Origin of the sequence: Arthrobacter sp. NPDC056691, assembly GCF_042791415.1 — a bacterium.
Lineage (GTDB): Bacteria > Actinomycetota > Actinomycetes > Actinomycetales > Micrococcaceae > Arthrobacter.
Map to the genome: position 1 here is coordinate 126761 of NZ_JBHTXX010000007.1, position 57671 is coordinate 184431.

Annotated in this window: 47 protein-coding genes (1 of these 47 cut by a window edge); 35 read left to right on the forward strand and 12 right to left on the reverse strand. The window is 66.1% G+C overall.

The features are described 5' to 3' along the window. Positions 1-59 precede the first annotated feature (59 nt). Positions 60-860 (reverse strand): IclR family transcriptional regulator, encoded by an 801-nt coding sequence (locus tag ACFRAU_RS08520; protein ID WP_377999553.1) that lies wholly within the window; start codon positions 858-860, stop codon positions 60-62. Positions 861-908: 48 nt separating this feature from the next. On the opposite strand from ACFRAU_RS08520, the gene ACFRAU_RS08525 reads away from it, so the two are divergent. From ACFRAU_RS08525 to ACFRAU_RS08550, 6 genes are all read left to right on the forward strand, one after another. Then, complete coding sequence (locus ACFRAU_RS08525) at positions 909-2216, forward strand: MFS transporter (protein WP_377999554.1); 1308 nt, start codon at positions 909-911, stop codon at positions 2214-2216. After that, the gene (locus tag ACFRAU_RS08530) at positions 2209-3459 is read left to right on the forward strand and encodes an FAD-dependent oxidoreductase (protein WP_377996818.1); all 1251 of its coding nucleotides are present in this window, start codon (positions 2209-2211) and stop codon (positions 3457-3459) included. Before ACFRAU_RS08525 ends, ACFRAU_RS08530 begins: the two co-directional genes overlap by 8 nt. 92 nt (positions 3460-3551) lie before the next feature. Next, complete coding sequence (locus ACFRAU_RS08535) at positions 3552-4070, forward strand: HAD domain-containing protein (RefSeq protein ID WP_377996817.1); 519 nt, start codon at positions 3552-3554, stop codon at positions 4068-4070. A 188-nt stretch (positions 4071-4258) separates the two neighbouring features. After that, on the forward strand, positions 4259-5488 hold the full coding sequence (locus ACFRAU_RS08540) for an anion permease (protein ID WP_377996816.1): 1230 nt from the start codon (positions 4259-4261) through the stop codon (positions 5486-5488). Further along, positions 5485-5706, forward strand: coding sequence for a hypothetical protein (locus ACFRAU_RS08545; protein WP_377996815.1), 222 nt, complete (start codon positions 5485-5487; stop codon positions 5704-5706). The genes ACFRAU_RS08540 and ACFRAU_RS08545 overlap by 4 nt, the downstream gene beginning before the upstream one ends. Positions 5707-5753: 47 nt before the next feature. Beyond that, positions 5754-6302 carry a dihydrofolate reductase family protein gene (locus ACFRAU_RS08550; RefSeq protein ID WP_377999555.1) on the forward strand — a complete coding sequence of 183 codons (549 nt, stop codon included), beginning with the start codon at positions 5754-5756 and terminating at the stop codon, positions 6300-6302. A gap of 14 nt (positions 6303-6316) precedes the next feature. On the opposite strand, the gene ACFRAU_RS08555 is transcribed toward ACFRAU_RS08550, so the two are convergent. Further along, the gene (locus ACFRAU_RS08555) at positions 6317-6883 is read right to left on the reverse strand and encodes a hotdog fold thioesterase (protein ID WP_377999556.1); all 567 of its coding nucleotides are present in this window, start codon (positions 6881-6883) and stop codon (positions 6317-6319) included. Positions 6884-6902: 19 nt separating this feature from the next. Here ACFRAU_RS08555 and polA point away from each other — a divergent pair, with 19 nt between their 5' ends. From polA to rpsA, 3 genes are all read left to right on the forward strand, one after another. Then, positions 6903-9701: a DNA polymerase I gene (polA, locus tag ACFRAU_RS08560; RefSeq protein ID WP_377999557.1), complete on the forward strand. Its 2799-nt coding sequence runs from the start codon at positions 6903-6905 to the stop codon at positions 9699-9701. A 129-nt stretch (positions 9702-9830) separates the two neighbouring features. Beyond that, positions 9831-11162 (forward strand): GNAT family N-acetyltransferase, encoded by a 1332-nt coding sequence (locus tag ACFRAU_RS08565; RefSeq protein WP_377999591.1) that lies wholly within the window; start codon positions 9831-9833, stop codon positions 11160-11162. Between the two features lie 192 nt (positions 11163-11354). Beyond that, on the forward strand, positions 11355-12830 hold the full coding sequence (gene rpsA, locus ACFRAU_RS08570; RefSeq protein WP_159632080.1) for a 30S ribosomal protein S1: 1476 nt from the start codon (positions 11355-11357) through the stop codon (positions 12828-12830). A gap of 145 nt (positions 12831-12975) precedes the next feature. On the opposite strand, the gene ACFRAU_RS08575 is transcribed toward rpsA, so the two are convergent. Both ACFRAU_RS08575 and ACFRAU_RS08580 read right to left on the reverse strand, forming a co-directional pair. Beyond that, positions 12976-13542 (reverse strand): type 1 glutamine amidotransferase domain-containing protein, encoded by a 567-nt coding sequence (locus ACFRAU_RS08575; RefSeq protein WP_377999558.1) that lies wholly within the window; start codon positions 13540-13542, stop codon positions 12976-12978. A gap of 98 nt (positions 13543-13640) precedes the next feature. Continuing rightward, complete coding sequence (locus tag ACFRAU_RS08580) at positions 13641-14327, reverse strand: IMPACT family protein (protein ID WP_377999559.1); 687 nt, start codon at positions 14325-14327, stop codon at positions 13641-13643. Between the two features lie 260 nt (positions 14328-14587). On the opposite strand from ACFRAU_RS08580, the gene coaE reads away from it, so the two are divergent. The 3 genes from coaE to ACFRAU_RS08595 all read left to right on the forward strand — a co-directional run bounded on the left by coaE (position 14588) and on the right by ACFRAU_RS08595 (position 19265). Beyond that, positions 14588-15823 carry a dephospho-CoA kinase gene (gene coaE, locus ACFRAU_RS08585; protein WP_377999560.1) on the forward strand — a complete coding sequence of 412 codons (1236 nt, stop codon included), beginning with the start codon at positions 14588-14590 and terminating at the stop codon, positions 15821-15823. A gap of 79 nt (positions 15824-15902) precedes the next feature. Next, the gene (gene uvrB, locus ACFRAU_RS08590; protein ID WP_377996016.1) at positions 15903-18035 is read left to right on the forward strand and encodes an excinuclease ABC subunit UvrB; all 2133 of its coding nucleotides are present in this window, start codon (positions 15903-15905) and stop codon (positions 18033-18035) included. Positions 18036-18239: 204 nt separating this feature from the next. Next, positions 18240-19265 (forward strand): TerC family protein, encoded by a 1026-nt coding sequence (locus ACFRAU_RS08595; protein WP_377996017.1) that lies wholly within the window; start codon positions 18240-18242, stop codon positions 19263-19265. 200 nt (positions 19266-19465) lie between these two features. On the opposite strand, the gene ACFRAU_RS08600 is transcribed toward ACFRAU_RS08595, so the two are convergent. Continuing rightward, on the reverse strand, positions 19466-20806 hold the full coding sequence (locus ACFRAU_RS08600) for an alpha/beta fold hydrolase (RefSeq protein WP_377999561.1): 1341 nt from the start codon (positions 20804-20806) through the stop codon (positions 19466-19468). Then, positions 20799-21299: a GNAT family N-acetyltransferase gene (locus ACFRAU_RS08605; RefSeq protein WP_377999562.1), complete on the reverse strand. Its 501-nt coding sequence runs from the start codon at positions 21297-21299 to the stop codon at positions 20799-20801. The genes ACFRAU_RS08600 and ACFRAU_RS08605 overlap by 8 nt, the downstream gene beginning before the upstream one ends. 86 nt (positions 21300-21385) lie before the next feature. Between ACFRAU_RS08605 and ACFRAU_RS08610 the strand changes: the two genes are divergently transcribed. Beyond that, positions 21386-22216, forward strand: a complete 831-nt coding sequence (locus ACFRAU_RS08610) for a 4'-phosphopantetheinyl transferase family protein (RefSeq protein ID WP_377999563.1) — start codon at positions 21386-21388, stop codon at positions 22214-22216. Positions 22217-22236: 20 nt separating this feature from the next. Here the strand turns inward: ACFRAU_RS08610 and ACFRAU_RS08615 are convergent, their stop codons facing one another. Further along, a complete protein-coding gene (locus ACFRAU_RS08615; RefSeq protein WP_377999564.1) occupies positions 22237-23106 on the reverse strand; it encodes a M20/M25/M40 family metallo-hydrolase in 870 nt (289 codons plus the stop codon). 615 nt (positions 23107-23721) lie between these two features. Here ACFRAU_RS08615 and ectB point away from each other — a divergent pair. The 5 genes from ectB (at position 23722) to ACFRAU_RS08640 (ending at position 31892) form a co-directional block, all read left to right on the forward strand. Beyond that, on the forward strand, positions 23722-24993 hold the full coding sequence (ectB, locus tag ACFRAU_RS08620; RefSeq protein ID WP_377996055.1) for a diaminobutyrate--2-oxoglutarate transaminase: 1272 nt from the start codon (positions 23722-23724) through the stop codon (positions 24991-24993). A 74-nt stretch (positions 24994-25067) separates the two neighbouring features. Further along, positions 25068-26579 (forward strand): aspartate kinase, encoded by a 1512-nt coding sequence (locus ACFRAU_RS08625; RefSeq protein WP_377999565.1) that lies wholly within the window; start codon positions 25068-25070, stop codon positions 26577-26579. A 42-nt stretch (positions 26580-26621) separates the two neighbouring features. Beyond that, positions 26622-30905 carry a Pls/PosA family non-ribosomal peptide synthetase gene (locus ACFRAU_RS08630; protein ID WP_377999566.1) on the forward strand — a complete coding sequence of 1428 codons (4284 nt, stop codon included), beginning with the start codon at positions 26622-26624 and terminating at the stop codon, positions 30903-30905. A 136-nt stretch (positions 30906-31041) separates the two neighbouring features. Continuing rightward, positions 31042-31614 carry a hypothetical protein gene (locus tag ACFRAU_RS08635; protein WP_377999567.1) on the forward strand — a complete coding sequence of 191 codons (573 nt, stop codon included), beginning with the start codon at positions 31042-31044 and terminating at the stop codon, positions 31612-31614. 38 nt (positions 31615-31652) lie between these two features. Further along, entirely contained in the window at positions 31653-31892 is a 240-nt protein-coding gene (locus ACFRAU_RS08640; RefSeq protein ID WP_377996025.1) for a hypothetical protein, read from the forward strand. A 31-nt stretch (positions 31893-31923) separates the two neighbouring features. On the opposite strand, the gene ACFRAU_RS08645 is transcribed toward ACFRAU_RS08640, so the two are convergent. Then, positions 31924-34470 carry a DEAD/DEAH box helicase gene (locus tag ACFRAU_RS08645; RefSeq protein WP_377999568.1) on the reverse strand — a complete coding sequence of 849 codons (2547 nt, stop codon included), beginning with the start codon at positions 34468-34470 and terminating at the stop codon, positions 31924-31926. An 82-nt stretch (positions 34471-34552) separates the two neighbouring features. Here ACFRAU_RS08645 and ACFRAU_RS08650 point away from each other — a divergent pair, with 82 nt between their 5' ends. The 17 genes from ACFRAU_RS08650 to ACFRAU_RS08730 all read left to right on the forward strand — a co-directional run bounded on the left by ACFRAU_RS08650 (position 34553) and on the right by ACFRAU_RS08730 (position 54315). After that, positions 34553-35359: a trans-aconitate 2-methyltransferase gene (locus tag ACFRAU_RS08650; RefSeq protein ID WP_377999569.1), complete on the forward strand. Its 807-nt coding sequence runs from the start codon at positions 34553-34555 to the stop codon at positions 35357-35359. Between the two features lie 124 nt (positions 35360-35483). Continuing rightward, positions 35484-37226, forward strand: a complete 1743-nt coding sequence (locus ACFRAU_RS08655; RefSeq protein ID WP_377999570.1) for an ABC transporter ATP-binding protein — start codon at positions 35484-35486, stop codon at positions 37224-37226. A 13-nt stretch (positions 37227-37239) separates the two neighbouring features. Next, complete coding sequence (locus ACFRAU_RS08660; RefSeq protein ID WP_377996029.1) at positions 37240-39099, forward strand: ABC transporter ATP-binding protein; 1860 nt, start codon at positions 37240-37242, stop codon at positions 39097-39099. After that, entirely contained in the window at positions 39096-39476 is a 381-nt protein-coding gene (locus tag ACFRAU_RS08665) for a GntR family transcriptional regulator (RefSeq protein ID WP_377996030.1), read from the forward strand. The genes ACFRAU_RS08660 and ACFRAU_RS08665 overlap by 4 nt, the downstream gene beginning before the upstream one ends. 60 nt (positions 39477-39536) lie before the next feature. Beyond that, complete coding sequence (uvrA, locus tag ACFRAU_RS08670) at positions 39537-42461, forward strand: excinuclease ABC subunit UvrA (protein WP_377999571.1); 2925 nt, start codon at positions 39537-39539, stop codon at positions 42459-42461. A 277-nt stretch (positions 42462-42738) separates the two neighbouring features. After that, positions 42739-43455 (forward strand): HAD hydrolase-like protein, encoded by a 717-nt coding sequence (locus ACFRAU_RS08675; RefSeq protein ID WP_377999572.1) that lies wholly within the window; start codon positions 42739-42741, stop codon positions 43453-43455. Beyond that, positions 43442-44110, forward strand: a complete 669-nt coding sequence (locus ACFRAU_RS08680) for a lysophospholipid acyltransferase family protein (protein WP_377996033.1) — start codon at positions 43442-43444, stop codon at positions 44108-44110. The genes ACFRAU_RS08675 and ACFRAU_RS08680 overlap by 14 nt, the downstream gene beginning before the upstream one ends. Before the next feature lie 84 nt (positions 44111-44194). Then, positions 44195-46246, forward strand: coding sequence for an excinuclease ABC subunit UvrC (gene uvrC / locus ACFRAU_RS08685; RefSeq protein ID WP_377999573.1), 2052 nt, complete (start codon positions 44195-44197; stop codon positions 46244-46246). Between the two features lie 122 nt (positions 46247-46368). Next, on the forward strand, positions 46369-47292 hold the full coding sequence (gene rapZ / locus ACFRAU_RS08690; protein ID WP_111902628.1) for an RNase adapter RapZ: 924 nt from the start codon (positions 46369-46371) through the stop codon (positions 47290-47292). Further along, positions 47292-48305, forward strand: a complete 1014-nt coding sequence (yvcK, locus tag ACFRAU_RS08695) for a uridine diphosphate-N-acetylglucosamine-binding protein YvcK (protein WP_377996036.1) — start codon at positions 47292-47294, stop codon at positions 48303-48305. The genes rapZ and yvcK overlap by 1 nt, the downstream gene beginning before the upstream one ends. A 10-nt stretch (positions 48306-48315) precedes the next feature. Next, entirely contained in the window at positions 48316-49296 is a 981-nt protein-coding gene (gene whiA, locus ACFRAU_RS08700) for a DNA-binding protein WhiA (protein WP_377996037.1), read from the forward strand. Positions 49297-49429: 133 nt separating this feature from the next. Beyond that, positions 49430-50053 (forward strand): superoxide dismutase, encoded by a 624-nt coding sequence (locus tag ACFRAU_RS08705; protein WP_377996038.1) that lies wholly within the window; start codon positions 49430-49432, stop codon positions 50051-50053. Between the two features lie 262 nt (positions 50054-50315). Next, positions 50316-51326, forward strand: coding sequence for a type I glyceraldehyde-3-phosphate dehydrogenase (gene gap, locus ACFRAU_RS08710; RefSeq protein ID WP_377996039.1), 1011 nt, complete (start codon positions 50316-50318; stop codon positions 51324-51326). Between the two features lie 10 nt (positions 51327-51336). Next, positions 51337-52563 carry a phosphoglycerate kinase gene (locus tag ACFRAU_RS08715; protein ID WP_377999574.1) on the forward strand — a complete coding sequence of 409 codons (1227 nt, stop codon included), beginning with the start codon at positions 51337-51339 and terminating at the stop codon, positions 52561-52563. 96 nt (positions 52564-52659) lie between these two features. After that, complete coding sequence (tpiA, locus tag ACFRAU_RS08720; protein WP_377999575.1) at positions 52660-53475, forward strand: triose-phosphate isomerase; 816 nt, start codon at positions 52660-52662, stop codon at positions 53473-53475. Between the two features lie 49 nt (positions 53476-53524). Further along, positions 53525-53782: a preprotein translocase subunit SecG gene (secG, locus tag ACFRAU_RS08725; protein WP_306923517.1), complete on the forward strand. Its 258-nt coding sequence runs from the start codon at positions 53525-53527 to the stop codon at positions 53780-53782. A gap of 155 nt (positions 53783-53937) precedes the next feature. Next, positions 53938-54315, forward strand: a complete 378-nt coding sequence (locus ACFRAU_RS08730; protein ID WP_377999576.1) for an RNA polymerase-binding protein RbpA — start codon at positions 53938-53940, stop codon at positions 54313-54315. On the opposite strand, the gene pgl is transcribed toward ACFRAU_RS08730, so the two are convergent. The 4 genes in view from pgl to ACFRAU_RS08750 are tightly spaced (at most 15 nt apart) and all read right to left on the reverse strand, a layout consistent with a single transcriptional unit that may run on beyond the window. After that, a complete protein-coding gene (gene pgl, locus ACFRAU_RS08735; protein ID WP_377996043.1) occupies positions 54286-55104 on the reverse strand; it encodes a 6-phosphogluconolactonase in 819 nt (272 codons plus the stop codon). The two genes, ACFRAU_RS08730 and pgl, sit on opposite strands and share 30 nt — an antisense overlap. After that, positions 55094-56035 carry a glucose-6-phosphate dehydrogenase assembly protein OpcA gene (locus ACFRAU_RS08740; protein ID WP_377999577.1) on the reverse strand — a complete coding sequence of 314 codons (942 nt, stop codon included), beginning with the start codon at positions 56033-56035 and terminating at the stop codon, positions 55094-55096. Before ACFRAU_RS08740 ends, pgl begins: the two co-directional genes overlap by 11 nt. Next, the gene (zwf, locus tag ACFRAU_RS08745; protein ID WP_377996045.1) at positions 56032-57591 is read right to left on the reverse strand and encodes a glucose-6-phosphate dehydrogenase; all 1560 of its coding nucleotides are present in this window, start codon (positions 57589-57591) and stop codon (positions 56032-56034) included. The genes ACFRAU_RS08740 and zwf overlap by 4 nt, the downstream gene beginning before the upstream one ends. A gap of 15 nt (positions 57592-57606) precedes the next feature. After that, positions 57607-57671, reverse strand: the final stretch of a protein-coding gene (locus ACFRAU_RS08750) for a glucose-6-phosphate isomerase (protein ID WP_377999578.1). Its footprint extends 1570 nt past the window's final position; 65 of the gene's 1635 nt are visible here — the last part of the coding sequence; its start codon lies beyond the right edge, outside the window — the gene reads right to left on this strand; the stop codon is at positions 57607-57609.

Sequence of the window (57671 nt, forward strand, 5' to 3'; positions counted from 1 at the left end):
CTCTTTTTTTGTTTTTTGTTGCGCCAAAATCGAAAAAAACTGCGAGCTACTTGGGTAACCTACCTCTCGGGCTCGGCGGGATTCGCCGCGATGTCGATCTCCAGCTGCCGGCGCGTTTCCAGCATCACCGGCACCAAACCGGCGTCGAACACGGCCCGGAACCTGGTCACCGGGGTCGCCACGCTGAAAGCGCCCACCACATCGCCCTTCCCGTTGTGCAGGGACATGCCCAGCGCGCTGATGCCCTCCTCCGTTCCCTCGAAATTCGCCGCGAAGCCGTTGCTGCGGACCGTTTCCAGTTCCCGCAGGAACGCCGGGTACTCGGCGTCGGAAATGCTGTCACCGCCGATCTCCGCATTGGCGCTCCGGAACAGCTGCTCAATCAGCGCCGGCTCGAGCTCGGCCAGCATCGCCTTGCCGCCCGACGCCCGGTTCGCCGGCAGTACGGTGCCCTGCCTATCGCCGACGCGAAGGGCGCTGATGCCCTCCACGGTCCCCAGGAACCGGACCTTGGTGCCCACCCGGATCATGAGGTTCACGGTCTCGTTGAGGCGCGAACTCAGCAGCTCCATGTGGGGCCGGGCCACATTGCGCAGCAGCCGGGTCCAGGTGACGCCGGCCGGCCCCGCTCCCATCGCCGGCCCGGGGACGTAACGCCGGGTTTCGTCCTGCACGGCAAAGCCCCGGTACACGAGCATGGCCAGCAGGCGGTGCGCGGTGGACGGGGCCACGCCCAGCTCGCTGGCGGCATCCTTGAGCCGCAGGCTGCCGCCGTCACGCAGCAGCTGCAGCAGCTGCAGAGCATTGTCGACCGCCTCGATTGAATACGTGGGCTTCTTCCGGAGGGGCTTATTCTGCATGCCAGAATTCTATTGGAACGTCATGCCGTCAGCCCTGACAGTGGTGGCATGAATCACACACCTTCCGCTGCGGCGCCGGAGCTGCCCATGCCCGGAGCAGCCCTTCCGCCGGCCGCGCCCCGGTTTTCCAAACAGTCCGCCCTGGCCGTGCTCGTCTGCTGGCTGCTGGTGGTCTTCGACGGCTACGACCTCATCGTCTACGGAACCGTCCAGTCGGCCCTCATCAACGACACCGGCTGGGGGCTGACAAAGGCCACCGCCGGAACGGTCGGATCCATGGCGTTCGCCGGCATGATGATCGGCGCCGTCTTCGCCGGCCGGATGGCCGACACCTGGGGCCGCCGCCGGACCATCCTGGGCTGCGCCGTGGTGTTCTCGGTCTTCACCATCCTCTGCGCCTTCGCCCCGAACGCCTACACCTTCGGCGCCCTGCGGCTGCTGGCCGGCATCGGCCTCGGCGGACTGGTGCCCTCGGCCAACGCCCTCGTGGCGGAACTTGTGCCGGCGAAATGGCGGTCCACCATAGCCACCCTGATGATGTCCGGCGTTCCGATCGGCGGATCACTGGCCGCGCTGGCAGGCATCCCGCTGATCCCGGCGTACGGCTGGCAGGTTATGTTCCTGGTCGCTGTCGTGGCCCTGGCGGTGGTCATCCCGCTGGGCGTGGGCTTCCTGCCGGAGACCCTGCCGCCGGCCGGGGTTCGGCAGGCGGCCGGGACCGCAACCCCGGAAACCAGGCCGGGGTTCCGTTCCCTGCTCCGCGCGCCCTACCTGGGCGTGAGCGTGCTGTATGCGGTGGCCACCCTCGTGACCCTCTTTGCCTGGTACGGGCTGGGCACCTGGCTGCCCAACCTGATGCAGCTGGCCGGCTACAACCTCGGCTCTGCGCTCACGTTCGCGCTGGCCCTGAACCTGGGTGCCGTCGTCGGCTCTGTGGCCACAGCCTGGGCCGGGACCCGCTTCGGCCCCGTCCCGACGGCGGTCGCGGCAGCCGCGGTTGCCGCCGTCGCCCTCCTGGTGCTGGTGACCGGGCCGCCGGTCACCGTGGTGTACCTGATGCTGGTCCTCGCCGGCGTCGGAACGCACGGAACGCAGTGCCTGGTCATCGCCGCTGTCGCCAGCCATTACCCCGCCCACTTGCGGGGGACTGCCCTCGGTTGGGCCCTCGGCGTGGGCCGGATCGGCGCGGTGGCCGCACCGCAGGCCGGAGGCCTGCTGCTGGCAGCCGGGCTGGGCGTCAACTCCAACTTCCTGGCGTTCGCCGGGGCCGCCGCCGTCGCAGCACTCCTGCTCGTCGTCGTCGGCGCCAAAACCATCCGCACAACCCCAACCCCTGTAGGAGTCAACAATGTCTAACCCGAAACCGTCCACCGATGTCCTGGTGATCGGCGGCGGAATGGCCGGCCTGGCCGGCGCCCTCGCCCTCCGCGAGAACGGCGCCGAGGTCACCCTGCTGGAACGGGCACCGGAGTTCGGCGAAGTCGGGGCGGGCCTCCAGATGGCGCCCAACGCCTCCCGCGTGCTCAAGCGCTGGGGCCTGCTGGACAAGGCGCTGGAGATCGGTGTCCGGCCCAGGCACCTCGTCTTCCGGGACGCCGTGACAGGCGAAGAGCTCACCCGGCAGTCCCTTGGCGGCACCTTCGAGGAACGCTACGGCGCCCCCTACGTCGTCATTCACCGCAGCGACCTGCACCGCATTCTCCTCGACGCCTGCCGGGATGCCGGGGTCCGGCTGGTCAACGACGTCACGGTCGAGTCCGTCCGGACCGTGGACGGCCGGGCCACGGCAGAGGCAGCGGACGGGGCCACGTACCAGGCGGACGTCGTCCTCGGGGCGGACGGACTCAAGTCCGCACTCCGCCGCGAGGTAGCGCAGGACGGCCCGGTGTCGTCGTCGTACGTGGCCTACCGCGGGACCGTCCCCATCACCGGGGACACACCCCGGGGCGACCTCGAGGACGTGATTGTCTACCTCGGCCCGGACTGCCACCTGGTCCAGTACCCGCTGCGGAAGGGCGAACTGCTCAACACCGTGGCCGTCTTCAAATCAGCCTCCTTCGAACGCGGCGAGGAACAGTACGGGGGAGTGGACGAGCTCCAGGCGGCCTACAAGGACTGTGTCCCCGCGGTCCGGGAGGCACTGAAAAACCTCGCCACCGGCGTCCGCTGGCCCATGTACGACCGCGACCCCATCGAAAACTGGGTGGCCGGCAGGATGGTGCTCATGGGCGACGCCGCGCACCCCATGCTTCAGTACCTCGCTCAGGGCGCCTGCCAGGCCCTCGAGGACGCCGCCGTGCTGCAGGAGGCCAGCCTCGGGACCGTGTTCACTGAGGACGGTGCAGACGCCGGCGGCTGGGACGCCGCCATCCGGGATTTCAATGCCGCACGCGCCGCACGCACGGCCCGGGTCCAGCGCACCGCCCGCGTCTGGGGCGAGTCCTGGCACGTCTCCGGGCTGGCCCGCACCCTTCGCAACCTGCTCTTCAAGAGCCGGAAGGACGGCGACTACCAGTACAACGACTGGCTGTACGGCCAGGACGGCGACGGCGTGCCCTCCGCAGCGGTTCCGGCGGCCCGGGTGGGAGTCCCCGCTTAAAAAAGCCCTTGCCCCTCCGGGCCCGCCGTCCGTAGCGTGGGCTGCAGGGCCGCCGGCGGGCCGGCGCCCGTAGCAGGCGCTGGAGGAACGCGGTGGAAAATACAGTCACCCTGTACCTGGATGTCGACGGCGTCGTGTGCCCGTTCGGACCGACGGGAGCAACGCCGTGGGGCTCAGCCTGGCGGTTTGCCTACGCCGGGATGCTGGAAGTGGCCTACGCGGCGGAGCTGGTGGCGGGCCTCAACCGGCTGTCGCTGCTGCCCGGGCTCCGCTGCGTCTGGCTCACCAGCTGGGAGGAACTCGCGCCGGCCGTGCTCTGCCCGGTCACCGGACTGAACGGAAGCTCCTGGCCGGTGCTGACCGCCGACGGCGCGGGAGGCGGTGCGGAATGGTGGAAGCTCGAAGCCATCCAGGCGGATGTGGGCAGGCACGCTCCGGAGCGGATCATCTGGGTGGACGACCAGCTCGCCTTCGAGGGCCGGGCGCAGGCGTGGGCACGGATTCTTGGCCGCCGTGCCTTGCTGGTCTCGCCGGATCCCCGGACCGGCCTGTCGCGGGGTGACCTGGCGGACATCCATGAATTCGCCCGCGGCCCGGACCCGCAGCTGTAACCGCCCGTCCGCGTCGCAGGTTGGACCTCGTCAGCAGGACGCGTACCATCGATAAGGTTTCAAGCCTGCCCTGCAGCTCCGCTACCCCCACCCACAGACGTTTTCTTAAACATCGGGTGAACTATGCTGTGCAGTGCAGGCAGGGGAAGTGGAACTGCTGTACGTAGACTCTGCAGATTGGGCAACAGGTGGACATCACCTTCATGGTGGCGCTGGTCATTGCGCTGGCATTATTTTTTGACTTCACGAACGGGTTCCATGACACCGCCAACGCGATGGCCACGCCCATTGCCACCGGTGCGATCAAGCCGAAGACTGCGGTTGCCCTCGCGGCGGCCCTCAACCTCGTCGGCGCGTTCCTGTCCACTGAAGTCGCAAAAACGGTCTCGGGCGGCATCATCCGCGAGGGGTCCGGCGGGGTCCAGATCACCCCGGACATCATTTTCGCCGGCCTGATGGGCGCCATCCTGTGGAACATGATCACCTGGCTCAAGGGACTGCCCTCCAGTTCATCCCATGCGCTCTTCGGAGGCCTCATCGGTGCCGCGATCGTTGGCCTCGGTTTCCACTCCGTCAACCTGGAGACGCTGCTCCAGAAGGTCATTCTCCCCGCCGTTTTCGCCCCGGTCATCGCCGGGCTTGTGGCCTACGTCTGCACCCGCATCGCCTATGCCCTCACGTCCCGGCACGATCCGGAGACGGGCAGCAAGCTCACACAGAAGCGCGGCGGCTTCCGGACCGGCCAGGTCTTCACCTCCAGCCTCGTGGCGCTGGCCCACGGCACGAATGATGCACAGAAAACCATGGGCATCATCACCCTGGTGCTCATCTCGGCGGGAACCCAGCAGCCCGGCTCGGGCCCGCAGCTGTGGGTGATCACGGCGTGTGCCCTCGCCATCGCCGTTGGAACGTACGCCGGCGGCTGGCGGATCATCAGGACCATGGGCGCCGGCCTCACCGAAGTGAAGCCCGCCCAGGGCTTCGCGGCCGAGTCAAGCACCGCCTCCGCCATTCTGGCCTCCTCGCACCTGGGTTTTGCCCTGTCCACCACCCAGGTGGCATCCGGATCGGTGATCGGCTCCGGCATGGGCCGCCGGGGTACGACGGTGCGCTGGGGCATGGTGGGCCGTATCGCCCTCGGCTGGCTCTTCACGCTGCCGGCCGCGGGCATTGTCGGTGCGCTGACCGCGCTGCTGGTCAAGACCGGGGTTGTCGGTGTGGTGATTGCGGCCGTGGCCGGCATCGGCGCAGTCATGTACATGTTCCTGGTGTCCCGTAAATCGCAGGTTGGCCATCACAACGCCGTCGAAGTCGAAGAGGCCGGCCAGGCTGTCCGCTTCGCCAAGAAGAAGGCCCTTGCCAGGGCACGCGCCGCCGAGCGCGCCAACAACATCGATCCGAAGGGCCCGCAGCGATGAAGTGGCTGGAACTCCTCACCGTAGCCGGCGCCACACTGATTGCCGCCGTGACCGTAGTGGTCCTCTACTCCCTCGGCGTCCGGCTGACCGCCATCGCCGGGGACCGCCAGGCCATTGCGCCGGTGTGGGTCAAGTACCTCTCCTACGCCTGCTTCGGGCTCTGCGGCATCGCCGTGCTGTTCGGCCTCTACCTGATCATTCCGTACTTCAGCAGCTAGGCCGGCCCCCTCTGGGAAGAGGGAACGGGAGTGGCTAGGCTGGGCCCATGCCGAGCGTCCAGTATTATGTTGCGTCCTCCCTCGACGGCTTCATCGCCACCGCGGACGACGACCTTGCCTGGCTGCTGCAGTTCGACGGCTTCGAAGGCGGCAAGGAAAGCTACGAAACCTTCATGGCCGGAGTCGGCTGCATCGTCATGGGCGGGACCACCTACGAGTGGCTGATGGAGCACGAACCCGGCAACTGGCCCTACCCCGGCACGCCCTGCTGGATCTTCACCCACCACGAGTTCAGTGGCCCGCCGGGAGCGGACATCACCTTCGTGCGCGGAGAGGTGACCGAATTCATCGACGACCTCCGGCAGGACGCCGGGGGCAAAAACATCTGGATGGTGGGCGGCGGGGAGCTCGCCGCCCAGTTCGCCGGCGCCGGCCTGCTGGACGAACTGATCGTTTCGGTGATCCCGGTGGTCCTCGGCGGGGGAAAGCGGCTGCTTCCCATTGTCCAGGGTCCGACGGCGCCACTTGAGTTGCAGGAGGCCCGTCCCCAGGGGCGGGGGATCGTGGAGCTCCGGTACCGCTGGCCTGATCGTTAGGGTGTTTCCGGCGGCTAACGGATGAGGTTGGTGATGCGGGCCGTGGACAGCCGTCGTCCCTGGTCGTCAGTCATCACGATTTCATGCGTGGTCAGTGTCCGGCCCAGGTGGATGGCCGTGCAGGTTCCGGTCACTGTGCCGGCGGAGACCGCGCGGTGGTGCGTGGCTCCAACCTCGATGCCCAGTGCCTGGCGTCCGGGGCCGGCATGCATCCCGGCGGCAAACGACCCCAGGGTTTCGGCGAGCACCACGTGTGCGCCGCCGTGCAGGATCCCGGCCACCTGGGTGTTCCCTTCCACCGGCATCGTGGCCACACACCGTTCGGGGCTCATCTCCAGGAACCGGATCCCCATCTTCACCACGAGGGCGCCGATGCCGTACACGGCAAGCCAGTCGTGGAGGTGCTCCGGAACGCCGGCGGCAGACAGTTCTTCCCTGAAGTCGGCTGCGGCCGCGGCTTCCGCCGCGGCGGGCGCCTCAACCGGGGCGGGCGTTTCGACGGCGGAGCGCCCTTCCGCCGTCGGGTCGGCCTCTGTGGGACTGGCCTCACCGGCAGGGCCGGGCGTGAAATTGTCCATCATGGCAACTAGGCTGGCACCTGTGAGTGAAACAACCAAACCGGCCCCAATTCCGTCCGCAACCCAGACCCTGGAGGACATCGCCGTGTCCTCGCCCGATGCCCCGTCGGTGTCGGCCACCGAGGCGCCCGTCGTCCCCCTGACGGAGCAGCCCCGGCTTCTGGTGCTGGACGGGCACTCCATGGCCTTCCGGGCCTTCTTCGCCCTTCCGGCCGACAAGTTCTCCACCGCCAGGGGCCAGCACACCAATGCGATCCACGGCTTCACCTCCATGCTCATCAACCTGATCAAGGAACAGAAGCCCACCCACGTCGCGGTCGCTTTCGACGTCTCCGATGACACCACTCACCGCAAAGCCGAGTACAGCGACTACAAGGGCGGCCGCAACGAGACTCCGCGGGAAATGAGCGGCCAGATCGACCTCATCGACCAGGTCATGGGCGCCTGGGGCATCAAGACCATCAAGATGCCCGGCTACGAGGCCGACGACATCCTGGCCACGCTCGCAGCGATGGGTGAAAAGGCCGGCTACGAGGTCCTGCTCGTGTCCGGCGACCGTGACGCCTTCCAGCTCATCACCGACAACGTGTTCGTGCTGTACCCGAAGAAGGGCGTCAGCGACATCCCGCGCATGGACGCCGCCGCCGTCGAAGAAAAATACTTCGTCAGCCCCTCCCGGTACTCGGACCTCGCCGCCCTGGTGGGCGAGACTGCGGACAACCTGCCGGGCGTTCCCGGCGTCGGACCCAAGACGGCAGCCAAGTGGATCAACCTTTACGGCGGCCTGGAGGGCGTGCTGGAACACCTCGACGCCATCGGCGGGAAGGTGGGGGACTCACTGCGCGCCAACGTGGACGCCGTCAAGCGCAACCGCAAGCTGAACCAGCTCCACACCGACCTTGACCTCCCGGTGACGCTGGACGAACTGGCCGATCCGCGGCCCGACCAGCAGGCCCTCGAGGAGCTCTTCGACGAGCTCGAATTCAAGACCATCCGCACCCGGCTCTTCGATCTCTACGCCAGCGAGGCCCCGGCCCCGGAGCGCGAAGCCCTGGAGACCCGGGACTTCGCCACGCTGACGGACGCGGACGCGCTCCGGGCCTTCCTCGAGGCAGGGGCCGGGCAGCGCTCTGCCCTCGCCGTGGACGTGCTGCCCGGCCGGATCGGCGAGGACGCGGACGCCGTCGCCATCGTGCGCGACGATGCCGCCGCCTACGTGGAGCTCACCACGCTGGACGCCGACTCGGAAAACATCCTGGCGCAGTGGCTCCGGGATGCGGACTCCCCGAAGGTCATGCACGGCTACAAGGCTGCACTGAAGGCGCTGGCCAACCGCGGGTTCGGCCTGGAGGGCGTGGTGGATGACACCTCCATCTCCGGCTACCTCATCCAGCCCGACCGCCGGACCTACGAGCTGGGCGAGCTGGCCCAGTTCCACCTGAACATCCACATCACGCCCGAGGCCGCCAAGGCGGGCCAGCTGGAGCTGGCGTTCGACGACGACGCCGCCGCGGCGTCCGGCGCGCTGGTCCAGGTGGCCGCCGTCGTCCATAAGCTGAGCCGGTTCTTCGAATCGGAACTGAAGGACCGCAAGGCCGAGGACCTGCTGGCCACGCTGGAACTGCCGGTGAGCCGGGTGCTGGCGGACATGGAAAAGACCGGCATCGCCGTCTCCATGGAGCTGATGGACGAACAGCTGGCGGATCTGGCCAGAGTGATTGACGACGCCCAGGAACGGGCGTTCGCCGCGATTGGCCACGAGGTGAACCTCGGTTCGCCGAAGCAGCTGCAGGCAGTCCTCTTCGAGGAGCTGCAACTGCCCAAGACCAAAAAGATCAAGTCCGGCTACACCACGGACGCCGCATCCCTGAAAAACCTGCTGGAGAAGACCGGGCACGAATTCCTGGTCCAGCTCATGGCGCACCGCGAATCTGCCAAGCTGCGGCAGATGGTGGAGACGCTGAAGAAGTCGGTGGCGGAGGACGGGCGAATCCACACCACCTATGCGCAGAACGTGGCTGCCACCGGGCGCATCTCGTCCAACAACCCCAACCTGCAGAACATCCCCATCCGCAGTGAGGAAGGCCGCCGCGTCCGTGGCATCTTCGTGGTCAGCGACGGCTACGAATGCCTGCTGTCCGCGGACTACTCACAGATCGAAATGCGCATCATGGCGCACCTGTCCGGGGACGCCGGCCTGATCGAGGCTTACCGCGAGGGGGAGGACCTGCACCGCTTCGTCGGCTCGTCCATTTTCCACGTGCCGCCGGCCGAGGTCACCAGCGCCATGCGTTCCAAGGTCAAGGCCATGTCCTACGGCCTGGCCTACGGGCTGACGTCCTTCGGCCTGTCCAAGCAGCTGGAGATCTCGGTGGACGAGGCCAGGAACCTCATGAAGGACTACTTCGACCGGTTCGGTGCCGTGCGCGACTACCTCCGCGGCGTGGTGGACCAGGCCCGGGTGGACGGCTACACCGCCACGATCGAAGGCCGGCGCCGCTACCTGCCGGACCTCACCAGTACGGACCGGCAGTTGCGGGAGAACGCCGAACGCATCGCCCTGAACTCGCCCATCCAGGGCTCGGCCGCGGACATCATCAAACGCGCCATGCTGGGCGTGCATGCGGAACTGGCCGCACAGGGACTCAAGTCACGCCTGCTGCTGCAGGTCCACGACGAACTCGTGCTGGAAGTGGCCAAGGGCGAGCGGGAGGCAGTCGAAAAGCTAGTCACGGAGCAGATGGCCGCCGCCGCTGAACTCAGCGTTCCGCTGGAAGTCCAGATCGGCGTCGGCACCAGCTGGTACGACGCCGGGCACTAGCCTTCCCGGGTTCAGTCACCCGCCATTCCGTGACCGCCGCCGGCATCAATTTGTGCCGGCGGCGGTTGCCGGAGAGGGTCACTGTGGCGGTCCGGCGGGACCTTGGCTAGGCTCGAGGCTGTGTCTAATCTGAGCGTGGACTATGAAATCCGGCGGTTTGAGCCGGTAGCCAAAGACGATCCTGCGTACCCGCAGTCGGTTGCGTGGATGCGGGCGGTAGCCTTCGGCTTCCACGATGCCCGGCGCACCGACGAGCGCGTGGACACCAGCATCGAACTGCAGCGCACGGACCGGCGCGTCATGACCGGCGTGTACCAGACGGGAACGGTTGCCGGTCACTCCCTGGGCGCCGAGGTTCCCGTTGCCACTTTCGGGACCATGAACAAAACCCTGAACATCGGTTTCGGCCGGCTGCTGGATACCCGGCTGGTAACTGCCGTGACGGTCCGGACCTCGCACCGGCGCCGCGGCCTGCTGCGCCGCATGATGGGGGAGGACCTCGCCCTGGCCCGGGAGGAAGGCCTCGCGATGGCAGCCCTCACCGCCTCCGAGGCCTCGATTTACGGCCGGTTCGGGTTCGGCGTGGCAACATCCGAGCAGGCCGTGAAGGTGGACACCACTGCGCGTTTCAGGCTGAACCACATTCCCGTGGGCAGCGTCGAGGTTGCCGACCCCAAGGTGCTGCTGGAGCTGGCTCCAGACGTCTTCGACCGGGTCCACCGCAGCACCCCCGGATCGATCGGCCGCCATGAGTTCTACCGGCAGTTCGCCTCGGGGTCCGTCAGCCGCGACGGCGGCGAGGACCCGAAGGTCAAGGTGGCGCTGCACTACGGGCCCGGCGGCGACGTGGACGGCTACGTGTCGTACCGGTTCGCCGGCTGGTCCAGTACCCCGTACACCATGGAAGTCGTGGACCTGGTCGCGGCCACCGGGGCCGCGTACCTTGAGCTGTGGCAGTACCTGGGGGCCATCGACCTGGTGGAACGCATCACCTGGGAGGAAGCGCCCGTGGACGACCCCCTGCGCTGGGCCCTCGAGGACGCGCGCTGTCTAGAGTCCTCGGCAGCCCGGGACATGCTGTGGCTGCGGATCCTCGACGTGCGGCAGGCGCTGGAAGCGCGGCACTACCCGGCTGACGGGCGGCTGGTGCTGAAAGTCGCCGACTCCCTCGGGCTGACCGGCGGCACCTTCGCCGTGGAGGTGGATGGCGGCACCGCGGCCGTCACCGCAGTCGGGAGCGGCGCGCCGGACCTCAGGACACCGGACCTCAGGACACCGGACCTCAGGACACCGGACCTCGAGCTGGATGTGGCGGCGCTGTCCGCCATGTACCTCGGGGGCGTCAACCCCGTGACGCTGGCGGCGTCGGGACGCATCGTGGAACACACGCCGGGGGCGGCGTTCCGCGCCGCCCGGATGTTCGCCGTCGAACGCACGCCGCACTGCCTGACGCATTTCTAGCGCTTTGACCCCGGTTGGCGCTTGCTACTAGAATAAACGGGCGTGTACTACGTGCACGTTTTTTCTTCAATCCACAAAATCAGGATGACCAGGCACTTCCTTGCGGAGTGCCCGCACCTTCGCCTGCATTCCATAATGCGGGCGAAGCGGTTTGCCTGACCGACTAACTATCCACAACGGAGCCCCTACTACATGACCATCACCTCCACCGAGAAGCCCGGTACCCCCGTAGTCGCCATTAACGACATCGGTACCGCTGAGGACTTCCTCGCAGCTGTCGACGCCACCATCAAGTACTTCAACGACGGGGACCTCGTCGAAGGTACCGTCGTCAAGGTCGACCGCGACGAAGTTCTGCTCGACATCGGTTACAAGACCGAAGGTGTCATCCCCTCCCGCGAGCTTTCCATCAAGCACGACGTTGATCCCGGAGACGTTGTCTCCGTCGGCGATCAGGTCGAAGCCCTGGTGCTCACCAAGGAAGACAAAGAAGGCCGCCTGATCCTCTCCAAGAAGCGTGCTCAGTACGAGCGCGCCTGGGGCGACATCGAGAAGGTCAAGGAAGAAGACGGTGTTGTCACCGGTACCGTCATCGAGGTTGTCAAGGGTGGTCTTATCCTCGACATCGGTCTGCGCGGCTTCCTGCCCGCATCCCTCGTCGAGATGCGCCGTGTGCGCGACCTTGCTCCGTACATCGGTCAGCAGATCGAAGCCAAGATCATCGAGCTGGACAAGAACCGCAACAACGTTGTGCTGTCCCGCCGTGCATGGCTCGAGCAGACCCAGTCCGAGGTCCGCTCCACGTTCCTCAACAAGCTGGAAAAGGGCCAGGTCCGTCCCGGCGTCGTTTCCTCCATCGTCAACTTCGGTGCATTCGTGGACCTGGGCGGCGTAGACGGCCTGGTTCACGTTTCCGAGCTGTCCTGGAAGCACATCGACCACCCGTCCGAGGTTGTCGAAGTTGGCCAGGAAGTCACCGTCGAGGTTCTCGAGGTCGACCTGGACCGCGAGCGCGTCTCCCTGTCGCTCAAGGCTACGCAGGAAGATCCGTGGCAGACCTTCGCCCGCACCCACGCCCTCGGCCAGGTTGTTCCGGGTAAGGTCACCAAGCTCGTTCCGTTCGGTGCGTTCGTCCGCGTCGAAGACGGCATCGAAGGCCTCGTGCACATCTCCGAGCTGGCTGTCCGCCACGTTGAGCTGGCTGAGCAGGTTGTCTCCGTTGGCGACGAGCTGTTCGTCAAGGTCATCGACATCGACCTCGAGCGCCGCCGCATCTCCCTCTCCCTCAAGCAGGCGAACGAGGGCGTTGACGCCGACAGCACCGAGTTCGATCCGGCTCTGTACGGCATGGCCGCTGAGTACGACGAAGAGGGCAACTACAAGTACCCGGAGGGCTTCGACCCGGAGTCCAACGAGTGGCTTGAAGGCTACGAGAACCAGCGCGCAGCCTGGGAGCAGCAGTACGCTGACGCCCAGACCCGCTGGGAAGCACACAAGAAGCAGGTTGCCCAGCACGCTGCCGACGACGCCGCTGCTGCGACGTCCGGCGACAGCGACTCCGGCACCACCAGCTACTCCTCCGAGCCGGCTGCCACCGATTCCGGTGCAGGCACGCTTGCTTCGGACGAGGCTCTTGCCGCTCTGCGCGAGAAGCTGACCGGCAACTAATTGCCCGGCTGGCTGACAGTCAGTAAGGCTGGCTGACAGACCGCAAAAAAGGTGGCCGTCCCCGAAAGGGGGCGGCCACCTTTTTTGCTGCCGGCGGGTTGTATTGCTGCCGGCGGCTTGCGGCGCCGGATGCGTGGATGCGGTGTCAGGCGGTCTGCCCGGCGTGCTCGCCTTCGGCGATCTCCTCCAGCACCTTGTCATTGAAGGCGGGAAGGTCGTCGGGTTTCCTGCTGGTGACGAAGCCCTGGTCCACCACGACTTCCTGGTCGCTCCAGTTGGCGCCGGCGTTTCGCAGGTCCGTGGCCAGCGTGTGGTAAGAGGTGAGGTTCCTGCCCTTGACGACGCCCGCGTCGATGAGCAGCCACGGGCCATGGCAGATGGCCGCCACCGGCTTGTGCTGCTCGAAGAAGCCGCGGGCAAACGCCTGCGCATCCTTGTCCACCCTGAGGTGGTCGGCGTTCACCACGCCGCCCGGAATCACCAGGGCGTGGAAGTCCGCGGCGTTGGCGTCCTTCAGGGTCAGGTCCACGTCGAAGGTGTCGCCCTTCTCGACGCCCTTGAAGCCCTGGAGTTTCCCGCTCTTCGGAGCCACCAGGACAGGCTCGCCGCCGGCGTTCTTGACGGCGTCCCACGGGCTGGTCAGTTCAACCTGCTCCACGCCGTCCGTCAGCAGGAACGCTACCCTCTTGCCGGTGATGTCGTGTTCTGACATGTGTCCTCCTTTTCCGTGTGGTGCCTTACAGGACCACCCTAGGAAAGCAGAAACTCATAAGCAAGCTGATGATTCCTTCGGCCTGCCGCCGCTGGATGTCAACGAGAGACGTCAATCCACTCCGTGCCTTCGTGCTGGAGGGACGCACTTCCGGCGGTCATGGCGGCCAGCCGGTCGGCGGCCGCCGCCAGGTCATCGGCCGCATCCGGGAGCGCGAGCCGCAGCACCGTCGACTGGGCTTCGTAGCCGGTCTCCGCCATCGCGTAGCCCGCGCCGCGAAGGTCGTTCTCGAGGCGCCCGGCCGCGGCGTGCGGCACCCGCACGGCACAAATGCGCAGCCGCCGGCGCTTCACCATCGGAGCCAGCGCAAGCGCCGTCGAGACTGAATCGGAGTACGCGCGCACCAGGCCGCCGGCACCCAGCAGGATCCCGCCAAAGTAACGCACGACGACGGCACTCACGTCGCTGAGGTCCGTCACCCCCGGCGCGGTTTCCCGCCGGAGGAGCGCCTCCAGCATGGGGATCCCGGCGGTGCCGGAAGGTTCGCCGTCGTCGCTGGAACGCTGGATGTCGCGGTCAGGCCCCAGCACGAAGGCAGAGCAATGGTGCCGTGCATCATGGAACTCGCGGCGGAGCTCAGACACCAGGGTCCGGGCATCATCCTCGGTGGCCGCCCGGCGCAGCACGGTGATGAACCGGGAGCGCTTGATCTCAAGCTCGTGGCGGAAGCCGTCCCCGGCAGCCAGCGTCGTGTACGCGGATGCCCTGCTCTCTTGGTCTTGCACCGCCCAAGTCTAGGACATGGGCCCACGCTGCCTGGGCCCACGCTGACGAGGGCCCCAATCGAGCTTGCGAGATTGGGGAGGCAGCGGGGAGGTTCCCTGGGCGAGCGGAGGGAGGTCAGGGAGGCGGTGGATGGGCCCACGCTGCCGAGGGGCCCCAATCGAGCTTGCGAGATTGGGGAGGCGGTGGATGGGCCCACGCTGCCGAGGGGCCCCAATCGAGCTTGCGAGATTGGGGAGGCGGTGGGGATTAGTCTTGGGGTGTGCTGAAGATTGGGTTGACCGGCGGAATCGCCTCGGGGAAGTCGCTGGTGGCAACACGCCTGGCGGAACTGGGGGCGGTGCTCGTCGACGCCGACGGGATCGCCCGGGACGTGGTGGAACCGGGGACTCCGGGCCTGGCCGCCGTCGTGGCCGCGTTCGGCCCGGAGATCCTCGACGGCGCGGGGCGGCTCGACCGGCCACGGCTCGGGGCCATCGTGTTCCAGCACCCGGAGCGGCGAGCCGAGCTCAATGGCGTCATTCATCCGCTGGTCCGCGAACGCGCCGCCGCGGTGATCGCCGCGGCGCCGGAGGATGCGGTGGTGGTGCAGGACATCCCGCTCCTGGTGGAGACCGGACAGCAGATGAATTTCCACCTCGTGCTGGTGGTGGATGCGCCCGAGGACGTCCGGCTGCAGCGCATGACCGAACACCGTGGCATGACTGAGGCGGACGCCCGTGCACGGATGGCCGCCCAGGCGTCCCGGCAGGAGCGGCTCGCCGCGGCGGACGCGGTCCTCACCAATTCCGGCACGCGCGACGAGCTGCTGGCCTCGGTGGACCGGCTGTGGGACGAACGGCTGGTGCCCTACGCCCGGAACATCAGCCGGGCCACTGTGGCCGCCCGCAGCGGCGCGCCCGTCTTGGCTGCCCCGGACTCCGACTGGCCACGCCAGGCTGCCGGCCTGGCCGGGCGGCTAAAGGCCGCGGCGCCTGAGGACGTCCTGGCCGTGGACCACATCGGGTCGACGGCGGTTCCCGGCCTCGAGGCGAAGGACGTCATCGACCTGCAGCTTGCGGTCGCCGATCTCGCGACGGCAGACCGGATTGCGCCCCTGCTGGGTGCCGCGGGGTTCCCGCTCTGGCCGGGGATCCTGATGGACAGTCCGCACGGCCGCCCGGACCCCGCTGCCTGGTCCAAGCGCCTGCACGGCAACGCGGATCCCGCGCGGCCGGTGAATCTCCATGTCCGGGTGGCCGGCTCGCCGGGCTGGCGGTTTGCCCTCTGCTTCCGCGACTGGCTGCGCGCCGATCCGGCTGCGCGGGAAGAGTATGCCGCCGAGAAGCGGCGTGTGGCCGCCCTGCATGCCTCAGACGCCACCACCTCCGGCTACGCCGAGGACAAGGAGGCCTGGTTCCGCGACGTCGCCGCCCCTGGCATGGAACGGTGGGCCGAATGCAGCGGCTGGCTGCCGCCGTCGTACGTTTCCACCTCCGCCAACGCCAGCCAAAGGTGACCTTACACAGCTCAAAGACCCTGTACAGCCCAAAGCGGAATCAGGAAATCCTGTCAGTGGCCGGCTGTAGATTAGATACATGAGTCTTGCGCAGGATATCAACCGCGTCGTTGCGCCCTTCGAGGTCATCAGCGAGTTCCAGCCGGCCGGCGACCAGCCGGCGGCCATCGCCGAACTCACCGAACGCATCAGGAACGGTGAAAAGGATGTGGTCCTGCTCGGCGCCACGGGTACCGGCAAGAGCGCCACCACGGCGTGGCTGGTGGAGCAGATCCAGCGGCCCACCCTGGTCATGGTGCAGAACAAAACCCTGGCCGCGCAGCTGGCCAACGAGTTCCGCGAACTGCTTCCGAATAATGCGGTGGAGTACTTCGTGTCGTATTACGACTACTACCAGCCCGAAGCCTACGTGGCGCAGACGGACACCTTCATCGAGAAGGACTCCTCCATCAACGAGGAAGTGGAACGGCTCCGGCACTCGGCCACCAACGCCCTGCTGACCCGCCGCGACGTCATTGTGGTGGCCACGGTCTCCTGCATCTATGGCCTGGGCACGCCGGAGGAATACATCGCCGGCATGGTCACGCTCCGCAAGGGCGCCGAGATGAACCGCGACGACCTCCTGCGGAAATTCGTCTCCATGCAGTACGTGCGCAACGACATGGACTTCCACCGCGGCACTTTCCGGGTGCGCGGGGACACCGTGGAAATCATCCCCATGTATGAGGAACTGGCCATCCGGATCGAATTTTTCGGGGATGAGATTGAAAACATCCACACCCTGCATCCGCTGACCGGCGAAGTGATCCGGGATGAAGAGGAAATGTACGTTTTCCCGGCCTCGCACTATGTGGCCGGACCCGAGCGGATGGCCCGTGCCATCAAGCGCATCGAGGACGAACTTGCCGAACGGCTGCAGGTACTGGAGAGCCAGAACAAGCTCGTGGAGTCCCAGCGGCTCCGGATGCGCACCACTTACGACCTTGAGATGATGCAGCAGATGGGATTCTGCAACGGCATCGAGAATTACTCATCGCACATTGACGGCCGCGCCCGCGGGACAGCTCCGCATTGCCTCCTCGACTACTTCCCGGACGACTTCCTGCTGGTGATCGATGAATCCCACGTCACTGTGCCCCAGATCGGCGCCATGTACGAGGGTGACATGTCGCGCAAGCGGAACCTCGTGGACTTCGGCTTCCGCCTGCCCTCGGCCATGGACAACCGCCCGCTCAAATGGGATGAATTCCTCGAACGCACGGGCCAGACCGTCTACCTGTCCGCGACGCCTGGCAAGTACGAACTCGGCAAGGCTGACGGCTTCGTGCAGCAGATCATCCGGCCTACCGGCCTGATCGACCCCGAGGTGGTGGTCAAGCCCACCAAGGGCCAGATCGATGACCTGCTGGGCGAAATCAAGACCCGGACGGAGAAGAACGAACGCGTCCTGGTCACCACGCTCACCAAGCGGATGGCGGAGGACCTCACGGACTACCTGCTGGGCCACGGAGTGAAGGTGGAGTACCTGCACTCGGATGTGGACACTCTCCGCCGTGTGGAACTGCTCCGGGAACTGCGGATGGGCACGTTCGACGTCCTGGTGGGCATCAACCTGCTCCGGGAAGGCCTTGACCTGCCCGAGGTTTCGCTGGTGAGCATCCTGGATGCGGACAAGGAGGGCTTCCTCCGGTCGTCCACCTCGCTGATCCAGACCATCGGCCGCGCAGCCCGTAACGTTTCGGGGCAGGTTCATATGTACGCGGACCGCATCACGGATTCCATGGCGCACGCCATCGACGAAACAAACAGGCGCCGGGCCATCCAGGTGGCGTACAACACGGAAAAGGGCATCGATCCGCAGCCGCTGCGGAAGAAGATCGCCGACATTACGGACCAGCTGGCCAAGGAAGACGCCGACACCGATGCGCTGTTGGGCAGCTTCGACTATGGCAAGGGCAAGCGAGGCATCACCTCGGCGGCCAAGCCCGGCGCCAAGGCCGGCAAGGGGGCCAAGAAGGGCGCCGCCATGGTGCGGGCCGACGGGCTGGCCGCAGCACCTGCCGAGGACCTGGTGGGGCTGATCGAACAGCTGACCGAGCAGATGCACGGTGCGGCCGCCGAGCTGCAGTTCGAAGTTGCCGCCCGGATCCGCGACGAAGTTTCCGAACTGAAGAAGGAACTGCGCCAGATGCAGTCGGCCGGGCACGCCTAGCGTCCGGTGCGTCACCTGGCGCGGCGGACGCCGCCTCTAGGGTAAAGTTGAGGTCACGTAGGGGAGTATCCCAAGCGCTACGAACGTCAACACGCAAGGCACAGATGCCTTGCCGGGCGTAGCGGGCAGCCACATCAGCACAAAGTGCACAGGTTCGCCGGAGAGACTTACACCGGTTTTCTGTACCCTGCGAAAGGCATCTTTGTGGAACTTCCCGTCTGGTTCGAGGTCGGCGCGTTCGTCGTCCTCGGCATCATCCTCCTTATGGACCTGCTTCTGGTTGTGCGCCGTCCGCACGAACCCTCCATGAAGGAAGCCGGCCTCTGGGTGGCCTTCTATGTGGCACTGGCCCTCGTGTTCGCCGGTGCCATGTTCATGTTCACGGGACCCGAGTACGGCAGCCAGTTCGTGGCCGGCTGGGTGACTGAGTACAGCCTCAGCATCGACAACCTGTTTGTCTTCATCATCATCATGGCCCGCTTCTCGGTGCCGCGTAAGTACCAGCAGGAAGTGCTGATGGTGGGCATCATCATCGCGCTGATCCTGCGCGGCATCTTCATCATGCTCGGCGCCATCGTGATCGAGCAGTTCAGCTGGGTCTTCTACATCTTCGGCGCCTTCCTCCTCTGGACCGCCTGGAAGCAGGCGCAGGACGAGGGCGAGGACGAAGAGGACAAGGAAAACGCCCTCATCGGCAGGCTGCGCAAGGTCATCCCGATGTCCGAGAAGTTCGACGGCGGCAAGCTGCGCACCACCGTGGACGGCAAAAAGGTGTTCACCCCGATGGTGATCGTCTTCATCACCATCGGCATGACCGACCTGCTGTTCGCCGTCGACTCCATCCCCGCGATCTTCGGCCTCACGCAGAGCGCCTTCATCGTCTTCACGGCGAACATCTTCGCCCTGATGGGCCTGCGGCAGCTGTACTTCCTGCTTGGTGGCCTGATGAACCGCCTCATCTACCTGAAGCACGCGCTGTCCATCATCCTGGCGTTCATCGGCGTGAAGCTGGTCCTGCACGCCATGCACGTCAACGAACTGCCGTTCATCAACGGCGGCCACCACATCGAGTGGGCCCCGGAAATCCCGACGTACGTGTCCCTCGCGGTTATTATCGGCACCATCATCATCGCTGTCATCGCCAGCCTGGTGAGCTCCGGCGCGCAGAAGGCCAAGCTGGACGCCCGCCTCGAGGAGGACGCCCGGAAGAGCCTGAGCGACGTCGATTAGGTTGTACTGACCCGTCTCAGCGAAATAGCAACCCCGGCCACCTGGTGGCCGGGGTTGCTTTGTTTGCTGGCATGTCCAGTTTCTTGCCGGCACAGTCAGGGGGGGGTCGAAGCGCGAACTGGCAGGTACTGCCCTTAAATTCCCGTTTTGAGGGCGTTATCTGCCAGTTCGCGGGGCTTGTGTGTCCGTTCGCGCGGGTATCAGCGGGCGGAGCGGACCATGCCCAGCAGCCGGCCGAAGATGGCTTCACCGTCGTCGGCGATGCCGTCGTGGTGGAACTCCCCGGTCTCCCAGGTCTGCAGCTTGCGGACCGCAGCGGCGGTCTCCAGGGAGAGCCCGTGGTCCACGTAGATATCGTCGCGGTAGACCGCGGCGGCCGCTGGCACGATGTTGGCCGCCAACTGGTGCGTGTCATACAGCGGCTTCCAGTCAGCCTTGCCCGCCAGCAGATCCGCCACGTCCTTCAGCGGACTAAGGGCGGGATCCTGTTCGAAGTACCACGGGTAGACCATCTCGCCGGTGAGGAGTACCTCGGCAGCGTCCGGATGGAACTCGGGGAACTCCTCGAGGACCCGCCAGGCCGCCCAGCCCGTGGCCGTGCCCTGGCCGTAGATGGATTCGTGCATCAGCGCGTACAGCGGGTTGGCTGCCCGGGAGACCAGGGTGCGGACCTGTTCCAGGAACGGGTCTGAGAGGCGGGGTCCTTCGGGCGTCTCCACGAAGGCGTCCTCCAGCAGGTTGTGCAGGTTGTCCACCCGGGTATTCCCGCCGAGGAAGGACCCCACCATCTGGAACCTCTCCACTGTGAGCGGCGAGCCGTCCGGAAGGGCTTCCGCCGTGCCGCGGAGGTGGCGGGCGATCCGGTTTACGGCGTCCCGGTCCTCGGGGTACCAGCCGAAGTATTCTGCGTTGCGGGCCGCCACCCGCTTGAACGTCTCGCGGTAAACCCGGTCGGGGGAACCGGTCAGCGGAGCGAGTCCGCCGGTGATCAGCACCTCGCGCAGGCCGGCGGGCGCGAACGACAGGTACGTAAGCGCACAGAAGCCGCCGTAGCTCTGCCCGTACACAGTCCACGGCCCGGAGCCGAGGGCCTGGCGGATCAGCTCGGCGTCGGCAACGATCGAGTCGGCGCGGAAATGCTCAAGGTACCTCGCCTGCGCCGCGGCATCCCCCCGCAGGGGCAGGGTGTTGCGGTCAACGGGGGAGGAGAGGCCGGTGCCCCGCTGGTCCAGCATCAGGATGCGGAAGTCCTTGGCGGCCGCCTTGCTCCAGCCGCCCAGCGACGCGAAGCGGTTGCCGCGGCCGCCCGGTCCGCCCTGCAGGTATAGAAGCCACGGCAGCCCGGCCGCCTCGGCCTCGCTGTGCTCGGCGGACACGTACTCGCGGGCGAAGACCGTGATGGTCTCTGCCGCGTCCTCTTCCTCCGGGCCCGCATAATGGTTCAGCGGCAGCGTGAAAAGGTGTTCAGCCGTGCGCATGCCGCGGAAGCTGTGCCGGGCGCGGATTGTGTGGACGCCGGTATCCAGGGTTGCCTCAGCCATGGGCACCGACCTCGCTGCGGCTGCCGAATTCGGCCAAGGCCGTTCCGGTCAGCCGGAACGTGGACCATTCCTCCATCGGGAACGCGCCGAGGCTGCGGTAGAAGTTGATCGACGGTTCGTTCCAGTCCAGCACGCTCCATTCGACGCGTGCATAGCCGCGCTCGACGGCGGTGGCCGCCAGATGCTGCAACAGGGCCTTTCCGTGGCCCTCGCCGCGCGCCTCCGGGGTGACGTAGAGGTCCTCCAGGTAGATCCCGTGTACGCCCTCCCACGTTGAATAGTTCAGGAACCAGAGTGCGAAGCCACGCACCTCGCCGTCCTCGTTCTCGGCCATGTTGGCGTACACGCGGGGGTTGCTGCCGAAGAGCACCTCGGTCAGCATCTCGGGGGTGTTGCGGACGGCGTCCGGCTCCTTTTCGTAGACAGCCAGCTCGTGGATCAGCTGGAGGATTACGGGAACGTCGGCGGGCGTTGCGGGACGGATTACACTCATGCGTCCGAGCTTACTGGGTCCGGGCCTGCTGGATCAGGCCGGCAGCACGCAGGCAGGATGCACCTGAGTATAGGCTGTTGGTTCCAATGACTTATCAACCGTGCAGCAACCCTTCCGGAGGCGGTGTGGACAGGCCGGCCGAGCCAGAAATTGACCGAATCCTCCTGGCCGCTGTGAAGCTGTCCAGCGTGGATCTCCGCCATTCCGATACGTTGAACGACGGTGAACGCCAGCGGGCGGCGTCGTTGCGTTCCGAACTGCAGCGGGACAGGTTCCTGGCCGGACGCATAGCGTTGCGGCGCCATGCCGCCACGGCTGCAGGAGTCGGTGCTGGTGCACTGCAGGCTTGCTACGTCTGCCGGGAGTGCACCCAGGACGATCACGTGCACGGCACTCCCCGGTACCAGGCCGGTCCGTCCGGGCCCACGGTCCTGGCGAGCCTGAGCCGGGCGGGGGACTGGTGCCTGCTGGCCGCTACAACCGACGAACAGGTGGTGGGAGTCGGCGTGGACCTGGAGGGCAGCACAGCCGCAGGCTTCGACGGTTTCGGGGCGGTTGCCCTTTCGGAACGGGAGCGGGAACATCTTGATGGCGTCGACCCCGCCCTCCGGCCGCGTGTCCAGACGCTCCTGTGGACGCGCAAAGAGGCAGTGCTCAAGGCCCTGGGCAGGGGGCTTGCCGTCGTCGACCCAAGTCTCGTGGACGTTGTCGGGCCTGTTCCTCTGCTGCCGGCCTTTCTGCGGGCGCCAACCTTTGGCTCGACGCTCGACCCGCCGGCGCTGACGGATGCGCCTCTGGTGGGGAGCCAGGAAGGGGGCCGTCCCCGGTGGCTGGTCGAGGCCGTGGATCCAAGTTCAGTGGGACTGCCGGATTCCTTCACTGCGGCAGTGGCGGTTCTTCTGAAGCCTCATGCGTAGCCGCAGCCCCGGCCTTATCCTCAGTCAAGGCGGGCCACCATTGCGTAGGCGACGGTGACGTAACCCAGGGCGCCCGCCATTTCGTTGAGCAGCTTCGGGTTGATGTTCGATATGGTGTCGCAGCTCTTGTGATAGCAGGGATCGAGATCGTCATCCTCAACCCCGCCGAATTCCTCCACCTGTTCTGACGTCTTCCGATCAACATCCCCGCTGAAGAGCCCGCCGGTCGGGATGCCGGCTCGCAGGAAGGGTTGATAGTCGGAGCCGCCATCAAACACCGTGGCTTCCGCCGCGAGTCCATTTTGCGCGAAGTAGTCCATGAAAGTCCGCTCGATCCGGTCCGAGCCGGCAGGGCCGGCATCCCCGAACGTTGACCCGTCGCCGTCGTGGACGAATCGTCCGCCGTTGGGCGAGGCGACCATGTCCAGGTTGAGGTTCACCATCGTCTGGGAGATTTCGGCGCTGCTGAGGGAGTCCACGTAGTGCTTGGAACCCAGCAGATCAACCTCTTCGGCGCCCCAGAAGGCAAAGCGCACCCTGTTTTTCGGCCGGATTCCGGTTTCCGCCATCCAGCGTGCTGTTTCGATCATGGCGGCTACGCCGCTGCCATTGTCGTTGATCCCGGGACCGCGGCGAACGGAGTCCAGGTGTCCGCCCACCACAATGGTGTGTGCGGGATCGCCCGCGGTGTCCGCAAGGATGTTGAAGGTCTCGACGTCTGCGTCCCGGTTGTTGTCCCGGTAAGTGAAGACCTGCCGGACCGGCTTGTACCCGGCGGCGCGCAGCTGCTCCTCAACGTACCGGGCGGAGGCTTCGTGACCGGAGGTGCCCGAAGCACGGTTACCCCCCGATGCGTCAGCGGCCTTTTGCAGGGCCTCGAGGTGCTTCATCAGATTCCTGCCGGCGAAAGCCGCATGCACCTGGCTGGCCTTGGCCTTCGGCGCCGGGGTGACAGTCTGAGGCCCTGCCGTAGGCGTGGGCGGCTGCGGCGATTCTTTCGCCGGCACTGTCACAGCGGGCGGTGCCTGTTCCGGGGCCTTTCCGGCAGGCGACGAACACGCTGCCAGCAACACAACGACCACAGCAAATACGGCTCCTGCTGTGGTCTTTCGCGGTCTGCGCATCAAGCGGAACGCGTTCATGGTTGAAAGTTACCCCTTGTTCCAAGGAGCTCGAAAGGACTTAAACGAGAGTCAGGTAGGGTGCCGGAGAAAAGGCTGCGCGTGCGGGTAAGTAGGTAGTCTCCCCGTCAAGGATGCAGGTACTCAAAGTGGTTGCGCTAGGCCACTACATCTGCCTACTGTCGAAGCAGCAGGTTTGAAGCCTCAACTGCATCCCGGATCACTCGCGGTGGGGAAAGCCAGGTATTCGCTGCTGGGGGTAGCGGTGGTGCCCGCAGTGTTCCGTACATGCCGCTCTGGGCGGCGCATCTTGACAAGTGAACTGGGTCTGGACGCTGATGTCCGCCACCCTTCACACACAAGCTGGCAGGAACATCCCCAATGATGGATATTTTTGAATCCCTGGAATCCGAAGTCCGTAGCTATTGCCGTAACTGGAACACCGTTTTCGAGCGTGCGGCCGGCAGCATGATCTACAGCGAGGATGGGCGCGAGTACGTCGATTTCTTTTCCGGCGCCGGCGCCTTGAACTATGGGCACAACCACCCGGCGCTTCTTCGGCCACTCGTGGAATATTTGCTTTCCGGAGCGGTGGTCCACTCCCTTGACATGAAAACTGCCGCGAAGCGGCGGTTCCTGGAGACGTTCCATGAACTGATCCTGAAGCCACGGGACCTCGACTACAAGGTCATGTTTCCCGGGCCAACCGGGACGAACTGTGTGGAAGCAGCGCTGAAGCTGGCCAGAAAGGTGACGGGGCGTCCGCACGTCCTGGGTTTCACCAACGCATTCCACGGGATGACGCTTGGATCGCTGGCCGTGACAGGAAACTCCATGAAGCGGCACGGCGCCGGAGTCCCGCTGACCAACGCATCCAGCATCCCGTACGACGGCTTCCTCGATGGCCGTGCCCCCGACTTCCAATGGTTGCGCATGGCCTTGGACGACCGCGGCTCAGGACTGGAAAAACCGGCCGCCATCATTGTTGAAACCGTCCAGGGCGAGGGCGGTCTCAGGGCGGCCCGGGCCTCCTGGCTTCGGGAGCTGTCCGGCATCTGCCATCAGCACGGCATCCTGCTCATCGTGGACGACGTACAGGCCGGATGCGGGCGGACGGGGACCTTCTTCAGTTTCGAGGATTCGGGCATCGTCCCGGACATCGTGTGCCTCTCCAAATCGATTTCAGGCTTCGGGTTGCCGCTGGCCCTCACGCTGTTCAAGCGCGAACTGGATATCTGGAAGCCGGGGGAGCACAACGGAACCTTCCGGGGGCACAACCTGGCATTTGTCACGGGCGCCGCTGCGCTGGAGCATTTCTGGCCGGACAGCCATTTCGAGGCCAGGATAGCGGCGCGTGCAGAGCAATTATGGGCCGGACTGGCACGGATCGCAGACGCAACCGAGGGCGCCACCGTCCGGGGCCGGGGCCTGCTGGCCGGAATCCACTATGCCGACGCCAAGGCGGCAGGCAAGATCGCAGCCGAGTCATTTGCCCGCGGCCTGCTGGTGGAGACCTCGGGGCCGGAAGATGAGGTCCTCAAGACCATGCCTGCCCTGACCATCAGCGCCGAGGACCTGGGCCGTGGCCTGGCGATCCTCGCCGGCGCCGCCGAATCTGTCACCGGCCGCAGGACCGTACTCAAAACTGTCGCCTGACCCGTCAGTGCCACCCGATTGTGCCTGAACAGGAAAAACCGCCGTACAACGACGTAAGGAACGCGGGAAATCCAATGAGCATGCCATTTGAACGTCCGGCAGATGCCGATTCCTTCGGATCTGCACGTCCTGGAAGTCCTATCGACGCCACAGCCAGGGCACCGCTCTGGAGCGAGTGGACCCGCTCCATTTATGCGGACACTGGTCCTACAGTTCCCAGAGGTTCGCTGATCGTGCAGAAGTTCGGCGGCTCATCAGTAGCCGACGCCGCCGGCATTTGCCGGGCCGCCCGCAGGATAGCCAAGACACGCGAGGCGGGATACCAGGTGGTGGCGGTGGTGTCCGCCATGGGCGACACCACCGACCAGCTGTGTGAACTGGCAGCCGGTGTTGCCCAGAAGCCGAATCCAGGGGCGCTGGATTCCCTGCTCAGTATGGGTGAGGCCGTCTCGTCGTCGCTGCTGGCGATGGCCCTGGTGGACTGCGGCCAAGCGGCGCGGACTTTCACCGGAAGCCAGGCCGGGCTGATAACGGACAGCGTTCACGGCAAGGCGCGCATTACCGATGTTCGGCCCGGACGGATCCGGACCTGTCTTGACCATGACACCGTACCGATCGTGGCGGGCTTCCAGGGCAGGACGCAAAAGGCCCGGCGGGTGACGACGCTCGGACGGGGCGGGTCGGACCTGACAGCGGTGGCCCTTGCCGCCGCCCTCGGAGCAGGCATCTGCGAAATTTACACGGACGTGGAAGGCGTCTACACGGCGGACCCCCGCATTGTTCCGACGGCGCGGAAGATCGCCGCCCTGTCCAGCGAGGAAATGCTTGAATTCGCTGCCTGCGGCAGCAAGGTCATGCACCTGCGCAGCGTAGAGTACGCCCGCCGCTTCGGCCTTCCCATCCATGTCAGGTCATCGTTCACCGACGAGATGGGAACCCTGATATTGCCCGGCCTTGACCGCAGCCCCTTCCAAAGGCCCGCCCCGGAGCGGGCAGTCATCAGCGAGGTGTCCGGATGTGAGGCATTGGCGGAAATCACCGTTGCCGGACTGCCCGACGACGCCGCCAGCGTGTCGGACCTCTTCCGCAGCCTTTCCCAGCGGGGAATAGGCGTCCAGTCGATTGTCGAGAAGAGGCCGGGCACGGCCCGGCGTGCCGACGTCGTTTTTTCACTGCCGGCCGCCCAGGCCGCCGGCGCCCTGTCCCTGCTCCGCGCCCGGCAGGCCGATCTGGGTTTCGAGGGGCTCCAGCACAATGGCATAGCGGGCAAGGTCATGCTGTCCGGGCTCGGCATGAGGTCGTCGCCCGCAGTCTTCTCAACGTTTTTCACCGCACTGTCAAAGGCCCGGGTGGACCTGGACCTCATCGAGATTTCGGAGACCGGCCTCGGGGCACTGACCCGGGCCGACCAACTGGAGAACGCCGTCCGGGCAGTCCGGTCGGCCTTCGGCCTCAGCGCGGACGCGGCTGCGGCGAAGACTTCAGGGGGCACGCGGCTCGCAGTTGCCCGCGGCCCGCGGCCCGGCCTGGCCAGCCTTCAACTCCCTTCACGAAGCGCGCCCGCCCAGCTGACACGGCGAACGTAGGCCGGGCTGCAGGAGACCAATTCCAGTGAAGGAATCAGCACAATGACCAAAAACGTGAAGACGCGGAGCCGCGTCGGCCTCCGCCCCGCAGAGCTGCGTGGAATCCTGACGTCAGGCCAGAACGGGGAGGGGCCGGTCCTGACGTCGGCCTTTCCCGACCATGTGGCGCGGTGGAGCAGCGGCGAACGGCTGAACCAGCTGTTTGAGGACCGCTGCGACGCCTACACCGAGCAGGGCCGGGCGGATCAGCTCGCCGTCGACGCCGAGGACACCGTCCTTACCTACACGGAGCTGGATCGGCGCGCCAATCAGCTGGCACGCTACCTGCTCGACTCCGGCGCGCGGCCGGGGGACCGGATAGCACTGCTGTTTGATCAGCCGTCCTTCGCTTATGTCTCGATGCTTGGCGTGCTGAAGATCCACGCAGCCTACGTGCCGCTGGATCCAGGCTTCCCGCCGGACCGCCTCAAGTACATTGTCGAGGACGCCGACGTGACCGCCGTCCTAACGTTGTCGCACCTGCGGGACCTGCTGCCGGAAGTGGCCGCCTTGACATTATGCCTGGACGACGTCCGCGAACATGTGGAGGCCCAGGACCCCGACCGCATGGATGATGAATCCCTGCCGTACGGAACGAAGGATGAGCTGGCCTACATTATCTACACGTCAGGGTCGACGGGCAGGCCGAAAGGCGTGGCAATTGAGCACGCAAGCATCTGTAACTTCGTGCGGGTGGCCTCCGCCCTCTACGGGATCGAGCCTACCGACCGCGTTTACCAGGGCATGACGATCGCCTTTGATTTCTCCGTTGAGGAAATCTGGGTTTCCTGGCTCGCCGGAGCAACGCTGGTGCCCAAACCCACCGGGACCACCCTTCTTGGCGCCGACCTTGCGGCTTATCTGGTGGCGGAGCGGATCAGCGCGCTGTGCTGCGTGCCCACGCTGCTGGCCACGATCGACGAGGACCTGCCCGAGCTGCGTTTCCTCCTGGTCTCCGGCGAAGCCTGCCCGCGGGACCTGGTGACGCGCTGGCACATTCCCGGACGCCGCTTCCTGAATGTCTACGGCCCGACGGAGGCAACGGTCACGGCCACCTGGGCCCTCGTGGACCCGGACGGTCCTGTCTCCCTGGGCGTCCCGCTTCCCACCTACTCTGCAGTCATCCTGGATCCCGCCGACGGCCGCTCGCTTCCGCGAGGTGAGTCAGGGGAGATCGGACTTGCCGGCGTCGGGCTGGCACGGGGGTATGTCAACCGCCCGGACCTGACAGAGAAGGCCTTTGTTCCGGACTTCCTCAACATCAGCAACAATCCATCGGGCAGGATCTACCGCACCGGTGATCTGGGCAGAATTAACAAGGCCGGGGAAATTGAGTACCTGGGCCGCATTGACACCCAGGTCAAGATCCGCGGCTACCGCATCGAACTCGCGGAGATCGAGTCGTTCCTTTTGCAGTTCCCGGGCATCGCCCAGGCAGTCGTGGACACCTTTGAACCGGAACCCGGGCTCGTTGAACTCGCGGCTTATTTCACGCCACGCCACGACGCCGGGACCATCGAGGCACCTGACATCTATCAGATGCTCCGCACCAGGCTGCCGGGCTACATGGTGCCGGCCTACTATGAGCAGCTCGACTCCATTCCGACGATGGCCAGCGGCAAGGCTGACCGGAAGCGGCTGCCGCGGCCGTCCGAGCGCGTTAGCCTGGCCGCCTCCGGCACATATACCGCCCCCGAAACGCCTGCAGAAGCCTCGCTGGCTGAGCAACTGGGCGCGATCCTGGGTCTTGCCCGTGTCTCCGCCGACGCGCATTTCTTCAGTGATCTGGGTGCCAATTCCCTGCTGATGGCCCATTTTTGCGCCCGTGTCAGAAACAACACCGACCTGATGCCGCCCGCCATGCAGGACATTTACCGGAACCCGACTGTCCGCCAGCTCGCAGGTGTGCTCACAGCCGCGGAAACAACAGCTGAACCGGAAGCCACCATGGCGCCGGCAGGAGCCGGGCCTGACGTGGCGACGGAGCCCGCGCTGCCGCTGCCGTTGCCCGGCAGTTTCCAATACGTTCGCTGCGGCATCATCCAGCTGGCCATTTACCTGAGCTACACAACCTACGCCGCCTGGCTGTTGGTCGTGGGCATGCAGTGGACAGCAGGCGGACGCGACCTGCTTGACACGTGGCTGCGTTGCGTCGGCTTCGGGGCTGCCATATTCGCGGCGCTGGCGGTGACGCCGATCATTCTGAAGTGGGTTCTGATCGGGCGATGGAAGCCGCGGCAAATTCAGATGTGGAGCATGGACTACCTGCGGTTTTGGGCAATCAAGACTTTAACACGGGTAAACCCCTTCGTGCTGTTCGCCGGTTCGCCGCTCTACGTGCTCTATCTGCGCCTCCTCGGGGCAAAGATTGGCAAGGGCGTGGTCATTTTTGCCCGGGCGGTACCGGCGTGCCCCGACCTGCTCACCATCGGCGACAACACCGTGATCCAAAAAAACTCCTACTTCCTTTGCTACCGGGCTCGGACCGGCTACATAGAGACCGGCCCGGTGACACTGGGCAACAATGTCCTGGTTTCCGAAAGCGCTGTTCTGGATATTGGGACCTCCATGGGGAACGACGCCCAACTGGGCCATGCCTCCTCTTTGCAGACATCGCAGGCTGTCCCTGACGGACAGGTCTGGCATGGTTCCCCCGCCGTTCCCAGCAGCACCAGCTACGGACGGGTCCCCGCAGCGAAATGCACCAGCCGACGGAGAGTGACTTATAGCGTTTTCCAGTTGGTCAGCCGGTTTGTCGTGTTTGTTCCGGCCGCCATCCTCGCGTTTTCCGGTTTCCTTCCTTCTTATCTGCACATCGCGGATATGCAGCTGAACGACCCGAATCTGCTTTTCCAGCTATTCGTCGCCACGCTCGTCCTGTTCATAGGCACGCTGATCGTCGGGCTTCTCTTCGTCATTAGCGTTCCGCGGCTGCTCAATCTCTTCCTCAAGCCGGACAAGGTCTACCCGCTCTACGGCGTGCACTTCTCCATCCAGAGGATGATCTCCCGGATTTCCAACGCCGGGGCGTACCTGATCCTTTTCGGTGACAGCTCCTACATCGTGCACTACCTGCTTGCATTGGGCTACAACCTCGGCAAAGTGGAGCAGACAGGTTCAAACTTTGGCCCCGGCGTCGCCCACGAATCCCCGTTCCTCAGTGCGGTGGGGACAGGAACCATGGTCTCGGACGGCCTCAACATGATGAACGCCGACTTTTCAAACACGTCGTTCCGCCTTTCACGGGTCCGTGTTCCCGGGCGCAACTTCCTTGGAAATGACATTTGCATTCCAGCGGGGGCCCGGATTGGGGAGAACTGCCTTCTGGCCACGAAGGTGATGGTTCCAATCGACGGTCCGGTCCGGACGGACGTGGGACTGCTGGGCTCCCCGGCATTCGAGATTCCCCGGTCTGTCCAGCGCGACGCCCAGTTTGATCACCTTAAGACCGAAGAAGCCAAGAACCGGCTCCTGCCGGCGAAAAACCGGCATAACATCCTGACCATCCTGCTCTACCTCGCCGAGAACTGGTTCATGTTGTTTGTCGGCACCATCGACGCTGGCATTGCTGTGGCCGGTCAGATGGTCCTTGGAGCGCTGGCGATATCCCTGGCATTTGTTGGCTTTATGGTGTTCCGTATCCTCTGTGCTGGACTGGTGGAAGGCCTCGTCCTTGGTTTCCGCCGCCTGAAGCCGCAGTACTGTTCCATCTACCAACCGTATTTCTGGCACCACGAACGGGTGTGGAAGATGATGGCGGCTGCGACGTTCAACGGAACTCCTTTCAAGCCCCTTATCTGGCGACTTTTCGGTGTGCGGGTTGGCAAGCGGCTCTACGATGCCGGTGTCAACCTGCCTGAGAAGACACTGGTGACCATCGGCGATGACTGCGCCTTCAACGAAAGGTCCATCATCCAGGGCCATTCCCTGGAGGACGGCACCTTTAAGTCCGGCTACGTGGTCCTGGGCGACCGGTGCTCCCTTGGCGTGCGGGCATTTATCCACTACGGCGTGACGATGCGCAATGGGTCGGCGGTCGGGGCCGATGCGTTCCTGATGAAAGGAACTGAAGTTCCGGAGGACACCGTGTTCGTGGGCAACCCGGCCCGGGACGTGACCCGGCAGCGGGCGGCAACGGCTCCGTTCCCGGCACAGGCCGTTTCCTCTGGCCCGCGCCACCGGGCAAGCGCCGATGCGGGCCATGAAGGGGCGACGACGGTCAGGGAAGATTCGCACGGGAGGTCACGCGCCCGGTCCCACCGGCACGGGAGGACGGTGCCACGGTGATGGAACTGTCAGGCCCATGGAAGCGCCGTCTTCCGTCGCCCGAACCCGCGCGTTCCTGAGTACGGCCACCGCCAAGCAGCAGGAACCGGTACCGACGGTGGTTAGTCAGATGCATGAGATGACGACAGGCAGCAGCATGCCGCCCCCAGTCCCGACGGATCCCGCAGCGAATGTGCAGGCGGGCGTCACTGCCTATTTCCTGGGCGGCGAGCAGAATTTGCTCTACGTTGAGGTCGACGGTCAGTGGGTGGAGTACGTAAAGTCCGCCCCGCCGTCGGGCGCGACGGCGGCGGACGCCCCGGCGGCCCTCACCACACCTGGCCCGCATCCGCAGGGCGGCCGGGGCATGCAGCCCGGCACGGATAACCAGACAGGCCCTGTCCACTGGGCCGGCTACACCTGCCACAGCCCCGACGAAATTACCCGGGAACGTCCGCGCCGGGTCTACCATGACCCCGCCACCAGGGCGGACCTGTTGCTCACCGGGACCGGTGGGGCACCCGCCCTGCCCTTGCCGGTCCTGGAGCTTGCCGGGCCCCTGGAGGACCCGGCGCCATGGCTTGATCCCGAGTCGGGGGAGCGGTTCTCCTCCGACCGGGCAAGTCTTGTCCTGAAGCTGCTGAGGTACGCCCCGAGAAAGCCGTTTACGGCTCCCGGTGTTTGGTATTACACTGCTCGTTCACACGGAGGTTTCAGTTTGCCGAAATAGCCTGAACGGGTCAGCCAGCCTCAGCTTAGGAGAACGCAATGGCCGATGACACAAGGACCATGGAGTTCGTCGGACGGGTCGCCATGAAATGGCTCGAAGACTTTGCGGACAATCCCAAGCGCGGAAGCTATATGGAAGCCGTGGCCGACCTGACCGCCCTGATCCTGGGCGGTGCCATTGACGCCGCCGAACTTGTGGCCGAGGAAGGCGCCGGAGTCAGTGGCTCCGGAATCAGTGGCCGCCAGGACGGGCTGGAAAACGAGGCCCAGGCCGGCTAGCCCCCCGGCCCTTGACAGCCCGGGCTCCCGGTCAGAGCCGGTTCGCCCCGGTTACCCGGACCACCGCAGTGCCGGTTTCGTCCGAGGCGGCCAGATCCACCTCCGCGGAGATTCCCCAGTCGTGGTTGCCCGCCGGATCATCGAAGATCTGCCGAACCTTCCAGATGCCGGGTTCCTCGGTGATGATGAGCAGCCCGGGGCCACGCGCGTCAGGGCCGGTGCCGATGTCGTCGTGCTCGTCGAAGTAGTCGTCCAGGACGTCTTCCCAGCGATCCGCATCCCAACCGGCGTCGCCGTCGAGCTCGCCCAGGGCCGTGGCGTCCTCGTCGGCAAAAAGCTCGACGCGCCGGAACATCTCGTTCCGGACCATGACGCGGAAGGCCCGGATGTTGGACGTGAGCGACGGCGGCGGGGGAGGCGGTGCGTCGTGCGGCGTAGGGGCGGCACCGGAGGTCAGTTCCTCCCATTCGTCCAGCAGGCTGGAGTCCACCTGCCGCACCAGTTCGCCGAGCCAGGCGATCAGGTCCTCGAGGTCCTCCCGCAGCGCATCCTGCGGCACTGTCTGCCGGAGTGCCTTGAAGCCGTCCGCCAAGTACCGCAGCACGATGCCCTCGGAGCGGGCAAGGCCGTAGAACTGCACGAACTCGCCGAAGTTCATCGCGCGCTCGTACATGTCCCGGATGACCGACTTGGGCGCCAGTTCAAAGTCGCCAACCCACGGAGCCGCCTTGCGGTAGACCTCGAACGCCTCGCCCAGGATTTCCGCGAGCGGTTGGGGATACGTCACCTCATCAAGCATGGCCATCCGTTGGTCATACTCGATGCCGTCGGCCTTCATGGCGGCCACGGCTTCGCCGCGTGCCTTCTTCTGCTGCGCAGAAAGGATCTGCCGCGGCTTCTCCAGCGTGGCTTCAATGACGGAGACCACGTCGGCGGCGTAGGACGGCGACTCGGGATCCATCAGGTCCAGCGCGGCCAAGGCAAACGGGGAAAGCGGCTGGTTCAGGGCGAAGTTCGGCTGCAGGTGGACGGTCAGGCGCACCGTCCGGCCGTCCGCCCCCTGCTCCGCAGCCGGGATGCGCTCCACAACCTCGGCCGCGAGCAGCTCCCGGTAGATCCCGAGGGCCTTCTTCATGAGCCGCAGCTGGGAGGGGCGGTTTTCGTGGTTCTCGGTGAGGAGGCGCCGGGCCGCGGCGAACGGGTCGCCCGGACGCTCCATGAGGTTCATGAGCATTGCATGGGTGACGGTGAAACTGGAGTTCAGCGGCTCGGGTACGGACTCCACCAGGCGGTTGTAGGTGGGCTGGCCCCAGGACACGAACCCCTCAGGCGGCTTTTTCTTCACCACCTGGCGCAGTTTCCGCTGGTCGTCGCCGAACTTCGCGGTGGCCCTGGCCATCGCCTTGACGTTCTCCACCACGTGCTCGGGCGCCTGCACCACCACGGTGCCGGCCGTATCGTAGCCGGCCCTCCCGGCCCTCCCGGCAATCTGGTGGAACTCACGGGAGTTGAGCAGGCGGGTGCGTACGCCGTCGTACTTGCTCAGTGCGGTGAGCACAACGGTGCGGATGGGCACGTTGATTCCCACGCCCAGCGTGTCCGTGCCGCAGATGACCTTGAGCAGGCCGGCCTGGGCCAGCTGCTCCACGAGCCGGCGGTACTTGGGCAGCATGCCCGCGTGGTGCACGCCGATGCCGTGCCGGACCAGGCGGTTCAGCGTCTTGCCGAAGCCTGCCGCGAAGCGGAAGTTCGCGATCAGCTCGGCGATTTTGTCCTTCTCTTCACGCGTGCACACGTTGATGCTCATGAGCGTCTGGGCGCGCTCGATCGCTTCCGCCTGGCTGAAATGGACGACGTAGACCGGCACCTCCCTGGTGCCCAGCAGCTCTTCGAGCGTCTCGTGGACCGGTGTCTCGCGGTAGTAATAGTGCAGCGGAATGGGCCGCTCGGCCGAGCTGACGGTGGTGGTGGGCCGTCCCGTGAGCTCGGTCATGCCGGCTTCGAAGCGGCTGACGTCGCCCAGCGTGGCGGACATCAGGAGGAACTGTGCCTGCGGAAGCTCCAGCAGCGGAACCTGCCACGCCCAGCCGCGCTGCGGATCGGAGTAGAAATGGAACTCATCCATGATGACCGAGCCCAGCTCGGCCGCGGCGCCTTCGCGCAAGGCGGTGTTGGCCAGGATCTCTGCCGTGCAGCAGATGATCGGCGCGTCCTGGTTCACGCCGGAGTCGCCGGTGATCATGCCGACATTCTCCGCACCGAAGATCTCGCAGAGGGCAAAGAACTTTTCGGACACCAGGGCCTTGATGGGCGCGGTGTAGTAACTGCGTTCGCCGCGGGCCATCGCCTGGAAGTGGGCGGCTATGGCGACGAGGGACTTGCCTGATCCGGTGGGCGTCGCGAGGATCACGTTGGCGCCGGAGGCCAGCTCCATGATCGCCTCGTCCTGGGCCGGGTAGAGCTGCAGGCCGCGGCTTTCGGTCCACTCCACGAAGCGCTCGTACAGCGTGTCCGGGTCCGCGCCGGTTCCGGTGGCGATCCGTGCGGACGGGGCGGGGAGCTGTTCAACGAGTTTCATTGCCTTCCAGCTTAGTGCCAGCGCGTCCCTCAACGTTTTCAGGCGTGCCCGGCGCTAGGCTCGCTGCCAGGACAAAACGTCAATGGGCAAGCTCGAACGAACAACCGGAGGCCATGTGTGGGATCCCGCCAAATACGTCCAGTTCGGGGACTACCGGCAGCGTCCGTTCTTTGACCTGACCGGCCGCGTCCTCGCGGACGCCCCGCGGCAGGTGGTGGACCTGGGCTGCGGCCCAGGCAACCTGACCGCCACGCTCGCGGCCCGCTGGCCCGACGCGCGGGTGGTCGGCCTGGATTCCTCCGCCGAGATGCTGGCCACCGCCGAACAACACCGGCAGTCCGCGCCGGGGCTGGAGTTCAGCCTCGGGGACATCGCTTCCTGGCTGCCTTCCGCGGACACCGATGTGGTGGTGACCAACGCGGCACTGCAGTGGGTCCCCGGGCACCCCGAACTGCTGGCCGGCTGGCTCGAGGCCCTGAAGCCGGGCGCGTGGTTCGCCCTCCAGGTGCCGGGCAACTTCACTTCCGCGTCCCACACCCTGATGCGCGACGTCGCGGAGTCACCCAGGTGGGCAGGCAAGCTCGCCGGCCTGCTGCGGCACGATGACGCCGTGGCCCCGCCCGGGCGATACCTGGAAATCATGCTCGACGCCGGGTGCGCCGCCGACGCGTGGGAGACCACCTACCAGCAGGTACTCACGGGCGAAAACCCCGTGCTGGACTGGGTGCGCGGCGCCGGCCTGCGGCCCGTGCTGGCCGCGCTGTCGCCGGAGGACGCCGCCGAGTTCGAAGCCGAATACGGCGCCCGGCTCACCGAGGCGTTTCCGGCAACGCAGCACGGCACGGTGTACCCGTTCCGCAGGATTTTCGCGGTGGCCCGCAAGCTATAGGGCAGCCGCTCCCGCCGCGCGGGCACTGTCCCGCGCGGTCCCATGTGATCTGGCTTACAATGGCCAAGCGGCTATTTGGGGGCCTGCCCAGGCTCCCGTACGCCCTGGCGACGAAGGAGGCGCGGTGCTGATTCGCTTAATGCTCCGCCTCCTCGGCGAGCACCGGGCCGCAGTCTGGGCGATCATCGTGCTGCAGGTGGTGCAGACGGCAGGAAACCTGCTGCTGCCGACGCTGAACGCCAGCATCATCGACGACGGCATCCTGGCCAATCAGCCCGGGGTGATCCTGGGGCTTGGGGGCTGGATGCTGGTGCTCACCGCCGTGCAGGCCGCAGCCGCCCTGGGTGCCGGGTACCTCGGCGCCGGCGTCGCCATGAAGATTGGCCACCGTCTGAGACGCGAGCTGTTCTCCCAGGTCCAGGCGATGTCGTCACAGGAGATCGGGACGTTCGGCACGCCCAGCCTGGTTACCAGGGCCACCAACGACGTCCAGCAGATCCAGACTTTTGCGGTCCTGGCCTTCACCATGCTCGCCGCGGCGCCGGTGATGGGCATCGGCGGAATTATCCTGGCCGTCGAGCAGAACGCGGTCCTGTCCTCCATCGTGATTGTCATCGTCCCGGTGCTGGTGCTCATCATGTACCTGATCGTGCGGCGGCTCATCCCGCTCTACCGGCAGGGGCAGGCGCTCATCGATGGCATCACCCGGATCCTCCGCGAACAGATCATCGGCGCCAACGTCATCCGGGGCTTCGTCCGGCAGAAGCATGAGGTTGCCCGTTTCGCCGAAGCCAACCGGCGGCTGACCCGGAACAACCTCCAGTCCGCGCTCCTGGTGGCCGGCATGCTGCCGATGATCATGATCGTGGTGAACCTCTCCTCCGTGGCAGTGGTGTGGTTCGGCGGGCACCTGATCAGCAGCGGGGGCATGGAGGTTGGCGCACTGACTGCCTTCATCGCCTACATCCTCCAGATCCTGCTGGCCATCATGATGGCCATGTACGTGTTCAGCACCGCACCCCGCGCGGCCGTCTGCGCGGAACGCATCCAGGACGTGCTGGACGTGACCCCGGCGCTGGCGGCGCCTGCACTGGCGAAGCCGGCAGGGCCTGCAACCCCGGACGGCGGGGGAGTGGCATTCAGCCATGTCTGGTTCGCCTATCCCGGGGCTGAGTCCCCGGTCCTGGCCGACATCTCATTTTCTGCCCGCCCCGGCACCACCACGGCCATCATCGGCGCCACCGGCAGCGGCAAGACCACGCTGCTGAATCTGCTGCCGCGGTTCCTGAACGCCACCTCCGGCGAGGTCCGGCTGGGCGGGACCGACGTCCGGACCCTGCCCGCCGGCAGCGTGCGCCAGCGGATTTCCGCGGTACCGCAGCATTCCCATCTGTTCTCCGGCACGGTGGCGAGCAACCTTCGGATGGCCGCGCCCGGAGCCACCGAGGACGAGCTGTGGCAGGCCCTGCAGCTGGCGCAGGCCGAGGACTTCGTCCGGAAGTTCCCGGACAACCTTCATGCAGCCGTCGCCCAGGGCGGAGCCGGCCTCTCGGGCGGGCAGCGGCAGCGGCTCTGCATCGCCCGCGCCATGCTCCGCACTGCGGACCTGTACCTCTTCGACGACAGTTTTTCCGCCCTGGACTATGCCACCGAAGCCGCGGTCCGGCAGGCACTGGCGCCTGCACTGGAGACGGCCACGGTGCTCATGGTGGCCGAACGCATTCCCACCATCATGGGCGCCGACCAGATTTTGGTGCTGGAGGAAGGCCGGCTGGTGGCCCACGGAACCCACGCCGAACTGCTGGCATCGTCGCCCACCTACCGGGAGATCGCCGAGTCCCAGCTGGCCCTGGACGAACAGCCGTGAGCGGCGGGCCGGCATGAAGGGCACACACGCAGCCAGACGCACCACCGGCAGTTTCCTGCCGGCGGCCAAGCGGCTCCTGGGCCTGCTTCGGCCATCCAAGGGCAGGATGGCCCTGGCCGTCGCGGCGACATGCGGCTTCGCCGCCCTCAACGTGGCGGCTCCCAAGCTCCTCGGTGACGCCACCGACGTCGTCGTCGAAGGTTTCATGCACGGCACGTTCGACGCCGGCAAGCTCGCCGCGCTGCTGTCCGCAGTGTCCCTGATGTACGTCGGGACGTCCGTCTTCAACTGGGTCCAGGGAGCCCTGACCGCCCAGGCGGTGCAGCGGCTGGTCTTCGGCCTCCGCGCCGCCGTCGAGGACAAGCTGCACCGGCTGCCGTCTTCGCACTTCCACGAGCAGGCCCGGGGTGACGTCCTTAGCCGTGCCACCAACGACGTCGACAACATCTCCCAGGCACTCAACCAACTGCTCACACAACTGATCATGTCCGTTCTGATGCTGTGCGGTTCGCTGGCCATGATGCTGTGGATCTCGCCGCTGCTGGCAGCCATCGCCCTCGTTTCCGTTCCCATCTCCACGCTGATAACGGTGTTCATGGCGCGGGAGTCCCGGACCTATTTCGCGGCCCAGTGGGCCTCCACCGGCGAGCTGAACGCCCACATCGAGGAATTCATCACCGGACACGAGGTGATTAAGGCGTTCGGGCAGCAGGACACGGCCTCGGCCATCTTCGGCCACGGCAACGACCGGCTGGCCCGCGCCAGCGCTCGTGCCCAGTTCGTATCCGGGGCCGTGCAGCCGCTGATGGTCTTCGTCGCCAACATCAATTATGTGGCGGTGGCCGTCGTGGGCGCACTGCAGGTAGCAGCGGGAACCATGACCATCGGCGGCATCCAGGCGTTCATCCAGTTCAGCCGCCTGTTCACCCAGCCGATGGGGCAGATCGGCGGCATGCTCACCCTGATGCAGTCCTGTGCGGCCTCCGCGGAGCGGGTCTTCGCCCTGCTCGACGAGCCTGAGATCCCGCGCGAGGACGGGGTTCCGGCCCAGCGGGAGAACCTGCGGGGCCGGATTGACTTCGAGGACGTCAGCTTCGCCTACACGCCAGGGGCACCGGCCGTCAGCGGGCTGTCGTTCTCCGTCCTGCCCGGCCAGACCGTGGCCATCGTCGGGCACACCGGTGCCGGCAAGACCACGGTGGTGAACCTCCTCATGCGCTTCTATGAACTGGATTCGGGCCGCATCACGATCGACGGCACGGACATAGCCACGGTGCCCGTGGACTCCTTGCGGTCCAACTTCGCCGTGGTCATGCAGGACGTCTGGCTGTTCAGCGGCACGGTCCGCGACAACATCGAATACGGCTGGCCCGGGGCGGATGATGACCGGGTCCTGGCAGCCGCCGAGGCCAGCCACGTGGACCACTTTGTGCGGTCGCTGCCGGCCGGCTACGCCACGGTCCTGGGGGACGACGGCGATTCGCTGAGCCAGGGTCAGCGGCAACTGATAACCATCGCCCGGGCACGGCTGGCCGACCGCAGCGTCCTGATCCTGGACGAGGCAACAAGCTCCGTGGACACCCGGACCGAGGTGCAGATCAAGCTCGCCATGAACCGGCTGAGGCAGGGTAAGACGAGCTTCATCATTGCCCACAGGTTGTCCACGGTGCGCGACGCTGATCTAATTCTCGTCATGGATCACGGACGCATTGTTGAACAAGGGACGCACAGCAGCCTGCTGTCCGTGGACGGCCAATACAGGCACCTGTATGAGGCCCAGTTCCGGGGCGTGGACCGCGAACTCGGCGCCATCCGCCGGCACCACGGCAGGCACGCCGCCGGCCAGCAGCGCTACCGGGAGTCCGGCCTGTGACCGCCGCCGATGGGTTCCCGGGGCAGTGGAAGCCGAACACCGGCAGCTCCGTGGCCCTGTTTGAGCAGCTGCGGCTCCACGTGATCGAACAGGCGGACCAGGGCAAGCTTGCCCCCGGCACGCGGCTGCCGGCAGTTCGGGCTCTCGCCGGAACCCTCGGCGTCGCACCCCACACCGTCGCACGCGCATACAAGGAGCTCGAAGCCGCGGGCGTCGTCGCCACCAAGGGCCGCAACGGGACGGTGGTCTCCGCCCGCGACGAGCGCTGGGGCGCATTGTCCGGGGCCGCAGCAGATTATGCCGCAGCCGCCAAGTCGCAGGGCGCAACGTTTGCCCAGGCCGTCCATCTGCTGGCGGCCGCCTACGACGCCGAGTAACGAAGGTGGCGCAGCACACCCGCGTGGATATTCGAAGAAGTTTTCGACTAGCATTAGTGGGTGCCTAAAGCCGTAGCTGAAGAAACCGCTGTTGCCCCCTCCGCCGTCGTCCCCCTGAGCCCCGCCAAACCGGCGCGCCCGGACCTTTCCCGGCTGGTGGTCAAGGGCGCCCGCGAGCACAACCTCCGCAACGTCGACCTCGACCTGCCGCGCGACGCCATGATCGTCTTCACGGGCCTGTCCGGCTCCGGAAAGTCGTCCCTCGCCTTCGACACCATCTTCGCCGAGGGCCAGCGCCGCTACGTGGAATCGCTCTCCGCCTACGCCCGGCAGTTCCTGGGCCAGGTGGACAAGCCCGACGTCGACTTCATCGAGGGCCTGTCGCCGGCGGTCTCGATCGACCAGAAGTCCACCAGCAAGAACCCGCGCTCCACCGTGGGCACCATCACCGAGATTTACGACTACATGCGTCTCCTGTGGGCGCGCGTAGGCCGCCCGCACTGTCCCGTCTGCGGTGAACCCGTCATCAAGCAGACCCCGCAGCAGATCGTGGACCAGCTGCTCGAGCTGGAGGACGGCACCCGATTCCAGATCCTCGCTCCGGTGGTGCGCGGCCGCAAGGGTGAATTTGTCGACCTTTTCAAGGAGCTGACGGCCAAGGGCTATTCCCGCGCCCGCGTCGACGGCGACCTCATCCAGCTGAGCGATCCGCCCAAGCTGGGCAAGCAGTTCAAGCACACCATCGAGGTGGTGGTGGACCGGCTCGTGGTCAAGGAAGGCATCCGCCAGCGGTTGACCGACTCCATCGAAACGGCTCTTGTCCTCGCCGAGGGACGCGTCCTGGCCGACTTCGTCGACCTTGAGGCCGACGATCCCCTCCGCACGCGTGCCTTCTCGGAAAACCTGGCGTGCCCCAACGAGCACCCGCTGGCCATCGATGAGATCGAGCCCAGGTCCTTCTCGTTCAACAACCCCTTCGGTGCCTGCTCGGCCTGCAGCGGCATCGGGACCCGGCTGGAAGTCGACGAGGACCTGATCATCCCCAACCCGGAGCTGGCGCTGGAGGACGGGGCCATTGCGCCGTGGTCCCTGGGCACGGCAACCACCGAGTACTGGAACCGGCTGCTCGGCGGGCTCGCCAAGGAGCTCGGGTTCTCCATGACCACGCCGTGGCAGGACCTTTCCTCCGACGTCCGTCAGACTGTCCTGCACGGCAAGGACCACAAGGTCGTGGTGCAGTACCGCAACCGTTTCGGCCGGGAGCGCAAGTACAGCACGGGTTTCGAGGGCGTGGTGCAGTACGTGCACCGCAAGCACACCGAAACCGAGTCCGACTACGCCAGGGACCGCTATGAGGAGTACATGCGGCAGATCCCCTGCCCCGCCTGCGACGGCGCCCGGCTGAACCCGGCGTCGCTTTCGGTTCTCATCAACGGCAAGTCCATTGCCGACGTCGCTCGGCTCCCCATGCGTGAATGCGCAGCATTCCTGGACAACCTCGTGCTGACCGGCCGTGAGGCGCAAATCGCCCACCAGGTCCTCAAGGAGATCCAGGCCCGCCTGACCTTCCTGCTGGACGTGGGCCTTGAGTACCTGAACCTGGAGCGCCCCTCCGGCACCCTGTCCGGCGGCGAAGCCCAGCGCATCAGGCTTGCCACCCAGATCGGTTCCGGCCTCGTGGGCGTCCTCTACGTCCTGGACGAGCCCTCCATCGGGCTGCACCAGCGGGACAACCGGCGCCTGATCGAGACTCTGACCCGGCTGCGGGACCTGGGCAACACCCTCATCGTGGTCGAACACGATGAGGACACCATCCATGAAGCGGACTGGATCGTGGACATCGGCCCGGGAGCCGGCGAGCACGGCGGACAGGTGGTCCATTCCGGGTCCTACAAGGAACTCCTGGCGAACACGAAGTCCCTCACCGGCGACTACCTCTCCGGCAGGAAGAGCATCGACGTCCCCAAGAAGCGCCGCAAGTACGACAAGAAGCGCGAGCTGAAGGTGGTTGGCGCCCGCGAGAACAACCTCGTCAACGTAGATGCCGCGTTCCCGCTGGGCCTGTTCACCGCGGTGACCGGTGTCAGCGGCTCCGGCAAATCCACGCTGGTGAACGAAATCCTGTACAAGGTGCTGGCCAACAAGCTCAACGGCGCCAAGCAGGTGGCGGGGCGCCACCGCACAGTCCAGGGCCTCGAGCACCTGGACAAGGTGGTGCACGTGGACCAGAGCCCGATCGGCCGCACGCCGCGCTCCAACCCCGCGACCTATACCGGCGTGTTCGACCACATCCGGAAGCTCTTCGCCGAGACCACCGAGGCCAAGGTCCGCGGCTACCTGCCCGGACGGTTCTCGTTCAACGTCAAGGGCGGGCGCTGCGAAGCCTGCTCCGGTGACGGCACACTGAAGATCGAGATGAACTTCCTGCCGGACGTCTATGTGCCGTGCGAGGTCTGCCACGGTGCGCGCTACAACCGCGAGACCCTTGAGGTGCACTACAAGGGCAAGACCATCGCCGACGTGCTGAACATGCCCATCGAGGAGGGCGCCGAGTTCTTCGCCGCTTTCTCCCCGATTGCGCGCCACCTCAAGACTCTCGTGGATGTCGGCCTCGGCTACGTCCGGCTCGGGCAGCCCGCCACCACGCTGTCCGGCGGTGAGGCGCAGCGCGTGAAGCTCGCGGCCGAACTTCAGAAGCGGTCCAACGGGCGCAGCGTCTACGTCCTGGACGAGCCCACCACCGGACTTCACTTCGAGGACATCAGGAAGCTGCTCATGGTGCTGCAGGGCCTGGTGGAGAAGGGCAACACGGTCATCACCATCGAACACAACCTCGACGTCATCAAGAGCGCCGACTGGATCGTGGACCTCGGCCCGGACGGCGGCTCCGGCGGCGGCCGGATCATCGCCACAGGCACCCCCGAGCAGGTCTCCAAGTCCTCGGAAAGCTACACCGCGAAGTTCCTGGCCGAAATCCTCGGCTAGGGGCGCCCGGCCACCACGCCACGGCCCACAACGCGGAACCCAACACGACGACCCAACACGACGACCCAACACGAGGACCCACAGCGCCACGGCGGCCCGCCAGATTAACTGGCGGGCCGCCGTCGTCCTCCGCCAGTTTGGAGTTTTTGTCCAGATATTGGCCGCTAAATGCCTCGGAAGTCGCGATACGTGGACAAAAACTCCTCCATACGGGCAGAAGTATTCCTCGGACGGCATACGAGTTTGAGCAGGCGTGCCATCGTGAGAAACTAAGCCGGTGACTTCAACAACAGTGCCCGTGATCTTCGACCTGGACGGCACTCTTGTCGATCCGGCCGGCGGGATAACAGACGGAATTGCCGCGGCCCTCACGGAACATGGCCTTGCTGTCCCCAGCCAGGACCTTCTAGAAGCGATGGTGGGTCCCAAGCTGAGCGACTCCCTGCTGAACGTCGCCGCTGTACCGCCGGCCATGCTCAGGGCGGTCATCCGGACCTACCGGATGCATTACCTGGACGTTGGCATTTCCCAGAGCCGCCTGTACCCGGGCATCGTCGACCTGTTGGACGCCTACGTAGAGGCTGGGCGGCCCGTAGCGGTGGCAACACAGAAGCCAGAAGGCCTTGCCCAACTGGTGCTTCAGCACCACAAGATCGCCGGACGGTTCCGCGCTATCAGGGGATCAGCCGCGGACGAGACCGCGGCTGCGGCGGGCCCGGTCGGCAAGACCGGGATCATTGCCGCTGCCATGACCGACCTCCGCACGCAGCACGCGGTGATGGTGGGCGACCGCGCGCAGGATGTGGCCGGGGCATTGGCCAACGGACTCGACTGCGTCGGCGTCAGCTGGGGTTTTGCGCCCGACGGCGAACTGGAGGCAGCGGGAGCTGTGGCCGTCGTGCACGATACCGCCGGCCTGCGCGCCAAGGTCGAGGAGCTGGAGAACGTCCGTGCCGCAGCCCTGAGCGAGGTGCGTAACGATGGAGCTGTTTGACGGCGTCCGCTGGACCACGCGGACCCTCATCTCCGGCAGTTGCCGGCCAACAGTCATTGGGCTGGAGAACGTGCCCAAGAGCGGGCCGTTCATTGTGGCGCCCAACCACCTCTCCTTTCTGGACAGCGTGATTGTCCAGGCGCTCATGCCCCGTCCTGTGGCGTTCTTCGCCAAGGCGGAATACTTCACCACCAAGGGCTTCAAGGGGCGCGTGATGAAGTCCTTCTTCACGGCCGTCGGCTCCATTCCGGTCGAGCGCGGTGAGCAGGCCGCGAGCGTGCAGGCCCTCAAGACGCTCCTGGATATCCTCGAAGACGGCAGGGGCATTGGCATCTACCCCGAGGGAACGCGGTCCCGTGACGGAATCCTGTACCGCGGCCGGACCGGCGTCGGCTGGCTGGCCCTCACCACCGGCGCACCGGTGATCCCGGTGGGACTGATCGGCACAGAGAAGCTGCAGCCCGCCGGCCGCAACGCCGTTAAGCCCCAGCACTTCACCATGAAGGTGGGGGAGCCGATCTACTTCGACAAGACCGGGCCGGACCATTCGCTTCCCGCGCGCCGCCAGGTAACCGACCGGATCATGGACGCCATCGCCGAGCTCAGCGGCCAGGAGCGCTCCACCAGCTACAACCAGAGCAAGGTCATCGAGTAGGCCGGTTGTTCTCGCGGCGGCCCGGCCGGTCCCTCAGGAAGCCAAACGGCAATCCGCAGCCCCTCAGCTCAGTAGACTGGAAACGTGGCAGATCCATCGAGTTATAGACCCCAGACGGGTGAGATTCCGACCAATCCGGGCGTTTACAGGTTCAGGGATCCCCATGGGCGGGTCATCTATGTCGGCAAGGCCAAGAACCTCCGGTCGCGCCTGAACTCGTATTTCGCGAACCCGGCAGGACTGCTGCCCAAGACCCACGCCATGGTGTATGCGGCCAGCAGCGTCGAGTGGACTGTTGTGGGCAGCGAGCTGGAATCCCTCCAGCTGGAATACACCTGGATCAAGGAATTCAAGCCGCGGTTCAACGTGGTTTTCCGCGACGACAAGACCTATCCGTACCTCGCCGTCACCATGGGCGAGAAACTGCCCCGCGTGCAGGTCATGCGCGGCGAGCGGCGGAAAGGCACCCGGTACTTCGGCCCCTACACGGCCGGTGCCATCCGGGAAACCATGGACACCCTGCTGCGGGTCTTTCCCGTGCGGAGCTGCAGCGCGGGCGTCCTGAAGCGTGCCCAGGCCAGCGGCCGGCCCTGCCTGCTGGGCTACATCGACAAATGCTCGGCCCCCTGCGTCGGCCGCGTCACGCCCGAGGAACACCGCGCCTTGGCCGAGGACTTCTGCGCGTTCATGGGAGGCGAGGCCAAGCGGTTCATCTCGCGGCTCGAAAAGGAGATGGGTGCCGCCGTCGCCGTCCTGGACTATGAACGCGCTGCGCGGCTGCGCGACGACATCACCGCCCTTCGCAAGGTCTTCGAGCGCAACGCCGTGGTGCTCGCCGAAGACACCGACGCCGACGTTTTCGCCCTGCACGAGGACGAACTCGAAGCGGCCGTCCAGGTGTTCCACGTCCGGGGCGGACGGGTCCGCGGCCAGCGCGGCTGGGTAGTCGAAAAGGTGGAGGACTTCACCACCCCCGACCTCGTCGAACACCTCCTCCAGCAGGTCTACGGCGAGGACGCCGAGGTCCAGGGCCGGCTTCCGCGCGAGGTCCTGGTGCCTGTCGAGCCGAGCAACGTGGAGGACCTGGCCGAGTGGCTCGGCGGCATCCGCGGGGCCAAAGTGGACATCCGGGTTCCGCAGCGCGGCGACAAGGCCGCCCTCATGTCCACGGTCCGCGAGAACGCCGAGCACGCGCTCCGGCTCCACAAGACCCGGCGGGCCGGCGACCTGACCGTCCGGTCGCAGGCGCTGCAGGAACTCCAGGAGGCGCTGGAACTCCCCGTGCCGCTGCTGCGCATTGAATGCTACGACGTCTCCCACGTCCAGGGCACCAACGTGGTGGCCTCGATGGTGGTGGTGGAGGACGGCCTCCCCAAGAAGTCGGACTACCGGAAGTTCTCCATCACCGGGGCGGCGGCCACGGACGACACCGCTGCGATGCACGACGTCCTGACGCGGCGCTTCCGGCACTACCTCGTGGACAAGACGGCCCAGGTCGAAGCCGCCGAACTGGTCGCGACGCCGGCCTCCAACGGTACCGCCGGCGCGAACGGTGCTATCCCTGCAGACGCAGCGTTGGCAGAGGCCGCGCTGTCCGACACCACCACGCCGGCGCCGCGCACGAAATTCGCCTACCCGCCCAACCTCGTGGTGGTGGACGGCGGCCAGCCCCAGGTCAACGCGGCCGCCAGGGCCCTCGAATCACTGGGCGTCGACGACGTCTACGTTGTTGGGCTCGCCAAGCGCCTCGAGGAGGTCTGGCTGCCGGACAGCGACTTCCCGGTCATCCTTCCCCGCTCCTCGCAGGGCCTCTACATGCTGCAGCGTATCCGCGACGAGGCCCACCGGTTCGCCATCTCGTTCCACCGGCAAAAGCGCGGCAAGGCGATGACCGTCTCGGTCCTCGACGGCGTGCCCGGGCTGGGCGATTCCAAGCGGAAGGCCCTGCTCGCCCACTTTGGTTCCCTCAAGAAGATCAAGGCGGCATCGGCGGAGGAACTGACAGCCGCCAAGGGGGTCGGGCCGGCTCTGGCCGCTGCCATCGTGACGCACTTCAGCCCGGGCGGAGCCGGCGGCGACTCGGGCGACTCCGTTCCGGCGATCAACATGACCACCGGGGAAGTGCTGGAAACTTAGCCCGGGCCCGGAAACTTGGTTAGGGTAAGTACGGGAAATCGGCGTGTGCCGCAAACACTAGCAAACGGCTACCGCGCAGCAACCGCGCGCGGGAGGCCACAGCAGGAATGAGGCTGGAATCAATGGCAGAGTCGACGGCGGAGTCCAGCACGGAAGAGGACGGCCTGACACCGGTCAAGCCCGCCGAAGCGGAACTGCTCATCGTGACCGGAATGTCCGGCGCAGGCCGCAGCACCGCCTCCGATGCGCTGGAGGACCACGGCTGGTACGTCGTCGAGAACCTTCCGCCGCAGATGCTCGGGACGCTGGCCGAACTCGTGTCCCACGCCCCCCAGTCCATCCCCAAGCTTGCCGTGGTGATGGACGTGCGCAGCAAGGCGCTGTTCGCGGACATCCGCGCGGCACTGCGGGCCCTCGAAGTCAGCGGCGTCACCTTCCGGGTACTGTTCCTTGACGCCAGCGACGACGTCCTGGTCCGCCGCTTCGAGCAGGGCCGGCGCCCGCACCCGCTGCAGGGCGGCGGCAGGATCCTCGACGGCATCGCCGCGGAACGTGAACTCCTCAAGGAGCTGCGCGACTCCTCCGACCTTGTCCTGGACACCTCGTCCCTCAACGTGCACGGGCTCGCCACTGCGATCACCGAGCTGTTCACCGAAACCGGACCCATCGCGATCCGCCTGAACATCATGAGCTTTGGCTTCAAGTACGGCCTGCCCGTGGACGCCAACTACGTGGCCGACGTCAGGTTCATCCCGAACCCGCACTGGGTGCCCGCGCTCCGGCCGCACACCGGCCTGGACCAGGACGTCAGCGAGTACGTCCTTGGAGCCGAAGGCGTGCCGAACTTCGTGGAACGCTACGTCCTCGCCCTCGAGCCTGTCCTGGAGGGCTACCGCCGGGAAAACAAGCACTACGCCACCATTGCCGTCGGATGCACGGGCGGAAAGCACCGCTCGGTGGCGGTCGCCATGGAGCTGTCCAAACGGCTCGCGCAGTATCCGCGGGTTACCGTGACCACGACGCACCGGGACCTGGGCCGCGAGTAATGGGCGTTCTTACCGGCCCGTTGCCCCTGATTCCGCCGGCCGGCCTGACCGGTTCCCAACAGGCCAAGGGGCCCACCGTCGTCGCGCTCGGCGGCGGCCATGGCCTTTCGGCCTCCCTCTCGGCGCTGCGGCTGCTTACGTCCGAACTGACAGCGGTGGTCACCGTGGCGGACGACGGCGGGTCTTCCGGCCGTCTCCGGGAGGAGTACGGCGTCCTTCCGCCCGGTGATCTCCGGATGGCGCTGTCCGCCCTGTGCGACGACACTGACTGGGGCCGCACCTGGCGCGACGTCATGCAGCACCGGTTCCGGTCCGCCCGCGGCGGCGCCTCGCTGGATGAACACGCCATGGGCAACCTGCTGATCGTCACCCTCTGGGAACTGCTCGGGGACGCGGTGGCCGGCCTGAAATGGGCGGGCGCCTTGCTCGGTGCCCGCGGACAGGTGCTGCCCATGTCCACCGTTCCGCTCACCATCGAGGGCGACGTACGCGTGACGGCCCCGGACGGCAGCAGCACGGTCACCACCATCACCGGTCAGGCACGCTGTGCGGTGGCGGGCTCGCTGGAGAGCGTCCGTCTGCTTCCCGAGCAGGCTCCGGCCTGTGTTGAGGCCCTGACCGCCGTCGAGCTTGCTGACTGGGTGGTGCTGGGTCCCGGTTCCTGGTACACGTCCGTGCTCCCGCATCTGCTGCTGCCGGAAATGCGGCAGGCGCTCTGCGATACGCCTGCCAAGCGCTGCCTCACCATGAACCTGGCCATGGACACCAAGGAAACGTCCGGCATGTCCGCCGCCGACCACCTTCATGTCCTGCGCGACTACGCCCCGGAGTTCAGTGCCGACGTGGTGCTCGCGGACCCGGCTTCGGTTTCGGACCTGGCCGAGTTTGAGCGGGCAGCGGGGATGATCGGCGCCGAGGTTGTCTTGGGTAGAGTAGGGGCTTCGGGCCGGCGACCGGTCCATGACCCCTTGCGGCTGGCTACGGCCTACCAGGATATTTTCGGGAACAGTTAGGAAAGGTGCCATGGCACTGACAGCATCAGTCAAGGAAGAACTCTCCCGCCTGGACATTAAGAAATCATCAGTCCGCAAGGCTGAGGTCTCGGCCATGCTCCGCTTCGCCGGGGGACTGCACATCATCTCGGGCCGGATCGTCATCGAGGCCGAGGTGGACCTTGCCTCCACCGCCCGGCGCCTGCGCGCCGCAATCGCCGAGGTCTACGGACACCAGAGCGAGATCATCGTGGTCTCCGGCAGCGGCCTGCGCCGCGGCAGCCGTTACGTGGTCCGCGTTGTCCGTGACGGCGAGGCGCTGGCCCGGCAGACCGGCCTCCTTGACGGCCGGGGACGGCCCGTACGCGGGCTGCCGTCCGCCGTCGTCAACGGTTCAGCCGCCGACGCCGAAGCCGTGTGGCGGGGCGCCTTCCTGGCGCACGGTTCCCTCACCGAACCCGGCCGGTCCTCCTCCATGGAGGTCACCTGCCCCGGCCCGGAATCGGCCCTCGCACTCGTTGGCGCGGCGCGCCGGCTGGGGATCCAGGCCAAGGCACGGGAAGTCAGGGGAGTGGACCGCGTGGTAATCCGCGACGGCGATACCATCGCGGCGCTGCTCACCCGGATGGGCGCCCATGACGCGCTGATGGTCTGGGAAGAGCGGCGCATGCGCAAGGAAGTCCGGGCGACGGCGAACCGGCTCGCCAACTTTGACGACGCCAACCTCCGCCGTTCCGCGCAGGCCGCCGTGGCGGCCGGCGCCCGGGTGGACCGGGCCCTGGAAATCCTCGGCGACGACGTCCCTGACCACCTCAAGTACGCCGGTGAACTCCGCGTCGCCCACAAGCAGGCCAGCCTCGACGAACTTGGCCGGCTCGCCGATCCGCCCATGACGAAGGACGCCATCGCCGGGCGCATCCGCCGGCTGCTGGCCATGGCGGACAAACGCGCCTCGGATCTTGGCATCCCGGGTACGGATGCCAATGTGACGCCGGAAATGCTGGACGAGTAAACGGCGCCCATAGAATCAAGACCAGATGGCGGCTGTTGCCGCCATCGGAGTTTTCCGGATGACCCGTCGTCCGGGATGCACAATCCGAGAGTTAGCACAACCGGACAAACTGTCCACGACATTGGAGGATTTTGTGACCGAGTACGTTCTGCCCGAACTCAGCTACGACTACGCAGCGCTCGAGCCCCACATCTCTGCACGGATCATGGAGCTGCACCACAGCAAGCACCACGCCGCGTACGTAGCGGGTGCCAACAACGCGCTGGCCCAGCTGGCAGAGGCGCGCGATAAGGGCGACTTCGCCAACATCAACCGTCTTTCCAAGGACCTGGCCTTCCACACCGGCGGCCACATCAACCACTCCGTGTTCTGGAACAACCTCTCCCCGGACGGAGGCGACAAGCCTGAAGGTGAGCTCGCCGCCGCCATCGACGACGCCTTCGGCTCGTTCGATGCCTTCCGCGCCCAGTTCTCCGCAGCCGCCCTCGGCCTGCAGGGTTCGGGCTGGGGCTTCCTGGCCTACGAGCCCATCGGTGGCAACCTCGTCATCGAGCAGCTCTACGACCAGCAGGGCAACGTCGCGCTGGGCACCACCCCGCTGCTGATGCTGGACATGTGGGAGCACGCTTTCTACCTGGACTACGTCAACGTCAAGGCCGACTACGTCAAGGCGTTCTGGAACATCGTCAACTGGGCTGATGTGTCCGCCCGCTTCGCCGCGGCGCGCGCCAACGCAACGGGACTCATCACCCTCTAAGTGTGACCTGGCGTACACAAAGCAGTAACAAACTTCACATTCGGCGACTTTAGGGCCGAATTCTGGACGGTCTGCCCCCGCACTTGCGGGGGTAGACCTACTTAAACGTAAGATGGATCACGGAAGGCGGTTAGCCTTCAGCAATGAGGCTGGTCGCCCTCCGATCTGAAAAATATCTCTGCCCAATGGCGTGCGGGATCTGTTAGTTGGCTTGAACGCCCGCTTACTAGTTGTGCTTCCAAGGCACAAAGGAGACTAAAAAGTGACCACCCGTATTGGTATCAACGGCTTCGGCCGCATCGGCCGCAACTACTTCCGCGCTGCACTTGCTCAGGGTGCGGACCTTGAGATCGTTGCCGTCAACGACCTCACCAGCCCCGAGGCGCTGGCCCACCTGCTCAAGTACGACTCCGTCGGTGGGCGCCTGGCCGAGACCATCGAGGTCAAGGAAGGCAACCTCGTCGTCAACGGCAACGCCATCAAGGTCCTGGCCGAGCGCGACCCCGCGAACCTCCCTTGGAAGGACCTGGGCGTTGACATCGTCATCGAGTCCACCGGTTTCTTCACCAAGGCAGCTGCTGCGAAGAAGCACATCGAAGCCGGCGCCAAGAAGGTCCTGATCTCCGCCCCCGCCTCGGACGAGGACATCACCATCGTCATGGGCGTCAATGACGGCCTGTACGATCCCGAGAACCACCACATCATCTCCAACGCTTCCTGCACCACCAACTGCCTCGGCCCGCTGGCCAAGGTGGTTAACGAGGCGTTCGGCATCGAGCGCGGCCTGATGACCACGGTCCACGCGTACACCGCAGACCAGAACCTGCAGGATGGCCCGCACAACGACCTCCGCCGCGCCCGTGCCGCCGCCATCAACATGGTCCCCACCTCCACGGGTGCAGCCAAGGCCATCGGCCTGGTCCTGCCGGAGCTCAAGGGCAAGCTGGACGGCTACGCCATCCGCGTTCCGGTCCCCACCGGCTCCGCCACCGACCTCACCGTCACGGTCTCCCGCGAGACCACCGTCGAGGAAGTCAACGCCACGCTCAAGAAGGCCGCAGAGTCCGACGAGTGGCAGGGCATCCTGACCTACACCGACGCCCCGATCGTCTCCTCGGACATCGTCGGCGACCCCGCCTCGTCCATCTTTGACTCCGGTTTGACCAAGGTCATTGGCAACCAGGTCAAGGTTGTTTCGTGGTATGACAACGAATGGGGCTACTCCAACCGCCTCGTGGACCTCACGGAGCTTGTTGCCGCGAAGCTGGGCTAGGGTTAGCTACATGACATCTCACACCCTCAACGAACTGATCGCTGAAGGTGTCCGCGGGCGGTACATTCTGGTTCGAAGTGACCTGAATGTGCCGCTCGACGGCTCTACAGTGACTGACGACGGCCGCATCCGGGCCTCACTGCCAGTGCTGGGAAAGCTCACGGACGCCGGTGCCCGCGTGCTGGTAACAGCCCACCTCGGCCGCCCCAAGGGCGCCCCTGAAGACAAGTACTCGCTCAAGTCGGCGGTCGCCCGCCTGGCCGAGCTGGCTTCCTTCCCTGTCTCGCTCGCGGCGGACACGGTGGGACCCTCGGCCAAGGAGAAGGCAGCCGCGCTGCAGGACGGCCAGGTCCTGGTGCTCGAGAACGTGCGGTTCGACGCACGCGAGACCAGCAAGGACGCGGCCGAGCGGGGCACCTTCGCAGATGAGCTGGTGGGACTCACCGGTGACAACGGCGCCTTCGTGAACGACGCCTTCGGCGCCGTGCACCGCAAGCACGCCAGCGTTTACGACGTCGCCACCCGGCTCCCGTCGTACCTCGGTGACCTCGTGGGCACCGAGGTGGAAGTCCTCCGCAAGCTGACCGCAGACACGCAGCGTCCCTACGTTGTGGTGCTGGGCGGTTCGAAGGTTTCGGACAAGCTCGCGGTCATCGACAACCTGCTCGGCAAGGCAGACACCATCCTGGTGGGCGGCGGCATGCTGTTCACCTTCCTGGCAGCCGACGGCCACAAAGTGGCCGGCAGCCTGCTGGAAGAGGACCAGATCCCGGTCGTCCAGGACTACCTCAAGCGCGCAGCCGACGCCGGCACGGAATTCGTGATCCCCACGGACGTCGTGGTGGCCGCCAAGTTCGCCGCCGACGCCGACCATGAGACGGTCAGCGCCGACGCCATCGAAAGCAGCAGCTTCGGGGCGCAGGGTATCGGCCTGGACATCGGACCCGAGTCCGCCCGGGCGTTCGCCGAGCAGATCAAGGGCGCCAAGACGGTGTTCTGGAACGGTCCCATGGGCGTATTCGAGTTCGAAGCGTTCTCTGCAGGCACCCGGGCCATCGCCCAGGCGCTGACGGAGACGGACGCGTTCACGGTGGTCGGCGGCGGCGACTCCGCGGCTGCTGTCCGTACGCTCGGCTTCGCCGATCACCAGTTCGGCCACATTTCCACCGGCGGCGGCGCCAGCCTGGAATACCTTGAAGGCAAGGAACTTCCCGGCCTGAGCGTTCTGGACCGCTAGAGACACACCAGCCGGCAGGGCACCTTCCGCACCGCGAAAGGCGCCCTGCCGGCTGTTCACATGATCAGCAGATTGACCGGCACTATTGGAGAACACGTGACTACGTCAACCAACGGCACCTTTGACCGCACGCCTTTGATCGCAGGCAACTGGAAGATGAACATGGACCACGTCCAGGGCATCACCCTCCTGCAGAAGCTGGCTTGGACACTGTCCGACGCCAAGCACGACTACAGCCGTGTGGAAGCCGCTGTCTTCCCGCCCTTCACCGATCTCCGCGGCGTGCAGACCCTCGTCCAGGGCGACGAACTCGACATCGCCTACGGCGGCCAGGACCTGTCCCAGTTCGACTCCGGCGCCTATACCGGGGACATCTCCGGCCAGTTCCTGAACAAGCTCGGCTGCAAGTACGTCCTCGTGGGCCACAGCGAACGGCGGACCGTCCACGCCGAGTCGGACGAAGTCCTCAATGCCAAGGTCAAGGCGGCCTACCGCCACAACGTCGTCCCCGTCCTGTGCGTCGGGGAGGGCTTGGAGATCCGCCAGGCCGGCACCCACGTCCAGCACACGCTGGACCAGCTCCGCGCCGACGTCGAAGGCCTCACCGCCGACCAGGCGGCCGAGCTCGTCGTCGCCTACGAGCCCGTCTGGGCCATCGGCACGGGTGAGGTTGCGGGCCCGGAGGACGCCCAGGAAATGTGCGCCGCGATCCGTGCCGAACTGACCGAACTGTTCGACGCCGATGTGGCCGCCAAGACCCGCCTCCTGTACGGCGGTTCGGTCAAGGCCAGCAACGCTGCCGCCATCCTCAAGGAACGCGACGTCGACGGCGTGCTGGTGGGCGGTGCGAGCCTTGATCCCGCTGAGTTTGCTAATATTGTCAAGTTCGAGAGCCACCTCGTAACGGACTAGTCCGTTCATCCGGCAAGCTCCCGCATCCACCAACTTTGGAAAGGCCGTCGTGGACGTTCTTCATGTGATTCTGCAGATCCTGCTGGGCATTACCAGCCTTCTGCTGACCCTGCTCATCCTGCTCCACAAGGGGCGCGGCGGCGGCCTGTCGGACATGTTCGGCGGCGGAATGAGCTCCGGGCTGGCCTCCTCCGGTGTTGCTGAGCGCAACCTGAACAGGTTCACCATCATCCTCGGCGTCACCTGGGGCGTTGTGATCATCGCGCTCGGCCTGCTGATGCGTTTCACGGGCGTGGCTGACTCCTAGGGCTGACACAGCCGTCCTGCACCAAAAGCCCGGCCCGATCAGGATCCATTCCTGATTGGGCCGGGCTTTTCCCTGCCGTCAGGGGAGAGCACGCACTAAACTGTCGGTATCGGATCTAACGGCAGCGCCGCCATTAGTAGCGAGGGAGTTCTCCCATGGTGCATTCCTCTTCAGGATTCCGCGGCACCCGTGTGGGTGTCATTCAAGGGGCCGGATTGAAGAACCAGGGGGATGATCCTCTCGGGGAGCCCCTGCCGCGTATTTGTGTCTCCTATTGGTGCGCCATGGGACATGAGACGCGGCCTGTTTTTCTTCGGCTGCCGGACGACCAGATTCCGGACGCATGGGACTGCCGCCGCTGCGGCCGGCCGGCGTCGCGCAATCCCGGTCTGTACGTGCCCGGCGAAGCCCAGGAAGAGGGCTTCAAGACCCATCTGGAATACGTTAAAGAAAGACGCTCCAGCCAGGACGCCGAAGACGTTCTGGCCGGAGCGCTGCAGCGGCTAAGAGCCAGCCGGCGCTTTCCTGACTAGCTGTTCAGGGACACGCGAGGCTGCGTTCTCGTCGATCAGCCACAGCGTCCGGGACCGGCCCGCCGGACCGGCCGCAGGCACCTGCACGGGGTTGGCCCCGGCGAGGGCCAGGCCCACGGCACCCGCCTTGTCCTCGCCTGCCACCACCATCCACACCTCCGCGGAGGTGTTGATCGCCGGCAGGGTCAGGGAAATCCGCCCGGGCGGCGGCTTGGGGGAGTTGCGCACCCCCACCACCGTCAGCTGCTTCTCGCGGATGCCGCCCTGCTCCGGGAACAGGGACGCCACGTGAGCGTCGGGACCCACACCCAGCAGCACCACGTCGAAGCGGGGGAGCCGGCCGGGTTCTTCGGGACGGTCGTCCGAGGTATCCGCGGCGTGCTCGGCCGCTGCCGACTCACTGAGCCTGCGTGCGTAGTCCTCTGCAGCCTCTTCCGGAGTTTCAAAGTCATCCGTCGACCCGGGCACGTGGACGCGCGCGGGATCAACATCGATGTGCTTCAAAAGAGCTTCGTGGGCCTGAAGCGCATTGCGGTCGGGGTCCTGGGAGCCCAGAAAGCGTTCATCGCCCCACCAGAAGTTCACTTTGGCCCAGTCCACTGCGGGCGCGGCCGGCGAATCGGCCACAGCCTTCAGCGTTCCGATGCCCACCGTGCCTCCGGTAAGCACCACCGTCGCTTCACCGAATCGGTCCTGCACATCCACGAGTTTGGTGATCAGTCGGGCCGCGATGGCGGCCATCAGCACGGAAGAGTCAGGATGGATGCTTACTCTGGGCTCAGCGCTCACTGGGACGGACACTCCTTAGATTGGTACGTGGCAGTCCAATAGTAATCACTTCGCCGAATACTTCGTCGGGGTCCAGGCGCCGGAGTTCTTCGGCGAGGCAGTCGCGGAGGCTGCGCCGCGGGAGGGAGATTCGTTGCGCGGGCTGCCCGGGCTGGGTGAGCTCGGCGATGGAGAGTCCGGGGCGGAAGAGCTGCACGTCGCCGCTGGCGCGGGTGAGCCGGACGCGCCGGATGCCGGTGCCTGCGGGGTCCGCGACGATCGTGACCGGAGCGTCCAGGGACAGGGTCAGCCACGCCGCGAGCAGGATGGTGCTGGGCGAGTCCGAGGCGCCTTCCACCGCGACGGCGGTGACGGGCGAGGAGCCGGCCTGGTCCAGGACGGCGGCTAGCTGGATCCGCCAGTTGGTCAGCCGGGTCCAGGCGAGATCGGTGTCGCCGGCCTTGTAGGTGTTCCGGATGTTCTCCAGCGCCACCTGCGGCTCGGCCTCGTTCGCCGAGTCCGTGATGCGCCGGTGCGCGATCCGGCCGATCGAAGTCTCGCTGGCGTTCTTCGGTGCCCCGTGCGGCCACCAGGCCACGATCGGGGCGTCTGGCAGCAGCAGCGCGGCCACGAGGGATTCGCTTTCCTCGGCGAGTTCCCCGAAACCGCGGAGCACGATGACCTCGGAGGCGCCGGCGTCACCGCCGACCCGAATCTGCGCGTCGAGCCGGTTCGGCGCGGACGAGCCGGCGTCGGCGAGCACGATGATCCGGCAGGGGTGTTCGCGGCTGGCCTCATTGGCCGCCTCGATCGCCTCTTCCTCCAGCCCGGATTTGGTGACCACCACGAGCGTGAGGACACGGCCGAGGGCGATCACGCCGCCCTGCTCGCGCAGGGACTGGATCTTCTTGGAAACGTTGGAGGTGGTGGTGTTGGGGAGATCTACAATCATGGCCTTCTCCAGGTGCGTCCGTCACGGGCGAGCAGCTCGTCAGCGGAGGCCGGGCCCCAGCTGCCGGGCGCGTACGGCTCGGGCTGTTCGCCCAGGCCGGCCCAGTACTCTTCGAAGGGGTCCAGGATCTTCCAGGACAGCTCCACTTCCTCGTGCCGCGGGAACAGCGGCGGCTCGCCCAGGAGCACGTCCAGGATCAGCCGCTCATACGCTTCGGGGCTGGACTCGGTGAAGGAGTGCCCGTAACCGAAGTCCATGGTGACATCCCGGACTTCCATCTGGGTGCCGGGGACCTTGGAACCAAAGCGGATCGTGGCGCCCTCGTCGGGCTGGACCCGGATGACGACGGCGTTCTGGCCGAAGTCGTCATCGCCGTGGTCACGGAACAGCAGGTTCGGTGCGCGCTTGAACACCACCGCGATCTCGGTGACCCGCCGGCCCAGACGCTTGCCCGCGCGCAGGTAGAACGGCACGCCATTCCAGCGCCGGGTGTTGATGTCCACCCGGATCGCGGCGTAGGTTTCGGTGGTGGAGTCGGCCGGGATGCCCTCTTCTTCCAGGTACCCCTGGACCTGCTCCCCGCCCTGCCAGCCGCCGGCGAACTGCCCGCGGGCCGAATGCGTGGACAGGTCCTCCGGGAGCCGGACCGCGGCGAGGACCTTTTCCTTCTCCGCGCGCAGGTCATCGGCGTTGAAGGAGATCGGCTCCTCCATTGCCGTCAGTGCGAGGAGCTGCAGCAGGTGGTTCTGGATCACGTCGCGGGCAGCACCCACGCCGTCGTAATACCCGGCACGGCCGCCGGTGCCGATGTCCTCGGCCATGGTGATCTGCACATGGTCCACGTAGTTCGCGTTCCAGAGCGGCTCGAACAGCTGGTTCGCGAAACGCAGCGCCAGGATGTTCTGGACCGTCTCCTTGCCCAGGTAATGGTCGATCCGGAACACCGCGTCCTGCGGGAACACCGACTCCACGATGTCGTTCAGCTGCCGGGCCGACTCGAGGTCGTGCCCGAACGGCTTCTCGATCACCACGCGCCGCCACTTCTCGCCCTCGGCCTGCGCCAGCCCGTGCTTGGACAGCTGGCGGCAGACCTGCTCGAAGGCCTTCGGCGGGATCGAGAGGTAGAACGCGTGATTGCCGCGGGTGCCGCGGTTCTCGTCGAGTTCCTTGATTGTCTCGCCGAGCCGCTCAAACGCGGCGTCGTCGTCGAACGCGCCCTGCACGAACCGGATGCCCTCGGAGAGCTGGTTCCAGACCGCCTCATCAAAGGGGGTCCGTGCGTAGGACTTCACGGCGTCCTTCACCTCGGAGGCGAAGTCCTCGTTGTCCCAGTCCCGCCGGCCGAAACCGACCAGCGCGAAGCTGGGCGGCAGCAGGCCACGGTTGGCGAGGTCATACACGGCGGGCATGAGCTTCTTGCGGGCAAGGTCTCCGGTGACTCCGAAGAGCACAAGCGAGGACGGTCCGGCAATCCGGTTCAGCCGCCGGTCCCGCGGATCCCGCAAGGGGTTCCCGGACCGGCCCGCTGACCTTTTGCCGTTCAAAGTATCTGGCATGGTTGAATCGGTGCCTTAGCTCTCAGTGGCGGATGCTGCCTTGCTGGCCAGCGACGAAACGATCTCCTGCAGCTGGGTAA

Excerpts from the sequence above, each read along its gene's own strand:
- ACFRAU_RS08615 (WP_377999564.1), bottom strand. The coding sequence starts at position 23,106 with ATGAAGCACCTCGAGGCCCTGCAAAAGGCCGCTGACGCATCGGGGGGT.
- ACFRAU_RS08530 (WP_377996818.1), top strand. The coding sequence starts at position 2,209 with ATGTCTAACCCGAAACCGTCCACCGATGTCCTGGTGATCGGCGGCGGA.
- ACFRAU_RS08525 (WP_377999554.1), top strand. The coding sequence starts at position 909 with ATGAATCACACACCTTCCGCTGCGGCGCCGGAGCTGCCCATGCCCGGA.
- ectB (WP_377996055.1), top strand. The coding sequence starts at position 23,722 with ATGGATATTTTTGAATCCCTGGAATCCGAAGTCCGTAGCTATTGCCGT.
- ACFRAU_RS08550 (WP_377999555.1), top strand. The coding sequence starts at position 5,754 with ATGCCGAGCGTCCAGTATTATGTTGCGTCCTCCCTCGACGGCTTCATC.
- ACFRAU_RS08555 (WP_377999556.1), bottom strand. The coding sequence starts at position 6,883 with ATGATGGACAATTTCACGCCCGGCCCTGCCGGTGAGGCCAGTCCCACA.
- ACFRAU_RS08545 (WP_377996815.1), top strand. The coding sequence starts at position 5,485 with ATGAAGTGGCTGGAACTCCTCACCGTAGCCGGCGCCACACTGATTGCC.
- ACFRAU_RS08605 (WP_377999562.1), bottom strand. The coding sequence starts at position 21,299 with ATGAGTGTAATCCGTCCCGCAACGCCCGCCGACGTTCCCGTAATCCTC.
- zwf (WP_377996045.1), bottom strand. The coding sequence starts at position 57,591 with ATGCCAGATACTTTGAACGGCAAAAGGTCAGCGGGCCGGTCCGGGAAC.
- ACFRAU_RS08680 (WP_377996033.1), top strand. The coding sequence starts at position 43,442 with ATGGAGCTGTTTGACGGCGTCCGCTGGACCACGCGGACCCTCATCTCC.
- ACFRAU_RS08610 (WP_377999563.1), top strand. The coding sequence starts at position 21,386 with ATGACTTATCAACCGTGCAGCAACCCTTCCGGAGGCGGTGTGGACAGG.
- ACFRAU_RS08740 (WP_377999577.1), bottom strand. The coding sequence starts at position 56,035 with ATGATTGTAGATCTCCCCAACACCACCACCTCCAACGTTTCCAAGAAG.
- whiA (WP_377996037.1), top strand. The coding sequence starts at position 48,316 with ATGGCACTGACAGCATCAGTCAAGGAAGAACTCTCCCGCCTGGACATT.
- rapZ (WP_111902628.1), top strand. The coding sequence starts at position 46,369 with ATGGCAGAGTCGACGGCGGAGTCCAGCACGGAAGAGGACGGCCTGACA.
- ACFRAU_RS08645 (WP_377999568.1), bottom strand. The coding sequence starts at position 34,470 with ATGAAACTCGTTGAACAGCTCCCCGCCCCGTCCGCACGGATCGCCACC.
- ACFRAU_RS08635 (WP_377999567.1), top strand. The coding sequence starts at position 31,042 with ATGCCGCCCCCAGTCCCGACGGATCCCGCAGCGAATGTGCAGGCGGGC.
- yvcK (WP_377996036.1), top strand. The coding sequence starts at position 47,292 with ATGGGCGTTCTTACCGGCCCGTTGCCCCTGATTCCGCCGGCCGGCCTG.
- rpsA (WP_159632080.1), top strand. The coding sequence starts at position 11,355 with ATGACCATCACCTCCACCGAGAAGCCCGGTACCCCCGTAGTCGCCATT.
- ACFRAU_RS08660 (WP_377996029.1), top strand. The coding sequence starts at position 37,240 with ATGAAGGGCACACACGCAGCCAGACGCACCACCGGCAGTTTCCTGCCG.
- ACFRAU_RS08630 (WP_377999566.1), top strand. The coding sequence starts at position 26,622 with ATGACCAAAAACGTGAAGACGCGGAGCCGCGTCGGCCTCCGCCCCGCA.
- ACFRAU_RS08600 (WP_377999561.1), bottom strand. The coding sequence starts at position 20,806 with ATGGCTGAGGCAACCCTGGATACCGGCGTCCACACAATCCGCGCCCGG.
- ACFRAU_RS08575 (WP_377999558.1), bottom strand. The coding sequence starts at position 13,542 with ATGTCAGAACACGACATCACCGGCAAGAGGGTAGCGTTCCTGCTGACG.
- uvrB (WP_377996016.1), top strand. The coding sequence starts at position 15,903 with ATGAGTCTTGCGCAGGATATCAACCGCGTCGTTGCGCCCTTCGAGGTC.
- ACFRAU_RS08520 (WP_377999553.1), bottom strand. The coding sequence starts at position 860 with ATGCAGAATAAGCCCCTCCGGAAGAAGCCCACGTATTCAATCGAGGCG.
- ACFRAU_RS08730 (WP_377999576.1), top strand. The coding sequence starts at position 53,938 with ATGGTGCATTCCTCTTCAGGATTCCGCGGCACCCGTGTGGGTGTCATT.
- ACFRAU_RS08715 (WP_377999574.1), top strand. The coding sequence starts at position 51,337 with ATGACATCTCACACCCTCAACGAACTGATCGCTGAAGGTGTCCGCGGG.
- ACFRAU_RS08640 (WP_377996025.1), top strand. The coding sequence starts at position 31,653 with ATGGCCGATGACACAAGGACCATGGAGTTCGTCGGACGGGTCGCCATG.
- ACFRAU_RS08625 (WP_377999565.1), top strand. The coding sequence starts at position 25,068 with ATGAGCATGCCATTTGAACGTCCGGCAGATGCCGATTCCTTCGGATCT.
- ACFRAU_RS08650 (WP_377999569.1), top strand. The coding sequence starts at position 34,553 with ATGGGCAAGCTCGAACGAACAACCGGAGGCCATGTGTGGGATCCCGCC.